A 57,671-nucleotide genomic window follows, 5' to 3' on the forward strand; every position below is an offset into this window, starting at 1 on the left:
CTAAAAGGTACGGAATCACTTCCTCTTGTACCGGCATGGGATTCTCATATCCCATCTCTTCAATTGCTTTACGTATCTCCGGAGAAACGCCAAGCTCTTCAAATGTCTTCATTAAATCTCTGTATATCTTTTATTTCGGGTACAAAGATAGAGAATTATTACGAATTACGAATTACGATTTGCAATTTATTCCAGTAGGATACTGCGTAACTGTTCTATTTCTTCGGCGGAAAGTCCGATTCCTTTCGTCAAGTAGGCTTGTACGCTTCCATACTCAGACTCAATTTGTTCCTTTGCGGCATTCAGAAAATCTTCCTTAGCCGAATAGATTGTAGTGATTGCTTCCTGTGAATTTACCGGCAATTCATAAGCGTATTTTGAAGCTTTGGGAATATTGAAATAATCATTACTTAGCCGGTAGTCCGACATTATCACGTCTTCATTGACACCTAGGGCTGCAAGCAGCAAAGCGGAAACGATTCCTGTGCGTCCCTTGCCGGATGTGCAGTGAATTACAGCCGGATAAGAGTCACGGTTGAGCAGGACGGAGAACAATTCTTTGAATTCTTTTCGGTAGTTTGTCACCAATTCACGATTCATCCGCTCTACCAAGCGATAAATAGTATCGCTTTTTATCTTCTCTTCTTGGATTCCTTGCAGGATTTTATCCATATTTCCTGTAGGGATGGGGATGTGCACAATCTTAAATTCATCATTATGTAGCTGTGGGTAGTTGTGGAGTTCTTCTTCAGAGCGCAAATCTATGATAGTCCGTATGCCTATGTTTTTCAGTTCCCGGCGCGAACAGGGTGGGATGCTGTCTATCTGCGCAGAGCGGTAAAGCATTCCCCAACGGGCTGACTTTCCTGTGTCGACAGATTTGTATCCGCCTAAGTCACGGAAATTCTGGATGCCGGGAATATTAACGTTGCGGGTAGCTACTTTTACCCGGTATTTATTATTGAATACCATGAGGTAATAATAGCGTCGGGACGGATCGTCGGTTACGATGGTCATCTTGCCGCTTGATATGTTGCTCATGGCTATGGGCGAGTTTTCCGGAATCAATTCGGGGGAAGTAGATGCATATACTCTTACCTGTCCTTTCAAGAGTGGTGCTGTTTCCCATTTAATCACGCAGTTTCCCACGTTGTTTTCTTCACATACCACCGATATGGTCGGCGGAGTGCCGGAACAGGACGGGAGCACTAACAAAATGGTAAGCCAGCTAAACAGGTTCTTGTACATAGTTTCTTTGTCTGGGTGAATCATATACGCAAAGATAGGAATTACCGGAAGATATGGTAATTCCTTTGCGATAATTAGCCAAAGTTAATAGTAATTTACGTGTTGAAAAAGGCGCCCCTTAATGACAAAAGAGCGCCTTAAACGATTTGTTATCCTGCAATCTGCTTTTACTGTATACTGTTCAACAACTCTGTTTTGCCTTCGTTTACCAGTTTTAAAATCAGTTCACCGAATAAGGTGTTTTGCCAGGCAAACCAAGCACGGGTAAAGTTATTTGGATTATCTTTATGGAAGGATTCGTGCATAAATCCTGTTCCTGCATCTGTATCCATAAGCATTTTTACACAGTTCTTGATTTCTTCATCGTTTTGGCTGGTGAAAGCTTTCATCATAATACTCATCGGCCATATCATATCATAACCGATATGAGGTCCGCCAATTCCTTCACCAGCTTTTCCTTTGAAAAAGTAAGGGTTATCCTTGCTCCAGACAAAACGGCGTGTATTTTGATAGATAGGATCGTTAATGTCTACATCACCCAGATATGGCATTGCTAACAGACTAGGTACATTGGCGTCATCCATTAAAAAATGATTGCCAAAACCATCTACTTCAAAAGCATAGATAGTACCATATTTAGGATGATTATAAGTCGCGTATTGTTTTAAAGCGTTTTCCACTTCTTGTGCTAATGCTGTACATTGTTGTGCCAAGTCTGTTTTTTTATTGACTGTGTTTAGTATTTCGGCTGCTTTTCGCAAGGATGAAACTGCAAAGAAGTTGGAAGGTACAAGAAATTGAAGTGTCGTTGCATCATCCGATGGGCGAAAAGCAGAAACAATTAATCCTACAGGATTAACCGGCGCGCCCAGACCATCATTGTTCAAGGTATCTAGTGCTCGTTCTGTTCTTCTCTTGAATTTATAAGGACCAACTCCCTCTTTTCGTTGTTGTTCTTTGAATGTTGTCAGGATGTGGGTGATGGCTTGTATCCATTCACTGTCAAATATACTGGTGTCACCAGTCTCTTTCCAGTATTGATAGGCTAAACGTAGGGGATAGCATAGAGAATCGATTTCCCATTTACGTTCGTGTAGTTCCGGCTTCATGTCGGTTTTATCCGACATCCATTCTCCACCGATTGCTCCATCATTGAAAGCATTGGCGTATGGATCAATATTAATGCATTTAAATTGCCTGCGGATAACTCCTTCAAGCATTTTTTTGAGTTCCGGATCTTTATTGGACAATTGCACGTAAGGCCATACTTGTGCACCGGAGTCACGTAGCCACATGGCGTGAATATCACCGGTATACACAAAAGTGTCCGGTTTACCATCTGTTGTACGGTAATGTACGGTTGTTTCCAATGTATTTGGAAAACAATTCTCGAACATCCATGCTAATTTGGGGTTTGTCAGTAACTTTTTTACTCTTGCTATTTCTGCTTCTACTGCTTTCGAAGTGAAAAGGCGTTTCTTGACAGGTGGACGATTACTTTGGTAAGCAGCTATTTCTGCAGCACGGTTGATGATATTGGTATTATCTTTTGCCTGAATAAATTCTGTAGCTTTGGCTTGGTTACCCATTAGCAGGGTGGCTGTGATAACCCATAGACCAATGTTTTTTTTCTTCATTTTTTTAGTGTTTTTGAGGTGGTTATAAAATTGTTATTTAATATCGACACAAGCTAATCTTCCGTACATTTCAACAAAAGCTGCTTGTGTCAGTAGCCATTTCTTATCGTCTTTATCCATTCCGCTCCAATCCTTTTGAAATAGTCCCTGTTCGTCTCTGGCATGATGCCATGCATAATCAAGACTTAGTTGGAAATCGGTCAGGTAAGTCTTGTTATGGTCTATTTGATAAAGTTCTACAAACCCTCGGAGCATAATTGCCGTAAACCAGATATTTCCTTTTTTCGGTAATTGTAACACTATTCCGTCGGGTGTAGTAAGGCGGGTGAAGAAATGTTTGTGGCAGGCTCGGGCTATTTCTTGGGCATCTTTCAGATACTCTTTCTGTTTTGTTATCTGAAAGAGTAAGGCTGCGGCTTGCATCATCTGCCCGCTATTATAAGCATACTTTGTACGATCTATTTTCTTGTTGAGCGAAACCTTATCGAAGTAAAGATGGTCTTTGCTATCTTCTAAGTTCTCTTTTGTCCATTCGTATAGTTCTTTCCCTTCTTTTAAATAGGTGCTGTCTTGAGTAGCTTGGAATAGTTTGAAAGCAAATACAGCAGCCGGTGCATTCGAGCAAGTATTTTTGGTTTCTTTTTTCTGTTCACACCAATAAATTCCTCCTCCAAGTGCTTCATCTTTGCCACTGATAATGAAGTTCCATATCAACTCGGCTTTTTTCAGGTATTCTTGCTTCTTTGTCATAAGGTAGTAATCGATAAAATCTATTCCAAGCCAGATATTGTCATCATAGAAACGATCAGAAAGAGGTTGGTTATTTAAGTAGGAAGAATAGGCGGCGGGGACTCTTTGTGTGTCGAAATATTCTTCTAATCCGGGTAGCACCTTGTTTTCCAGAAGTAGCTGATACTTGTTGTCTCCAGTTGTTGCCAACAATGTATTGACTGCCGAGAATGTGCCAGAGTACGGCCATAGATAAGAATATTTATTACCTTTACCAGCCTGCTCTTCTGAGGCTAGATAACTTGCTTTATAGTTTTGATCGAAAGGATAATGTTCACGTAACAGACAAGTGTTGGGTGATGCATAGTTCTGATAGAGAGAGTCCAGTGTTTGCTGTGCTCTTTCTATATTGGGATTAGCATTTATCAAAGTAAAGGCGCAAATGATATTTATTAAGATATACTGCATAATGGTCATTACTAATAATTATTGCATGAATATATTTATTTGTTTCCAGATGCTCTCTGTGTCGTTCGTTGTTTTCTTCCCCGGTGTAGAGCGTCCTTCTTCCACATACTTTCTGATAGTTTGTGTCATCTTTTTCACTTCTTTTTTGTAGCGTTTATTATCGATAAGATTCTTTTTCTCTGATGGGTCTGCCTCAAGGTTGAAGAGTTGCATTTTGGGCAGCTTGGCAAGAACAGCAGGCTTATTGGGGTATCCCCAACCACCCGAACCACCATTGAATACCAATTTTAACTGAGGTGTACGTAGTGATAAATAGCCTTTTCCTGATTCATAAACGAGGTCTTTACGGATAGAAGTTCCCTTTTTGCTTAGTACAGGCCATATGCTGTAACTGTCGACTGCCTCTTCGTCTTTTAATTTATAGTTTACCATTTGGGCGAAGGTTGCATAAAAGTCAGTAAGTGAGACAAGGGAATTATTCGTTTCGTTGGTAAACTTTCCTTTCCAGGAAATAATCAACGGAATTCTGTGTCCGCCCTCGTAAATGTCAGTTTTATAACCCCTATAAATGTAACTTGGAAAATGTCCTTGTTTTTCCATCTCTTTAACGCCAACATACGGTGCGCAACCATTATCCGAGGTAAAGATTATGATGGTATTTTCCAGCTGGTCGTTTTTCTTTAATGTTTCTACGATCTGTTGTATCATATCATCTATCATGACTACAAAATCTCCATAGGCTCCTATCGTTGTTTTGCCTTTATATTTATCTGACGGCAAGACAGGTGTGTGGGGAGCCGTAATAGGCAGATATAGGAAAAACGGCTTTTCACTGTTACGTTGTTTGTCAATATAATCTATACTATGACGTATTGTATTCGGCAGACAATCCTGCGGATCAAAGTCGGCCCCTGCCACTCCTCCGTGCATTAGGCCGAGCCCCTTCTGTGGTGCGATGGTATGGTCGGGAAGAGCGGTTACCATATTATTTTTTACATAGACGTATGGGGCGATATCCAATGATGAGGGTATGCCATAAAAATAGTCGAATCCTCTGTCTGTAGGACCATTTTTTATGGGTAATGAGAAGTCTACATCTTTCTTGTTTTTCGCATTTTGAGGATATCCCCAATCCCAACCAAGATGCCATTTTCCAATACAGGCGGTATTGTAGCCATTTTCAGAAAACATTTGGGCGATTGTCCGGCGGTCGGGGGTAATCATGGCAGGCGAATAGCCGTCAAGTACACCTTCTTTTAACTTTGTCCGCCATGGGTATCTTCCGGTGAGAATGGAATATCGTGAAGGTGTTGATAAGGCGGAAGAAGAATGGGCATCCGTAAAAATGATTCCATCTTGAGTCAGATTATCAATGTTAGGGGTGTGAATCTTAGATTCCGGATTGAATGCTGAGATATCCCCATAGCCAAGATCATCTGCCAATATGAGTATTACATTGGGAGATTGAGCTTTTACGGCTGCTGTTGCAAGTATTGCAGATGAAAGGGTGATTAGTTTATTCATAAATTTCAATTATTTATTGCATGAATATTTTGATCTGCTTCCAGATATTTTCTGTATCATTCGTTGTTCTTTTTCCTGGTGTGGAACGTCCTTCTTCTACATACTTCTTGATCGTCTGTGTCATTCTGGTTACTTCTTTTTTGTAGCGTTTGTTATTGATGATATTCTTCTTTTCCGAAGGGTCTCTATCAAGATCAAAGAGTTGCATATTAGGAAGTTTGGCTAGATCAGCAGGCTTATTAGGATAGCCCCATCCTCCTGAACCACCATGGAAAATTAATTTTAGCTGAGGTGTGCGCAGTGATAAATAACCTTTTCCTGATTCGTAGATAAGGTCTTTTCGGGCAGAAGTTCCTTTTTTACTTAGTATAGGCCATATACTGTAACTGTCGACCGCTTCTTCATTCATTAACCGGTGATTTACCATTTGAGCAAAGGTAGCGTAGAAATCAGTAAGTGAAACAAGCGAACTGTTGGTTGCTTTCGTAAACTTTCCCTTCCAGGAAATGATGAGGGGAATGCGGTGTCCGCCTTCGTAAATATCATTTTTGTAACCTCTGTAAATGTAACTCGGATAGTGTCCTTGTTTTTCCATCTCCTGTACACCTATATAAGGGGCGCATCCATTATCTGAAGTAAAGATGATGATGGTGTTTTCCAATTGCTTATTTTTCTTCAATGTTTCCACGATTTGATGTACCATATCATCTATCATGACTACAAAGTCTCCATAATCTCCAATGATTGTCTGCCCTTTGTATTTATCAGCTGGCAGAATGGGTGTATGTGGGGCTGTGATAGGTAGATATAAGAAAAACGGTTTGGAACTATTACGCTGTTTGTCGATATAATCTATACCGTGGCGTATTATATTGGGTAGGCAGTCTTGCGGTTCAAAGTCGGCTCCTGCAACTCCGTTACGTATTAGTTTGATTCCTTTTTGTGAACCAATGGTGCGATTGGGAAGAGCGGTCACTTTGTCGTTTTCCACATAAACGTGTGGGGCTGTGCCGAGTGATGCCGGTATGCCATAGAAATAATCGAATCCTCTGTCTGTTGGTCCATTTTTAATGGGGAGTGAGAAATCTACGTCTTTTTTATTCTTGGCGTTTTTAGGGTATGCCCAATCCCACCCAAGATGCCATTTCCCGATGCAGGCAGTGCTGTAGCCATTTTCTGAGAGCATCTGAGCAATTGTCCGGCGGTCAGGTGTGATCAAGGGGGAGGAAAAACCGTTAAGTACACCTTCTTTTAGCTTTGTCCGCCATGAATACCTTCCGGTGAGGATGGAATATCGTGAAGGTGTTGATAAAGCGGAAGACGAATGGGCATCCGTAAAGGTAATTCCATCTTGAGTCAGGTTATTGATGTGTGGAGTATGTATTTGGGATTTTGGGTTGAATGCCGAAATGTCTCCATAGCCCAAGTCATCAGCCAATATAAGTATCACATTGGGTGATTGTGCTTTTACGGCTGTTGCCACAAATAGTGCTGACGAGATTGTTATTAGTTTATTCATAAACTTGCGATTATATGTATCTTGTTTCCCTTACATGAAGCCCGATGATTTTTTAGGGTAATATAACGTAAAAAATCATCGAACTTACATTTTGGAGTTATTGAGCTTCTTGCACAATGATATTTACAGGGCAAGTAAATCCTTTTTCGAACTTCGGAGATGCAGTTCCTGAGTTAGGCAGTGATTCAAATGTGAAAGTGAATGTGCCGGCTTTATTTAGCAGGGTGTTTGCATCAGCATTGAAATCAGCGTATGATATAAAGTACTTCTCATTGAGTTCAGGATCTTCAAAGAAATGAACTGTCTGATTAGTTATCTTGTTGGCTGTTCCTGCGCCAAGTTTGGAACCAGCACCGGCTATTTTCACCACATCCGGTGTATAGAACCCTCTGAACCAATTGATTTTATTGTCATCATGTGCCTTGAAGTTATAGCCTGTCGGTGTAGTGGCTCCTTCGGGTTTGTACGTTGCGAACCAAATGCGGATAGAACCGGCGGATGCGCCGAGCTTTTGTCCTTTGGTCAAAACTTTTGTTTTGTGGTTAAAAACTAATTCAGCACGTACCGCTTTGACGGGATCGCTTTCTGTCGGCTCCCAATCTGCATTATATGTGGGCATATCAGGAGTATTGGTCGTGATACCCGGGTCAGCTACGAATCCGGGTATCGGATTTTCCGTAATTGTGAATTCAAAAGGTACCCATCCGGCTTCTCCCGTAACGGGATGTTTTGGGAAATATTGTATGATGTCATTACCGGCATCTGTATTTGCATACTTAACGTATATTTTATAATTACCCGGTTTGTTTATATAAGAACCGTATGGCTTTACGGAGCTGACTGTCCATGATAAAGAGGATAATGGACGTGAACGGCTTCCACTGACTATTAGGTCAGGGGTGCTTTCGTCCCACATGCCTACTGATATTGGTTTTGAGTTTGTACCGTGGAAGAATATATCTTTCTCACCCCAGATATGGCTTAGACTGCCATTTTTTAAAGTGAATGCTTCAGGGTATTGTTCTAAGTTTTCCGGTGTAGGGACGAATACTGTAAGTGTGCCCTTGTTGTTCTCTCCTGTGAAATCGGGACGAATGGCATTATTGGCAATTATAATGGAGTTATAACGCAGGTTGGCAACACAACTGTAAGTAGAACCTGATACCTTGATTTGTGTAGAGGGATTCGGCATTTGTGCATACCAAAACTCCTGCTCATTCTTGGCTGTGGTTGTCGGGGCAGACTGATTTACCCAGTTGATTTCTCCATCGAGCAGAACGAAAGGCTTCTCGCTGGTAGGAATGAATTCACGTGCCGGCCGTTGAGTTCCTGCCGGCCAGATAGGGATTGTTTTGGTGACGGTTGTTCCGATTTTTTCTCCGTCTTCATAAATTTCAAACGAAACGGGTACTGAACCGTCTTGTGCAGGGATTCCACTGATGGGAAAATAAGCATATTGTTTATCTCCTTGATAGGAAAGCTGAACTTCTCCGTCTTCTATGGTTAATCCTGTTTCGGATGAGCGGTCTATGAATTTGACGGATAGTTTTCGTCCGAATCCGTTGACGAACGGGATTCCGAGGCGGTCGGCAGGTTCGTTTTCGTCACCAGCAAAGGCGGGTGTTCCTTTAGCGAGAAATCCGTCAACGTAGATGGTGGATTCTTGTACGGACAAATACTTTGCTTGTATGGTATATTCCATTTCTGGACGTTCTTCGCAAGAATAAAATATCCCTGCGATGGATAGTATGGATATTAATGTGGTAATCTTGTTCATAATACTGTCTCTTTTTGTTTATACATTAGTTATCTCGCACCATAATTCTGTGTCAGGTTAGGATTGGCACGTATTTCTTGTGATGGAATTGGAAATAAGGTACAATATTGGTCAATTTCATATTTGTCGCTCTTCATGTAGTAGTTATTCACATTGGGAGAAGAGTTGGATGTATAGGCATTGTAGAAATCGGTGAAATGTTGGTTCATCACTTCTACTGCTTTCCCGGAACGTACCAGATCGAACCAACGGTGTCCTTCAAATGCCAGTTCTAATGCCCGTTCATCAAAAATTGCTTGATATACTTTTTCCGGAGTGTCCAATACCCATTCTTTGTTAGGGTCGCCCGATGCAAGATATGGAACAATGCCGGCTCTATTTCGTACAAGGTTAATTGTTTTGTCCAGAATGTCTTGTGATAAATATCCGTTATTGATACGCGCATCTGCTTCTGCCAATAACAGTAGCACATCCGCAAAACGTAAGATGTACCAGTTGTCATCGGAATCATTAGTCTTATACTCTGAAGCTCCCATGTATTTGCCACACATCCATTCATTGTCTGCATTGAAGCCTTTTACGGAAGTGCGGAAAGAAGTACCGGTGTAAGGATCGTAAGGATATACAATATCTTGCGGATAATCTTTGTTGTTGTTTACTGGAAGATATGAAATACCGTCTGTGTCTAACTTGATATTGCCATCACTGATACGTGAGTCGGTGTAGATTACATCATCAAATTTGCGTACTTCGTATTGATAGTCGGGATACATGGAGTCCCATTTTTTTGCCATATCCATGAAATAACCGGTTGGGGAGCAGGCGCCGTTTCCTTGATTTGAAATAGGAGACGGGATATATCCGTTTGAGTTGGCCGTATTACGCGGTGAATAGGATGCCGGTGAAAAAAGAGTATAGAATGGACTACCTAATCCTTCTGCCTGGCCTGTTTTGTATTCTACTTCCCATATAGACTCGCATGAATGCTTGTTGGCGGGCTTGAACAAATCACTGAATGTAGTGAGCAAGTCGTATCCTCCATTGCTTGTCACATCCTCTAAATAATATTTGGCGGCTTCGTATTGTGTAGTTGTTGTTTCCGGATAAAATGCGGTGATGTTTGGATGCTTGGATATGTCTTTCCAAGCTTCTACATTTGGATAAGCGGCTTCTGTGATATCGTTCGGCATGGATAGGAATACTTTTCCTAATAAAGCTTCCGCTACATATTTGTCAATTCTTCCTGTCGGAGTTTTCTCTTCACTGTTTGTCGAACGATATAGGTTGTCTGATTCGAGTGCATTGGTTAAATCGGTGAGAATCCGTATGTATACCTCTTCTGTTGATGCACGCAGGTGTCCTCTGGAATCAGTGTATTCTTGTGGAATGTCCATGATAACAGGTACTCCGCCGTAAGCGCGAACTAAGTTAAAATAGAATAGTGCTCGCAGCACTTGGGCTTCTGCGATGTATTTTTGGACATTGGGGTTGTCGCCAAAAAGTTCTTTCCCTTTTTCGATGACTGTATTGGCTCTTATGATTCCTTTGTAGTGGTGAGCCCAATAGTTCTGGTTGCCGCTGTTGTTGGCGGACATGGTAAATCTTTCTATTTCATGGCGAAATGTGTTAGCATAATAATTGGTCTGATTCGGGAATGCTATGTCTGAACGTACATCACCGAAAAGATAAATACTGGCCGAATACAGCCCGTTTTCTCTCAATGAAGAATAAGTTGCGTATAGTGCGGAATGTATATCTTCAGGTGATTTATAGAAATTCTTGCCTGTCAAAGTGGTTTCTGGTTCAATGTCCAGAAAGCTACAGCCATACATGAGGGCTGAACCCAATATTGCTGTCAGTATATTCTTCAGATTTTTCATATTCTTTTTCATGTTTTAGATTTATAATGTAACTTTCAGTCCTATCGTGAAATTCCGGGATAAAGGGTAACCGGTGCGGTCGATACCTGGTGCGGTAGCTGAACGAAAGGTATTGGCTTCGGGATTCATACCGGTATATTGGGTGAAAGTATGCAAATTGTCGATATTGAAACTCAATATTAATCCGTTCAAGAACGTTTTTCTCAGCGCTTTCTTGTCAAAAGCGTAAGAGAACTGGATATTACGGATAGACAGATAAGAGCCGTCTTCGAGATAACGATTGGTGAATTTGCTCATTTCCGTAGTTGGACGTACATCGTTGGTGGTGAAGGTACGGTCTGCCAAACCGTTGCCCGGAGATTCGGGTGAACGCCACCTGTCCACAACCTTGATAGAAAGGTTGCTGTTGTTGTTTCCTCTCAGAGTTTCACGTAACGTATAATTATAGATTTGATTTCCGTATTGTCCGTTCAATTGAAAGCTAAATGAGAAGTTCTTATATGAGAATGTGTTGACCATACCGGCATTGAAGCGCGGATAAGGATTGCCTATGATGGTACGGTCGTTGTCATCGTAAAGTCCGTCACCGTTGAGGTCGTACCATTTACAATCTCCGGGGCGGACATTTGGGTCGAAAGCCAGTCCGGAATAAGGGTCGTTTCGTAACGCTTGAATCTCTTCCATTGACTGATATAGACCACCGAAGACATTTCCATAAAACATACCTATCGGATATCCTACTTTGGTGATGTTTGATTCGGCTACTCCGTCGGTAATGGCTTCTGAGTCGAGTCCTAGTGCCAATACCTTGTTTCGGTTAGCTGAAATGTTAAATGTGGTTGTCCATTTGAATTTGCCAGTCAGGTTACGGGATACGATATTGAATTCGATACCTTTGTTTTCGACGGAACCGATGTTTTGCAGCATACGTGAAACTCCTAAGGTGCTTGGAACAATTGTGTTCAAGAGCATATCCGAGGTGATTGATTTGTATAAATCTAACTGCATGAATATACGGTTGTGGAAAAGTCCGATATCTATACCTAAATTTGTCTGTTTGGATACTTCCCATTTCAAGTCAGGATTGGCTATATTTGACGGAGCCCAACCGCTTACGACAGAGCCGTCTGCGATATATGATTGTTGTGACATCTTGGTTTCATAATTGTAGTCTCCGATGGCGTTGTTGCCGGATAAACCGAAGCTACCCCGCAATTTTAGTTCGCTAAGTACTTTCTTGAGTGGTTTCATGAATTTTTCTTCCGTCATTGCCCATCCTGCGGAAATGGAAGGGAAATAGCCATATTTGTTGTTCTTTCCGAAACGGCTTGAACCATCTGCGCGGAATACTCCTTGAATCATGTATTTTCTCTTGTAGTCGTAGGTTAGCCGGGCTATGTAGGACAGCATGCGGTCTTCGGTCTTGTTATAGGAGCCTCCATTGATTACACCACCATTAATAGAAGGAAGGGATTCTGTTGCGAAACGGTAGGCAGATGTGGTGAGCCTGTTGAGTTGGTTGCTTTGCAAAGTCATACCTCCTACGGCACTGATATTATGGTCTCCAAATTCTTTTTGATAGGTCAGGATATTCTCATTAATCCACATGAGTTTGCGGGTCATGGTGGTAGAAGCTTCTGAGTCTGTACGGTTTTTCCCAATAGAGGCAGGATACCATATTGAATTTTCGGACGACATTATATCAATGGCTAATGACGGTTTGAAAATTAGTCCTTTAGCTATTTTGAACTCAAAATTAAGACCTCCGGTGATTCGGCTTGTGCTTGTTTGGTTTTTGTATTCATGAGCAATTTTGACCGGATTATCTTGGTTGTCGGCCAATGGTGACTTGGAAATGGATGAAAATGTACCGGTGTCGGGGTCTCTTGGGTCGGTAGAATTCTTCGGTGCTAAATTATATTCTAATGTAGAGAAGTATTCTCCGTTTGGAAGTCTGACCGGAAAGAAGGGATACATGGAAATAGCGGTTCGGATTACGCTGTTAGAGCCTTCTCCACCTTCTCTTGTCTTTTTTTGATTGATAAACGTAGGAGCAAAGTTTACGGTTACTTTCGCCCAATCGTTGAGTTTGATGTCGAAGTTGGATCGGAAAGCGATTCTTTTCATTCCGGTACATATTAGGATACCTTCTTGGTCAAAGTATTCGCTGGAGATCCGATAACGCATATTTTTACCTCCTCCTGCAATGGACAAATTATATTTTTGCTGAATGGCATTTTGGAAAATGGCATCTTGCCAATCTGTATTTAGATTCTCGTCAAAAGGAAAATAGTCTTGATTTTGGTTTGTTGTGTAACGATATCTGTCGTTCAGCCCTTTGTCTTTATAGTATTCCAGCAATTGGGCTGTATTCATCAATTCAAATTTGTGTTGTATTTGTGCTATGGTGGTTGCAGCATTGATAGTCACTATTGGTTTGGCATTCTCACCCCGTTTGGTGGTAATGAGTATTACACCATTAGCGCCGCGTGAGCCGTACACGGCAGTTGAAGCGGCATCTTTTAATATTTGGATATTAGCTACGTCATCAGGATTGATGGTCGATAATCCTCCTTCCATTGGGATTCCATCGACAATATACAAGGGAGCTGCACCTGCAGTGACGGTACCAATACCGCGAACTTCTACATTGATATCACCTCCGGGAGTCGCATCGGAAGTTTGTATACGTACTCCGGGTACTAAGCCTGAAATAGTTTGTTCAATAGAAGAACCTACATAGCCTGATAATTCTTCGGACTTGATGGATGTCATAGCAGAGGTTATGGTTCTTTTTGTTTGTGTTCCATAACCAATGACTACGGTTTCATCCAACATATATCCATCTTCAACCATGATAACTTTAATAAGTTTTTTGGGGTCTTTGATTGCGACTTCTTGTTTTTGAAATCCGATGAACGAAAACTCAAGAATCGGATTTTTACCTTTCATTTGAATTTTGAAAGTTCCATCCATAGTGGTAGTTGTTCCATAACTGGAATTCTGGCAAAGGACATTTACGCCGGGTATGGGCTGTCCCTGTTCGTCAACAACGATTCCCGTTGCAAATGTTCGTGCATTCTGCGCGTATGTACTTCCACCTGTATATGAAGAAACTTCAAATATTGAAAATACAATAATAAAGAAGAGAATGCGGATAGAAATAATATTTTTCATAAGTAATGAATTTAGTTACATCGCAAAAATACAATCATTATGCTGATTTTTTATATGATGTAAAAACCTCAAAGAGAGATTGTAAAAATAGAAAAGGACTAATTTGTTTATTATTAATGTGTTATGTGTAATTCTAGGTGGCGAAAATGTAATGAGGATATGAACCCTTTAGGATTAAAACAACTGTTGAATGTGAGGTTATAGGGAGTATTTTGTTCTCTGTCATAGTTACATAATAATCTAAAAATAATTATGTAGTATGTTGAGATATAGTTCTTTAAAAGAATAACCATTTACTTTTTATCTCAATATGGGACTAAATGAGTTTCTATGGTATTGGCATTTTGTATCTTTGTGTAAAATATCGGTTCTTTTTTTAACCCAATTAAGTAGGATATGAAAAATCACTCGAAACGTTTGTTAGCTGCTACTTGTGTTTTAGCGGCATTTTCTCCGGTAGAAATGATGGCACAAAAACAACCAAACTTTGTTATTATCGTTGCAGATGATATGGGTTATGGTGATGTGGGAATATATGGTAATGAGGATATCAAGACACCGAATATCGATCAGATGGCCAGAAAAGGAATGATGTTCACTGATTTCCACTCAAACGGTTCTGTTAGTAGTCCGACGCGTTGTGGGCTCTTAACTGGGCGCTATCAACAACGTGCAGGGTTAGAGAAGGTACTTTTGGTACCTCGAAATGATAAGGATAAGGAAGTGGGACTTCCGTCTGAAGAAATAACCTTTGCAAAAGTTTTGGGGGACAATGGATATCAAACAGCTTTGATTGGTAAATGGCATTTAGGATATTTGCAGAAACATCATCCGATGAATTTTGGTTTTCAGAAATTTATTGGATTTAAGTCTGGAAATGTTGATTATCAGAGTCATCGGAACCGTTATGGCGATATAGACTGGTGGGACGGATTGGAAGTAAAAGATATGCCGGGGTACACAACAACTTTGTTGACCACGCTTTCTGAAGATTATATTAAAGAAAATAAGGATAAACCTTTCTGTTTATATATAGCGCATGCGGCGCCTCACTCTCCCATGCAGGGACCTGGTGAGAAAGCGATTCGTACAGATACTACCCCAGAAGGAGATAAAAATTCAAGTAGACCTAATAAGGAGATCTATAGAGATATGGTGGAAGAACTGGACTGGAGTGTGGGGCGGATTCTGGAGACGCTGAAGAAATATGAATTGGATGAGAATACTTTTGTTATCTTTTTCTCTGATAATGGTCCGGTAATAAATAATGGAGGTTCTGCAGGAGGATATAGAGGTGCTAAAGGAACTCCATGGGAAGGAGGACATCGTGTGCCGGGTATTTGTTATATGCCTGGCACTATCAAAGAAGGAACAATATGTAAACAGGCAGTGATGAGTTTTGACCTTTTTCCGACTATGTTGGATATGGCTGACATTCATTATGATGATTCTAAGAAAAAATTGGATGGAACTTCCTTGATGCCTTTGTTTAAAGGGAAAGAACTTGCTCCAAGACTCTTGTTCTGGGGGAATGGTAATAAGACTATATCTGTGAGAGACGGCAAATGGAAGCTGGTTCGTCACTATAAAAAAGGTGAACTTATTTTGCATTTGTTTGATTTGAATAAAGATCCTTCTGAGAAGACCAATTTGAGTGTTCAAAAGCCGGAACTAGTGGAAAGGCTTAATAAGGAAATCACCCGCTGGTCTAAATCCGTATATTCGGAAGTGCCTGATCAGTTTGCCAAAAAAGTACGATCAACTAATAAATAGTAATAGTAAATATGAAAATAGAAAGACCCACCTTGCTTATGGGAGCTTTGATTGCTTCCAGTGTAGCTTTAGCCTCAAATACTGTTGATAAAACAAATCCAAATATTCTGTTTATTCTTGTAGACGATCTTGGATTAGGTGATTTGTCCTGTCAGTATGCTAAAGATTTAAGTACGCCTAATATCGACCGTATTTTTGAAACAGGAGTACGTTTGGATAATTTTTATGCTAATTCTTCGGTCTCTTCTCCTTCACGTGCCGCATTATTGACAGGACGTTTCCCGGCTATGGTAGGAGTACCGGGAGTTATTCGTCCTTCTGTTGATCAAAATTGGGGCTATTTTGCCCCATCTGCCGTCACTATGCCTGATCTGCTCAAGAGTGGCGGTTATAGTACTGCATTAATTGGCAAATGGCATTTAGGTTGGGAAAGTCCGAACCTGCCAAATGAGAGGGGATTTGATCATTTTCATGGTTTTCTGGCAGATATGATGGACGATTATTATACTCATCGTCGGCAAGGAGGAAATTACATGTTCCTTAATAATAAAGAAATTGATCCTAAAGGTCATGCAACCGACCTGTTTACTTCATGGAGTGTGGATTATATAAAGAGGGAGGCAAAGGCAAAAAATCCTTTCTTTCTTTATCTCGCTTACAATGCTCCTCACAGCCCATTACAACCACCGGTGGAATGGGTGAACAAGGTACAAGCGAGAGATAAATCTCTTCCAGTAAAACGTGCCCGGTTGATTGCTTTAATTGAACATTTGGATTATAATATCGGCAAGGTAATGCAAGCTCTTAAAGAAAGCGGACAATTGGACAATACTTTGGTCATATTTGCCTCAGATAATGGGGGAGACCGCGGAAGTATGGCGAATAATGGTCCTATCCGGGGGGCTAAAGGAGATATGTTTGAAGGGGGAATTCGTGTTCCTTGTGCTTTGAATATGCCGGGAGTCTTTGAGGGTGGTCGGCGAGATAATCATTTTATTGTGATGATGGATCTTCTGCCAACTATATGTGAATTAGTGAATATACCTATTAAACATGAGATAGATGGTATTTCCGTATTGGATGCTGTCAAGGGGAAAACGCAGGATACTGAGGGGCGTTTTGTTTATTGGCTAAGGAATGAGGGCGGCGCACAGTTTGGCGGAAAGTCACAGAGTGCGGTGAGGTATAATGAGTACAAACTTTTACAGAATCTTCCTTTTGAAAAGGCACAGATGTTTAATTTGAAGGAGGACTCCTTGGAAACAGCTTCGCTGCCTTTGAAGGGGGATATGTTCCGAAAGTTGAACAGTGCAATGACCAGGCATTATCGTGCGTGGGGAGCAATCCCTTGCCAGGCACCGTCTAAATAAAAACTGAAATCATTAAATAAAATTCTGTGTGATGAATTTAATAATGAAAAACAAGCCTTTGTTCTTGTGCCTTCCGGCAATGTTGAACCTACCTTTTTTCGTTTTTCCCGCATTTGGGGCAAATACAAAGAAAGATAATAGAGAGAATAAGCCGAAACGTCCCAACGTGCTTGTATTGCTCACAGACGATCAGACATTCAGCTCTATCCATGCTTGGGGCAATGACGAAATTCAGACTCCGAATATGGACAGGCTTGTTAATCAGGGGATGTCATTCACTCAAACTCATGTGATGGGTGGGCTGAATGGTGCCATCTCGCAGCCTAGTCGTGCAATGCTGCTTACCGGACGTGGGCTGATGGATGTACATCGTAACGGACAAATTATTCCTAAGAATGAGAAAACATTTCCCGAACTGTTCCGTGAAAACGGTTATACAACTTTCGGAACAGGCAAATGGCACAGTGACAAAGCTTCATTCAACCGTTCGTTCTCTACGGGTACAAATATCTTTTTCGGGGGAATGCATCCATACGGAAATGAGAAGAACGAGAAGGGGCATCGGTGTCCTTATTTGCATGAGTACGACCCGACAGGGAAATACAAAAACGGGCAATGGGTAAATGCATCACTCAATACTTTCTCGTCTGAGCTGTATGCTGATGCTGCCATCAAGTTCATTGAAGCAAATGCGTCAAACAATAATCCGTTTCTGATGTATGTCGCATTTACTTCGCCACATGATCCGCGTAATGTGTTACCCGATTACGGACATAGGTACGATAGCAAGGAAATTGCGATGCCAAAGAATTTCGTCACACAGCATCCGTTTGATACTGGTGACCTTAACGAACGTGATGAAAAACTATTGCCTACTCCGCGTGTTCCGGAACAGGTGCTTGCTGAAAGAGCCAATTATTATAGTATGGTCAATGAGGTGGATGTTCAGATAGGACGTATCCTTGATATGCTTGAAAAAAGCGGCAAAGCCGATAACACCATCATCGTATTTGCTGCGGACAACGGTCTTTGTGTCGGAGAGCACGGACTGCTGGGTAAGCAAAATCTATATGAAGCGGCAGTTAGAGTACCTTTGGTGATTTGCGGCCCCAATATTCCACAAAATGTCATGAGCGATGCTTACTGCTATCTATATGATCTTTATCCTACTCTCTGCGATCTTTCGAATATAAAGACACCGACTACCGTTAAGGGAATCTCATTAGCTCAAACCATACGGAACCCGAAAGTAAAAAAGCGCAAGGATATATTGCTGACATACATCAATCTCCAACGAGCCATCAAGAAGGATGGCTTCAAACTTATACTTTACAATGTAGACGGTCAGCGTCATCCTCAGCTTTTCAATCTTAAGGCCGACCCAATGGAAATGAATAATCTTTATGACAATCCAAAGTATAGTAAGAAATGCAAGGAACTTACCGAATTACTTTATGCCCGCATGGTTGCTGTCGGTGATTTCTGTGACCCCACCAAACCGGATTGGGGTTATCCGACGAAATTGAAATGGGAACAAGTTGTCAAGGTCAATCCTTGATGTAAGATAAATGTATGTGCGGGGCTTGCATAGCCCAATATGGGAAAAGCATAGTTGGTCTGGTGAGATGTGAGTTGTGATTTTCATTGTCCTATGCGAGCTACTCTTTCCTCGAAATCATTGCGGTCACCAATGGCCTTACTTCTCATTTTCGAGCGATAGTTGTAAATGGTCGACAGTGAGTATTGCAGGAAATGGGCTATTTTTACGCTGTCCGTGATTCCCAACCGAATCAGTGCAAAGATTCTTAATTCAGGAGTCAGTAGTTTACCTGCGCTTGGTACTATGGCATTTTCGGGTGATAAAAGTGCATTAAAGTCTGCTACGAAGTTTGGGAATAAGTTAAGGATAGTCTTATCGAAATTATTATAAAACTCAGCTAAGTCTTCTTCTGTATTTAGCGAAGATTTAAGGAAAGAAACCACTTTGCTGATATCTTCACTTTTTGCTATTTTAAGAGCTCTTTTTTTGAAGCTGTCTATCTGAGTGATATAATTGGTATATTGTTCCATATATAATCCCACATATTCTTCCTTGATTTTACTGCTATCAGCCAGTGCTGAATTTATTTTCTGTATTTCGTCCAAATGGTATGACAGGCTTTCATTGGCTTGTTCTACTTTTTTCTTTTGTTTCTTTAACTGGGTGAAAAGAACAAACAATAGGATACAAACAAAGAATAGCGCGGTGAGTAAGCTGCTGATAATAGCAAATTTGCGTTTTTCTTTCTCTTGAAAAGCTTTGTCGATGAATAGATACATATCTGAAGCTTCTATTGTATTAATTCTGGCATTACATAAAATTGCATCCTCCATTGCATTTTTCATATATACGTATGCCCGATTTATGTCTCCACTTTCAAAAATAAGTTTTGCTAATATGCGTAACGAACGATTTTCCCTGGTTCCGTTTGTCACATCAGATATGGCGGATACGGTAAAATATTTGATTGCATTTTGGGAATCACCCTTGCCTTGATAGGCAGATGCTAACGAATAAGCCAGTATACCGGCATCTCGTGAGTATAGAGGATAACTCGAATAAGCACTGTCTAGCATATGGATTGCCTCATTGTATCTTTTCTGGTACAGGAGAGTAGGGGCTATAGTGAAAGCTTTTACATTTGAAGGGACTTCTTCGCATTGAAGTAGGGAGTCACGGTATGTTTGTGCTATTAAGTCATTTCTACGTGAATCGATTTCGCTGGAAGCAAAGAACTTTTGATGATTGTAAATAGTGACTTGTCCGAGGAAATATTCTACTTTAAGTTTGGGTGATAATGACTCGTGTTGTGTGGAATTGACGATGGCTAATGCCTCTTTAAAGAATCCCATAGATGATAATATTCGTGCATAATCTAGTTTGGCTTCCATGATAAGTTCTTTATCTCCGCATTCTTTAACCAACTCGTTCATATGGATTGCGTAAGTCAAAGCGGAATCTTTTTGAAAGGAAGAATAGGCGAAACATAATGATTGGGCAATTTGCACCTTCTGGTGTATTTTATGGTGCAGTTTCAGCTCTATTTTAAGACTATCTATTTGCTCTTGTTTTTGTTCCGCATAGTTTAACTTGTATTTTAGAGTTTTATCTAATATCTTTAATAATGAATTGATTTCATCATTGGCCGTAATCGGATTGATAAAAATGAGGGAGAGTAACACTGGTAAAATAAACTTTCTCATGATTATATTAGATTTTATCGCTAAAGTTGAATTTGGGATAAAGGTAAATATAATATTTGATAAATACTAGCGTGCGATTTAATTCTCGTGCCTGAGATTTATAATTCCATACCTAACCTGTAATAACAAATACCGGTTTGATATGGAATTATGATAAGGAATATTTTCTGGAAATGTCAATGCGAAATTAGGGAGTATTTGTTATCTGTATTTTTCTGCAAACTCCACCGAAACAGAATTGCTGAAACTACGGCAAACCTCGGCTGCGAAGTCTTTTCCGCATCGGATAATTTTATCCCATACTTCTTCGTTCAGGTTATCCAAGTCGCGGTAGCGGACATCATATTTTAATAGTCCGTAAATCAGTCCCGCGTTAAAATTATCACCGGCTCCGATGGTGCTGACAGCTTCCAGCGGTTCTATCGGATAATCTTTGTTGACCAGGTTAGTGCGTAGCGAAACTTTCTCTCCGCCTGCGGTACAGATAAATCGTGGGCAGTAGAATTTGATTTTATCCTTGTATATCTTGTCGGCATCCTGCATACCATACATATAAAGGAAATCTTCTAAAGAACCGCGCACAATGTCCGCATACTCCAGATTCTCAATAATGGTCGGTGCCAGCTTCATCGCTTCGTTCTTGTGTGAAGAGCGGAAGTTGGGGTCATAGTAGATAATAGCTTTCTTTTCGCGTGCCTGATCGAGCAGTTCGAGAATCTTTTCCCGCAATACCGGATTCAGGGCATAGTAGGAGCCTACCATGACAATGTCGTCCTCTTCCAGTTTGGGGAACAGGACATCGAGCCGTTGTTTGGGATAATTCTTGTAGAAGATATACTCGGCATCACTTTGCTCATTGAGAAAAGCCAAGGATACCGGTGATTTCCCGTCGGGGAATACATTCACATGGTCGGTCGGGATATTGTTCTCACGCATGAATTGCAGGATGATGTTCCCTACACGGTCATTGCCGGTTTCGCTGATGAAACCGACGTTTATTCCCATCCTTCCCAAGGATACGATGCCGTTGAATACAGAGCCTCCCGGTACGGCTGCGGAAGGCTGGTCACCTCGGAAGATGATGTCGAGGATAGTTTCTCCGATACCGATTACTTTTCGCATAGTGACCTTGATTTTTCGCCCAGATAACCGCCGTGATGACGTTTAGAGTATTCTTCTATGGTGAATTGAGTCTTTTTCATGGTCTGTACTACCAGGATATCGCCAATGACGGTCATGGCGGTAGTCGAAGTGGTAGGGGTCATGCCTAAGGCACACACCTCAGCCGGTTTGCCGGTGCTCAGACAAACATCTGATTCCTGTGCCAGCGGGCTGTCGGGATTTCCTGTAATGACGATAAACTTCAAGTCCGGATTCAGGTTATGAGCCAGCCGGGTTAATTCAACGATTTCGCGTGTCTTGCCTGAGTTGGAGATAAGCAGGAGCAAATCGTTTTCCTGTAAGATACCCAAGTCTCCGTGTTGTGCTTCACTGGGATGCAGGAAAACGGACGGGATACCGGTGGAACAGAAAGTGGTAGCGATGTTCATTGCTATTTGTCCGGCTTTTCCCATACCGGAAGTTACCAGTTTTCCCTTTTTCTGATGTATTTGTTCTACAATCAGTTGTACGGCTTTCTCGTAAGCGTCTGTTACAGGGATATTGAGCACGGCTTGTGCTTCCTGTTGCAAGAGTTGTTTGATGGAGTCTATCATATAATCAGTTTATTTTTTCTTTTAATTCTTCCAGAGTGTTTGTTATTTCGTAATAAGTAGAAAAGGGCTGGCGGGCAAACCCTTTATCCTCTAATGTTTTGAGAACTTTCAACAGTTCGTCGTAGAAACCGTAGTCGTTGTAAAATACGACCTTTTTCTGATGGTATCCGATAGAAGCGGCAGCTATCACATGGAATATTTCATCGAATGTGCCTACACCACCCGGCAATGCTACCAATATATCCGATTTCTCGGTCATGATGTCCTTCCGGTCGCTCAGATTGTGAGTATGAATCACCTCATCCAGACAGGTGCTTACACTGCCTTTCTCTTCCAGTTTGGCAGGGACTACCCCGATGACCTTTCCACCGTTCTCTTTCACGGCACGGGCTACACATTCCATCAGTCCGAGGTTGGCTCCTCCGTAAATCAACGTTTTGCCTGTCTGTCCTATCCATTCGCCTATTCGGCGAGCACTTTCGAAGTACATTTTGTCAATGTTTTCAGAGGCAGAACAGAAAATTCCTATCTTTTCCATATACGTTGTAACTGTTATAGTCCACAAATATCTGCAATTTTCTATAAACCGCAATAAGTTTTATTGTATTTTTGTAGCATAATTCAATAAGGAAGTAGAAAACAATGCAATCTAACGAATATACACTCCCCAATGGTTTGCGTATTATCCATGAACCGACTCTCTCAAAAGTAGCTTATTGTGGTTTTGCCATTGATGCCGGAACACGCGATGAGGCGGAGAACGAGCAGGGTATGGCTCACTTTGTGGAGCATCTCATTTTTAAGGGGACGGAGAAACGGAAAGCCTGGCATATCCTCAACCGGATGGAGAATGTTGGGGGGGACCTGAATGCTTATACTAATAAGGAAGAGACGGTCGTTTATTCCGCTTTCTTGACCGAACATTTGGAACGGGCCCTCGAGTTGTTGGGGGATATTGTATTTCATTCTACTTTCCCCCAGCATGAGATAGAAAAAGAGACAGAAGTCATTATTGATGAAATCCAATCATATGAAGATACTCCTTCAGAGCTGATATTTGACGATTTCGAGGATATGATATTCCGCAATCATCCGTTGGGAAGGAATATTTTGGGCAAACCGGAGCTGTTGCGGAGTTTCCGCACTGAAGATGTCCTTTCGTTTACCCGCCGGTTCTATCAGCCGGGGAATATGGTATTCTTCGTCCAGGGGCAATATGACTTCAAGAAGATAATCCGCCTGGCGGAAAAATATCTGTCGGATATTCCCGCAGTGGAAGTAAACAACCGTCGTGTACCTCCTCCGCTTTATGTCCCCGAGCATTTGACGATTGCAAAGGATACGCATCAGGCACATGTAATGATTGGCAGCCGTGGGTATAATGCCTATGATGACAAGCGTACGGCTCTCTATCTGCTGAATAATATCCTCGGTGGTCCCGGCATGAACAGCAAACTGAATGTAGCCCTTCGTGAGCGCAGGGGACTGGTTTATAATGTCGAATCCAACCTGACTTCTTACACCGATACAGGGGCTTTCTGCATTTACTTCGGAACCGATATTGAAGACATGGATACTTGCCTGAGGTTGACTTATAAAGAGTTGAAGCGGATGCGTGACACAAAGATGACCTCATCCCAGCTTGCCGCAGCCAAGAAACAACTCATCGGGCAGATAGGAGTGGCATCCGACAATTTTGAGAATAATGCGTTGGGAATGGCGAAAACATACCTGCACTATCACAAGTACGAATCGCCCGAGCTTGTCTTTAAACGTATAGAGATATTGACAGCAGAACAGTTATTGGAAGTAGCCAATGAGATGTTTGCAGAAGAATACTTGTCTACGTTGGTTTACAAATAGCGTATGATGTTACTATGATATAACAGAACCACTAATGAACTGCTAATATTAAATTGACCATGAAAAACTTAACACGAAAAGTCCGGATTTGCCTGGTTGGGCTGATGTTGCCTCTTGCCGTGGCCGGACAACAGAAAAACAATTTTACCTACACGTCGGCTCAGGAACTCCTGCTGGTAGGTAAGGCAACATCAGAAGGTGAATATTTCCATCGGGTAGATACGGCGAAGTATCATTCAATGCCGCCCAGAGTGAAGAAACTTTTCACAAATTCTGCCGGATTGGCAATCGCCTTTACTACGAACAGCCCGGTGATAAAAGCTAAATGGACTGTTCCTGATAACCCGCAGTTACCCAATTTGACACGCATTGCTCAGAAAGGGCTGGACTTGTACATTAAACGGGATGGAAAATGGCAGTTTGCCGGAGTCGGGATGCCGGGTGGCGTAACTACGGAAAGAGTGCTTGTTGACAATATGGGTACCGGAGAGAAAGAATGCCTGTTATATTTGCCTTTGTACGATGAATTGAAGAGCCTTGAAATAGGAGTGCCTACCGATTCGTACATACATAAAGGCCAGAATCCCTTCAAAGAGAAAATAGTGGTGTATGGATCGAGCATTTTGCAGGGAGCGTCAGCCAGTCGTCCCGGTATGGCTTATCCGGCACGTTTGTCCCGTAGCAGCGGATATAATTTCATCAATTTGGGATTGAGCGGTAACGGAAAGATGGAGAAAGAAGTTGCTGAAATGTTGGCGAATATCGACGCAGATGCCTTTATCTTGGACTGTATCCCCAATCCTTCACCGAAAGAGATAACCGAACGTGCCGTTGATTTTGTAATGACATTGCGGCAGAAGCATCCTGATACTCCTATTATCGTGATACAGACATTGATACGTGAAACAGGAAACTTCAATCTGAAAGCCCGTGAGAATGTAAGACGGCAGAATGAAGCCATTGCCGAACAGGTGGAAGTACTGCGTAAGAAGGGTGTGAAGAACCTGTATTTCATAAAAGAAGACCGTTTCCTGGGGACAGACCATGAGGGAACGATTGACGGAACTCACCCCAATGATTTGGGATTCGACCGGATGCTGAAGAAGTATAAACCGGCTATTGGCAAGATTCTGAAGATTAAGTTCAGGGATGAATAAGTATATCATATAGGTGTAGGCAAATGTACCGGTCGTTCGTATAGAATCCTCTATTGGTCTTTAATAACTTTCAGATTTACTATTGCTTTATTATACCTGCTCTTGCTTTTCGCTGGTTAATTTTGTATCTTTACAGGTTTTTGTTTCTTTAGACACAGGTGGGCACCTTATGCAGTGACAAATGTCATCTTGTAAGATGACATTTGTCTGCTTATAAAGTGACCATTGTCACTTTGCAACGGGACAACTACCCGAATGCATAAACTATTATAGTTTACTGCACTCAAAATCCTTATTCGCTGCACTGAAAACTCTTAAATAGAACTATAAGATTATGGCTTATTACAATTTAAAAAAGAAACCTGCCTTGACTACAAAAGAAGGGGAAACAGAAACGATGTATGCCGATGTTGTTTATAATGGAACGATTACGGCAGAACGGTTGATCCGCATGGTTGCCAAGAGAACCGGATTTAAGGAAGGGGTGATAGACGGCATCCTCACGGAATTGAAAGATGACGTTTTGCAGTATCTGGGCGAAGGATACCGTGTCGAACTGGGAGAGTTTGGTTTCTTTTCTGCCAAGGTGAAAGCGGCCCGTCTGGTGGCAAACAAGAATGATCTTCGTGCCAATTCGGTTGCTTTCAATGGGGTGAACTTCCGTGCTTCCAAGAGCTTCCGGGAAGGTCTTCGCGGGGATTTGGAACGTAAGAAGTCCGTTGATTTCAAAACTTCACGGGAATGGGATAAGGAAACCTTGAGGAGACTTGTCCTGCAACATATCAGACAGCATGGCTTCATTACACGGTCTACTTATACACAATTGACGGGGCGGTTGAAGAATACTGCACTTGCCGACCTCAAATCTTTTGTATCTGAAGGAATCATCAAAAGAGAAGGGCGGGGCAATCAGATGCATTTCATTGTGCCGAAGAAAGAAGAAATGAAGGAAGAAAGATAAATAAAGATAGAGAATCACGGACTGCATGAATAAAAGGAAATTAATAGCCTTGGCTGAACGTTAAAATTCAGTCAAGGCTATTGAATTATTTGATAATCTGTGTATAAGTGATTTGGGGCTGGTTACTTAAATAAGCAGTTGCTATTTCTTTAATGGCATCAATACGTTTCTTTTCCAGACTTATTTTCTTGTTTAATAGTTTTTCTTCTAGTTCTTGTTCGGCTTTTTGATCTGCTTTGATGGTATCCTCTATTTTTTTTATTAAATTCAGGGCATCAGAGTGACAGACTGATTCTGTATCAATGGATGCTAAAATAGAAGTTGCTTCCTCGTAATTCTGCAAAGATATAGCAGCTTCAGCCTTTAATATCATTTGGGCGCAGACCTGATTCTGGTATTTTTTATAAATCTCAATGGCTGCTGCCTGAACCTCGTTTGCCCCTTTCAGATTTTGAGGAAAGGTCGTCAGTAAAGCCAATGCTTGCTCGTATTGCTGGCTTGCTGCCAGTTGATGTGCCTGACTCAATAGCTTAGCTTTATTCTCAAGATAATAGTTCGCTATTTTTTCCTTCGTCTGTGTTAGGAACTGGCTATATACATTATCTCTCATGTTTATTCCGGAAAAAGCATTTCGTATGGCATCGGATAAGTTTCGGCCGTTTCCTTTTAAAATTTTGGAACAACTACCGAAAAGCGTATGAGTGACCACTTGTTTGACAAAAAGTGAAAGTTCTACTTCTACCATTGTTATGTTGCGTAGTCCGCCTTCCACCAGCTTTTGGTCGAGTATGTTCACTACGGGATACATAATGAAAGTCCCGTTTGTCTCAGATGATACACCGTTTGCTCCCATTACGGCATTTAGTCGGGTGGCCAGTAGCCGGAAAGCATTCGCGTCCATTTCTTTTTGTTGCTCAGGAACGACAATCCCGATTGTGATATCATTATCGTGCTGGGCATAGGTGGAGGAAACACTTAGTAAACCGATTAAAAAGGATAAGATATATTTTCCCATCTTATTTTATTGTTATATAGATTGTTGTTCCTTTTATATCACGCTGTACCTGTAACCCTAATTTTCTCATGAATTTGAAGATTTCTAAAGCAAATTTATTGGTGTTGTAGTTATTGCCGTTTTTAGGATCCTTCAAGGGAATACGCACATCATCGAATATCATTTGTTTATCAGTCGTTCCCTGTATGTGATAATTATTCTTATAAGCATGTTCTTCCATCCACATTTCCAGCTCGTCAGACAATTGTAAACCTTGTCCCCCTATTTCTGAAGACATTGAATAAGATGAATTCTGGTCGAATCCGAAATTAATGATTACTGAACGTCCGTTTTCTACGATGTCGGAGAACTTTGTCTGAATAGTATTCAGGAATTCTTCAGCACATAACCCGATAGCCTTGCTTGCCAGTTTTCCTATATCGTCTGTATAGAATTTACCGCTGTCGCCCACTTTGTTTGCAAGAGATGCTCCTGTTGATACGTCATAAGCCGTGACAATCACCTTCACGGAGTTTCCTGATGAAGATAGCAAGACATTCATTTCTGCTTCCACATAAATGTCTGCTCCGGACATTTCTATCAATTGACTTTTCAAATCGGTTTGATTGTCAGCGGTAAAGACTCCGTTTTGGGAGATTGCTTTTAATCGTGCAGTAAAATCGATGGTTGTAAATCCTCGGTCATCAAATGCCTCTCTGATTTTTGCCAATGTAATTCTTTTGTTGACGTCATCCTCTAGTACGGTACGTAAGTCTTCTCCTTCTTTTGTATAAGGTATTACCATAATTTTAGGCTGGACGGTATTTACATTTTGTGCGATAGCTCCTGCTGCATTAGTCAGTAGCATCAAAAACGCTAGAATAAATTTGCTCATACTCATCTGTTTTTTAGTTAAAATCCGAATTTCCGGATTACTTTATGTTGTTCCAAATCACTGCGTAAAGCCTGAAGATTAACTTTTATATCTGCGACGATGCATTTCTTTTTAGTGGCATCCTTGGAAAACTTGGAGACGGGTACAGTGGATAAGATAAAACTGCTGCAACGCTTTTCTTCGAAAAGTTCCTTGAAGTAGGCTTTGTGTTCTTTTTGTATCTTTTCTTCATTCACGCCAATTAAGGGATTCTCTACTTGATTGGAACCCGGTATTCCTCGGAACAGGATTGTTCTGACTGCCGCTTGCTCAGCATTCTCTATCGCTTCTTTTGCTTTTTTTCCGTATGCGGTTACACGGAGTGATAATGTGTTTGATCCATCGGACAGGAAATTGACTTTATTTTGCCCGGAAATGCTATATGTAGTCAAGAGGCATATAATAAATAAACAATGTCGTAGCATATTCTATTCAATTATTAGGTTACAAATAATCTTCTCATTACCTGCGAAACGAGCTTTTATTTCTCCGCCCAATTTCTTGGGAACTTTACATTCGGCGAAAGATTCTCCTGAGAGCTTTTGTACTTCTATCTCTCCAAGTTCTTTCGGATAAGGTTGCCCTTCAAGTATTTCCACAATAGATATAATGAATTTATCTCCTTCTTTTACGCCTTGTTTCTTGCCGATATTTAGCAGAACGACTTTTGCGCCGGCTTTATCTTCTTGCAGGATTTTGAGTATCTTGCCGGAAACAGGGAAGTTCTTCCGGAAATATTCTTCCAGTTGGCCTTGTAATGATTGCATGGCTTGTGTGACGGCACTCTCGGGTGAAAGCATTAGTTCGCTGGCTTTACCATCGAAACTTACTGCTTCTGTACTCAATCCTGTAGCAACATCGACCACTTTCATTTGAAAAGAAACGCTTCCTTTATATCCTTTGACCGACCCGTCAGCATTCTTCATTGCATAAACCGGGATTTTATTGATATGACCGGTAATCAATTTCTCTGCTGCTATGGCGATATCCTGCTCTACCAGATTCTTGCTGTCAATGAAAGCTTCACTTTTTTGTAGTTCCAGTTCCGCTTTTACTTTATCGTTACTGGTACGGTCTACTACCTGAAAACGCTTCGTGTTGGTCAGCATCTCCACTACTTTTTCAGTTACCAGACCGGCAAACCGGCTGTCTGTTTCGCACGTAAATCTGGCAACTCCCACTACGGGGCGTGTGTCTGTCTGATTTTGTGTATAGCCATAAAGGCTATACACAAATATTAGGAATAATAAACTCAAACGCATGTCTATAGATTCTTGGCTGTTTTTGCAGTTTCTATCATTGCAGCAATGGCTTTTGTTTGAGTGGCAGATTCCTCTACCAGAATAGGATATGCATCCTTTGTAAATCCCAGGGCTGTAGCAATTTTAGCTGCTTTCATCGGATTTTTTTGTGTCTTAGATGCGGATAAGGCTTTATCCGCAGCACCGGCGGCATCCTTGATTGTTAAAGCTTGTGCGGCAATGGTTGCGCTTAGCGTTGTCAGTTCTTCTACTGTCGGCTTTTTGATGTTTACATCTGTCACGCCGTCTTTAGTCTCGCCTATTGAACGATAGTACAAATTCTGTAGTTGTTCTGTGGTACTCATTGATAAGATAGCTGCATCATAGACATTCTTGACATAGGTGTCTACGTCGCCTACTCCAGTAGCCTTCGGCTCTTTCTGGCATAGTTTTGCTAATTTTTCCATACGCTCTTGAGAAGCTTTCATTTCATCTTTTGTCTGTGCGTTAGCGACATTTAACCCTGCCACCATGAATATGGCGACTAATACTAAAAACAACTTCTTCATAATTGTTTTGTTTTATAAATGTCCGCAGATTCCCGAACCGGACGGTTCTTATTATGATAATTGATGAATATACATAAAGAAAAAGCGCGGGAATCTGTACCTGTCACTCATCCCGCTTATCGAGGCCTTCGCATTGCCCATCACTGCCAGAACGAGCAACGCAGAAGCCCACGCCGATATGTATAGTAATTCTACAAACCTTTTTTATAAAAAGGTAAGTAGAAGATATAAACATATCCCGCAGACATCTACTGTTGCTTTGTTTTGGGCAGTGATCAAAAGTTGCGAAGTTTCGATAAGCCAAAGACAAAACGTCAAGTAAACGTCTTTCTTTATAATATAAATAAATATCCCCTCATCCCTCCCTTGCTCCACGACTGGAGTATCGGCGTGAGAGAACGCTACAAAAATATATAAATAAAATCAAATATCTTGTGTTAGGAGAGATTTATTTTCTGTGTAAAGCGTATTTGTATGAATAAAAGATGCTAAAAGGTATCCGGATATAGTAGGATGTATTGGCATGGAAAGAAAGAGAATGAGATTGATATTTTATTGTGAGAATCATTCTGATTTTTTTTGCGTTATTTGATATCAGTCGACTTCAGCCACATACCAAGCAACTCAAGCATCTGTGAGTGATACTTAAAGTCTATATTCATCCCCCAGCCATGACCGCCCTCGGGAAATATATACATGGTTGCGGGGACATTGTTTTTCTTCAATGATTCATAATAGAGTACGCTATTGGCAGTAGGTACGGATTTATCGTCATCACTCAATAACAAGATGGCAGGCGGGGTATTTGCATTGATTTGTTTTTCGTTTGAAAAGAACTGAATATCTTCAGGCTGCGGTTTGTTACCCAGTAAATTAGAGCGGGAACCGCCATGAGTGGCTGTTTCCATAGTTATGACAGGATAAAAAAGGATGGAGAAATCAGGTCTTGTATTTGTCCCTTCTGTGGTATAGTGAGTAGAAGCAGTGGCTGCCAAATGCCCGCCTGCCGAGAAACCGGCGATACCTACTTTATTTACATCTATGCCAAACTTATTTGCATGCTCGCGTACATAACGTATTGCCTGTTGTGCATCATCCAACGGTACTTCCTTATGTTTGTTCGGCATCCGGTATTTGAGGACGAAAGCCGTTATTCCCTGTCCGTTCAGCCATTTTGCAAACTGTTCCCCTTCGTGCAGAATAGCCAGTCCGGCATATCCGCCACCGGGACATATCACAACTGCCATTCCTGTGTTCTTTGTTTTATCGGCCTGGTAAATAGCCAGTTCGGGAGAGGAAACATTTGTTACCCAGTTACCGTTTCTCTCATACTTTTCAACTTCTGTTATTTCATTACTTGTCGGTGGATTCGTTTTCCACAGTTTTATAATTTTTTGAGCATTCATAGTTGTACATGTAAATATCAGTAAAGTGCTTAGCACTAATAATTGATGTTTTCTTATCATGTTAATCAAATATTGAACATTAGAGTTAGATAACAATCTTAAAGTTGCAAAATTACATGTTTTTCTTTGTAATTTGAAAATTTATCGCGGATATAATTCAGATTCTATTTCTTAAAGGAATTGTAACACTGGATATATTTTATTCGGTTCTTTCCTTTTACCAAGTCGTTGGCTTTCTTAATTTATGAATTATTTATAGTTGAATTACGAAGAATTTTCCTACATTTGTTTCGTTAAGCTATGAAATCTCTATTATAATTAAGTCTGTCTACCCGATGAAAAAGAACTGCTTGTCATTCCTTTTACTTCTGTTTTCTTGTTCTTCAGTCTTTGCTGGCGAGCGTTTGGATTCGCTGCTGAACGTGCTTGACGCAACAATAAAAGAGGCTGATTCTTATGTGCAGATTAAAGAGAACCGACTTCGTGAATTGAAAAAAGAAGCCAGGAAGACACCGCCTGTTTCCATCGAACGTTATAACCTGAACAATACAATTTACTCCGAATATAAAGCATATAGCTCTGATTCCGCACTCCACTATCTGAATGAGAATATATTGCTCGCCCGTCAGTTGAATGACAGGGAGCGTGAACTTAAGATCCAGTTGGAGTTATCTTACCTGTTGTCTTCGATCGGAATGTATATGGAAGCGGCGGATATACTGGGAGCCATAGACCGCCCGTCACTTCCCCAGTCGCTTTTAGGATATTACTATACGTGCTATGAACATGTATATGCCGAAGCAGGGGCGGCGCAGCCGCGATATAGGATGTTTTCATCCCGCTATTTCAAATTGAGCCGTGCCTATCGGGATTCTATGCAGGTAACTTTGGAACCCTCTTCGGATACTTATCTGTGGTTGCGCGAAACCCAACTGAAAGAAGCCGGGAAATACGATGAGGCTCTTGGATTCAGTGACCGTCGGATTTCGAAATACCCTTTTGGTACTCCTCAATATGCGTTGGCAGCGTATCAGCGTTTCCGTCTTTTTGAAAGTATGGGGAAGAAAGACGAACATTTATATTATTTGGTTCTTTCCGCTATTTCCGATGTACGTTCCGCTATCAAGGAACAATCTTCGTTGATGGTACTGGCACAGGAACTGCATAGCAAAGGAGATTTGAAACGTGCGTATGCATATATCAACTTCTCCTGGGAAATATCGCAATTCTATAAAACGCGGTTGCGTAGTTGGATGAATATTACTCCGCTTTCCATGATAAACGGGAATTATCAGGATATCATCAGGAAACAAAACAAGGAACTGCTGATTTATATCGTATGTGTAGCCCTGCTTGCACTATTGCTGGTGATAGCGTTAATCTACATTTATCGGCAGATGAAAGCCCTTTCCGTTGCCAAGAAAGGGTTACAGGAGGTGAACGAACGACTCTTCTCACTGAATGAAGAATTGGAAGAAGTCAACCGGCATCTTCGTTCCACAAATTTAGACCTTTCCGAATCCAACCTTATTAAAGAAGCCTATATCGCCCGTTTCTTCAAACTATGTTCCGTTTATGTAGACCGTCTGCAGGCATACAGAAAGCTGGTAAATAAGAAGTTGCAGCGGGGACAAGTAGCCGAACTGTTGAAAATGACACATCTCAGCAATGATATTGTGACCGTTGAGGTGCAGGAACTATATGCGAACTTCGATTCCGCTTTCCTACACCTTTTCCCGAACTTTGTGGAATCCCTTAATAAATTATTGCTGCCCGAAGAACAAATTGTCTTGAAGCCGGACGAATTGCTCAATACGGAATTGCGGATTTTTGCTTTGATACGCCTCGGCATCAAGGACAGTTCGCAGATTGCGGAGCTTCTGCATTATTCGGTGAATACTATCTATAATTATCGTTCGAGAGTGAAGACCAAAGCACGTGTTTCACGCGAAGATTTTGAAGATTTGGTAGCTAAAATCCGGTAAATAGGTCTGTATCAAATCTACCTTTTGATGCGGGCATGATATGTGTTAATATGTTGTTTGTCAATATGTTGGTGCTTTGCGAATGTTGTGAATGTCCACTTATATCTTATTGGCTATTTTTTATCGTGTCATTTCCATCTATTTTTGTCATAACCGAGCGGAAGTAATACATTCTTCCGCCCCGGGAACTTCTTTTTTATTAACCTTTATAAAAACACACATGAAAAATGATTTATTGCATTTTTCCATACCGGAAAAAGGAGGAAGAACGAAACGTCAGTCTGTGAGTTGGTTATGGTGTTGGGTTATTCTATGTATATGTGGAATAGTTTGCATCGCTTGCTCTGATGATGACTCCGTGAAAAAGAACCCTTACCTGCAAACAAGTACCCGCGCCATGCTGAAAGAGGTGGTAGAGGTCAAGTTTATCAACATTGATGGAAGTACCGATATTACTGTCGATTTTGGTGACGGAACGGTGAAGAATGGTAAAGCTGTCGAAGCTGTCACTCATGCCTATACTCAAAGCGGTGACTATACTTTGCACGTCACGGCAGGTCAGTATGAGGTGCAGAAAAGAATCCGCATTTACAATCTGTTGGCGTTGACGGAAGCGATGAAGCAATTCAGGGAGTCGTCTAACAAGAAAGTATGGGTGATGACACACCGTGCACATACCACGGACAGGACTGTCCCCGAGAACTCGGTGTCTTCCGTAGAAGATGCCATTGATTCGGGAGCCGAAGTGATAGAGTGCGATACACACGTCACAAGTGACGGAGTAGTAGTGGTATGCCACGACCAGACAATCAATGCCACTACTAACGGCACAGGTGACATCACTAAAATGACCTATGCGGAACTGCAACAGTATAATTTGAAAGACCGGAACGGTCGGGTGACCGATGAAAAGATGCCCACCCTTGAAGAATTCCTGAAAGCGGGACGTGGCAGAATCTATTTCAATCTTGACTATTCCCCGCGTACGGCTTCCTCGCAGCAGGTAGTAGACATCGTGATGAAACTTGACATGATGGAGTCTGTATTCTTTTATTGCAACAGTGTGCAGAAAGCGGAAGAAGTGCTGGGCATCACCTCCAAAGCCCATGTTTACACATGGACGGGAAACCACAAGCCGATGATAGGATTGCCGGGCAATTATTTTGTGCAATACAGCTACCTGACAAATGGAAAAAGCACTCCTTTGGGAAGTTCTATCAATGATGGTATGTTGGCTACGGTGAATATGCTTCCCGCAAGTGGCAGCAGTGTTTCCGAATGGACGCTGAACGAGGACTATCTGGACGAACTGCTGCAAATCTACCCCATGGTATGCATGATACAGACCGATGTGCCGGACTTGTTGATTCCCGCATTGCAAGCGAGAGGACTACGTTAACTTTATCATCTAATATAAAAATCATCTATTTATGAGAAATATTCATTGCAAGACGTGTACCTGTCTGTTGGCTGTATTGCTGATGCTGTTTTCCGGCATTCAGGCAAGGGGAGCTTCTTTGGAAGTACAGCAGGAACGTAAAATATCCGGTACGGTAATCGATGAGAAGGGCAAACCTGTCATCGGTGCTTCGGTGGTGGTTGTAGAGACAAAGCAAGGTGCCATTACAAATATAGACGGTAAATTTCAGGTAAATGCTCCGCAAAACGGTCGCCTGAAAGTATCTTATATCGGCTATGAAACACAGGAAATAGCTATCAAAGACCGCCAGTCTTTGCGAATTGTACTGAAAGAAGAATCGACTGCCCTGAATGAAGTGGTGGTAGTAGGTTACGGCACGATGAAAAGGAAAGAAATGACTTCGGCTATCTCCCATGTCGGCGCGAAAGACCTGAATCAGATTTCCAGTCTCGATGCTTCCATGCTTTTGCAGGGAAAGGTATCCAGTGTGTCGGTCTCGAATACGGCTTTGGCCGACCCGAACAGTACGGGAAGTATTCAGATTCGTGGTATTTCTTCCCGTAATGCAGGCTTGGGGCCGTTGATAGTCGTTGACGGAGTGCCGGGTGGTGATATGACGAATATCAATCCTGCTGATATTGAATCTATCGATGTATTGAAAGACGGTGCAGCTTCCGCCATCTACGGTACACGGGGCAGCAACGGTGTTATTCTGGTGAATCTGAAAAAAGGGACGAGAGACGGAGAGGTGCATACTACTTATAGCGCTGCTGTTACTTTCAATAAGGCAAAGAAAGAACTGGATATAATGAACGCGGAAGAATATCGCGCTTACCGTACGGTATCCAATCCGCTTTCAGATATGGGAGCTACCACAGACTGGTTCGATGCCGTTACCCGCCTGGGGGTAACGCACATGCATACATTGACCTTCTCCGGTGGTAATGCGAGAACCAATTACCGCGTGACTGCCGACTACCGCAAAGCACAAGGTATCGACCTGCGTTCCGACCGTCGCGAATACGGTGCGCGTGCCACTATCAGCCATACTACTAAAGACGGCTTATTTACATTCTCCGCCAATATGACTCCACGCGTAATTGACCGGAACAAATCGGCAAGCGTTTACGGCAGTGTTATCAAGAATAACCCGACCATGCCTATTTATGATTCCGAATCTGCCAATGGCTACTATCGTTTCCCTTCCGGTGGGGATAGTTCCAATATCGTCGAGCAACTGAATGAGGAGGAGAACGGAACGGAAATCAAGCTGTTGGAGTGGAACGCTACGGCTGCCGTCAACCTGCTTCCCCTGTTCAATCCGAAGAACCCGAATATGGTGCTGAAATCACAAGTGACAGTTTCCCAATATCAGGTAGATAAGTTCAATGGATGGTTCACTCCGTCCACCTATGGCCCTAATGTCAATTCAAGCGTTGCCGGGAAAGCGAGCCGCAATTTTGACAAGAGTACCAGTAACAATCTGGAATGGGTGACCAACTTCTCCACACGCATCAAGGAACATCAGATTCGTGCGATGGTAGGTTACAGCTATAATTATGGCGTAAGTTCGGGAATGGGAGCGGAGAACTGGGATTTCTCTTCCGACGGTCTGACTTATAACAATCTTGGCTCCGGTCTGGAAGCGGCGAAAGAAGGAAAGACAATGATGAGTTCTTACAAGAATGACCATAAACTAATCAGCTTCTTCGGCCGTGTCAACTACGACTGGAAGGAACGCTATCTGTTCACTTTCTCTTTGCGCCACGAAGGTTCTTCCCGCTTCGGTGAGAATCACAAATGGGGTAATTTCCCTGCGGTATCCGTAGGCTGGCGTATCTCGGACGAGAAGTTTATGAAAGGACTTTCGTGGATTGACGACTTGAAGGTGCGTTATGACTACGGTGTCACCGGTAATCAGGAGATAGGAAATTACCAGTCTTTAGCTACATATAGAGCCTATGGCTGGTATCAGTATAACGGCAATAACTTCCATGTATGGGGGCCGAGCAAGAACGTCAACTCAGAACTTCGCTGGGAAAAGGGACACAATCAGAATATCGGTCTGGACTTTTCGTTCTTCAAACACAAAGTGACCGGTTCATTTAACTATTTCCACCGTAAACAAAGCGATTTGCTCGGTAGTTACTCCGTATCCGTGCCACCCAACTTGTTCACCACTATATATGCCAATGTAGGTACGCTCCGCAATACAGGCTTCGAGCTCGATGTGACGGTGAATGCCGTGCGTACGAAGGACTTCACTTATAGTTTCACATTGGTGGGCGCTACCAATAATAATAAGTTTGTCAGTTTCTCTAACGATGTCTATAAGGGACAGAAATATTACTCGACCTGCAACATGGCGAATCCTAACAATCCGGGATACTTGCAACGGATTGAGGAAGGCGAACGCATTGGCAATTACTTCACCTACCGTTATGCAGGCGTAGACAAGAAAGGCGACTGGCTGATTTACGACAAGAAAGGCAATGTCATCCCGATAGCCCAGGGTTCGGAAGAAGACAAGGCAGTGACCGGCAACGGTCTGCCGAAATTCACCGGCTCCATGACGCATAATTTCACTTACAAGAACTTTGATTTGACCGTTGCCCTCCGTGGTGCTGCCGGATTCGATATCTTCAATGTACATGATTTCTACTTTGGACTGCAGAGCATGAGTACCAACCAGCTAACGACTGCTTATTCGAAGAACGCGCATATCACGACCGGCAAGAACGTGATAACCGACTATTTCATCGAACCGGGCGATTACCTGAAGATAGATAACATCACTTTGGGATATACGATGAACTTGAATAAGAAGTATATCGAGAAAATACGTTTGTTCGGTACAGCCAACAATCTCTATACGTTTACGAAATTCACGGGTGTAGACCCTTCCACTTACGAAGTCAATGGTCTGACACCGGGTACTTTCGGGGGAGGATACAACTATTATCCGTCTGCTTTCCAGTTTATTTTAGGTTTACAAGTTAGTTTTTAAAAAAGGAACGATTATGAAAATAACAAAATATATCATAGGATTAGGTCTGATGGCGGGCACGGTGCTGGGCTTGCCGTCCTGTACCGACCTGTCGGAAACGGTGTACGACCAGGTGATGTCTAAAAACTACTATAATACGAAGCAGGATGTCATCAATGCTGTTTTTCGTCCTTTTGAACATATGTACTGCTGTATCTGGATACGTCATGAGAACGAAGAACTGCCGGCCGACCAGTTTATTACTCCTACCCGTGGCACCTGGTGGTACGATGGCGGTCTGTGGGAAATGTACCACCGCCACCAATATGATGATATTAATCAGGGTGATTGGCTGAGTGAATGGGAGAACTTTTATGTAGGCATTGCCCAATGTAATATGGTACTGGATGATTTGAGCCAGTTGAATCCGTCTTCCTTTGGTTTGAGTGACAGTGAATTTGAGAGTTTCAAGGCACAGTTGCGCTGTATGCGTGCCTGGGGGTATCTTCGTCTGTTGAATACACATCGTAACTGCATCCTGACTACCACCTCAGACCAGGCGGTGAATGAGCAACCGGAAAACCGGAAGCAAGTTGCTCCACAGGTATTGTTTGATTTCATCGAAAGTGAATTGAAAGACTACTGTTTGACAGCCTTACCCTCAAAGAGCGGGCAATCCGGTAATGGTGCCCAACAGGGGCAATTTACGAAAGCTGCCGCTGCTTCTTTACTGGTACGTCTCTATCTCAATGCGGAAAAATGGATTGGCCAGCCCAAATGGCAGGAATGTATTGATATATGTAACCGCATTACGGGCGGAGAATTCGGTTATTACGCGATTGCCGACAATTGGTATGAGCCTTTCGACTGGAATAACGAGATGTGTAATGAAGTGATATTCGGTTTCCCCGGTTCTTACGGGCTGACTAGTTGGCATTTGCAAAATGACAGGAGAACGGTTTACGGACGTGGTTTGCCTTATGGCAGTGCCTATTACCTGAAAATAGAGGGAAATGGCGAACGGAACCCAAAATACGCGCTTTCACCGAGCTATGACAACCAGCAACCCCGCGAGCTGTTCGACTATGAACTGGGGATGGTTACCCGGAAGTTTGCCAAATATCCGGGAGATGTCCGTTATAAGCAATATGTAAATACGGGCAATAACACACGGGAAGGTATGTTCTTCCTCGAAGGTAAGATTGCGAACTCCGCTGTGAGTGGAGGATATGCCAAGAATCCGGATAATCAATATGTACTTTACCTGCGCGACCAGGTGGGACGTTTCGAGGGAAATGCCGAATCGGGTTATATCTCTAATCCGGCTTATAAGGAATCAAAGCTGGGGAACGGTGACTTCAACTCAGGTCTTTATTGTGTGAAATACCCGTTCTACCCGTTCACGGGAGGATATTATATTGAATCGGACTATACGGAGATACGTCTGGCGGAGATTATCTATTCGCAAGCGGAATGTCTTCTCCGTCTCGGACAGGCAGGCGAAGCGGGCAAGTTGCTGAACAGCGTGCGCAAGCGCAATTATGAGAACTTTACAGCCAATATCGCTTACCAGCCGGAAGGTAATGTGGTGCTTGATATGAAAGAAATGCTCGATGAATGGGGACGTGAATTCTTGGCGGAGAGCCGCCGGCGTACAGACTTGATTCGTTTTGGCAGGTATCAGGAAGCATGGTGGGATAAGTCACGGGATGCGGACAATCATTATGAACTGTTCCCCTTGTCGCAGACGCAACTGGAACAGAACGAATACCTGAAACAGAATCCGGGCTATCCTGATATTGCCCGATGAAATCGGTGATTTTTACGATTATTCTTATCTAATGTACAAGTTAAAAAGAAATAAAATGAGAAATAGTTTATTCATAATATCGAAGCTGTGTATGCTGGCTTTCATTATCCTGTTGGCACAGGGATGCCAGGAAAACTATGAGATGATAGACCCGCCTATGATGACCGATTATGATGATGATTTGGACGAAGAGGTCATAATGCAGAAGGGACTGGAAAGTTATTTTGTAACCCAGTTCGGTGAGGGTGAGATGGATGGTAGTTCCTGGGAACAGGCGTTGGATGTGGCGGGTTTCCGCAAACTGTTGAGCGGGTCTGTCGACCTTTCCAAGAGTACAATTTATATGAGCCAGGGCAAATATGTGATGTCTGAAGAGAGCGGGCTTGGCGTGATTGTCCGCAAGAATGTGAAAGCGATTAAAGGCGGATATAGCCAGTTTAGTGAGGGAACGGACGTTTCGGCACGGAATATAGACACGTATGTAACGGTTATCAGTGGCGACGTGAACGGGAATAAGCAGGCGGATGCGGGAGACTGTGGCTTGCTGTTGGTTAAGAAAGGAATCATTGCTATTGAGGGGGTTACTTTTCAATACGGGTATGTGTCCGAAGCGGATGCCAGTACTACCGAATGTGGGAGCGGCATCTATGTGAGCGGCAGTACGGGGGATACTTCCGTTGAACTGACTAACTGTGTGATAAGGGATTGTAAATCGACAGTGACGACTTCTCTTAAACAAGGGGGAGCGGCTGTCTTCATCCTGTCGGGACAAGTCCGGCTGAATAATGTAAAGCTTCTGGATAATACGTCGGTAGGTCGTGGAGGAGCTGTACGTTGTAATAGTAAGACTGCTGTGGCATTAATGAATAACAGTTTGCTGAAAGGTAATTCCCATTCGGGTTCATGGGGCAATGGAATTCAGATGTCGGAAGGGCATATCTGCATGAACAATACTACGATTATAGAGAATGAAGGTACGGGTGCTGCCTTGAATGGTGGGGGAAGTTTCCTGCTTGTTAATAGTACGATTGTAGGAAATGCAAGTGATAGCCATGGGGCTGTCCGTTGCGAGACAGGAATTGGTGGGGATACGAAGTTTATCAATAACCTTTTGATTGCCGAAAACCCTTCGGCTCCGAGTTTCAATCTGAACGGAAGCAGCTTTGAAGCCTTCTCAAAAGGCTATAATGTTTATCAACGCGTCACAGGCATCACGATGAGTCCTCTTGATACGGCTTATCCCAATGCGGTGAACGGTACGCTGAATGAGGAAGGTGTTTATATATGGGATATCAACCAGCTTGGTTCGGTGAAAGGATATGCTACGAAGCAGGCGGTGATAGAAGTGGCAAAAAGTTTCAATCCGGTAGCTTCGCCCATTGTCAATCTGGGAGAAGTGTTTGTAGAGTGGGTTGGTGAGGATGCTTTCGGAGTAGACCAGCGTGGAGCGACCCGTAATGCCAACAAGATGCAGGCCGGTGCTTATGATGCCGTTTTGCCGAATTAAACTGTAAAAAGACTGTAACATGAAAAAGATATTTTATATACTAGCCTTGGGCATCGGGCTGGCCGGATGCTCGAATAATGAGGATGAATTGCTGCCGACGGGTGGTTCTTCTGAAGCACGGATAATCAGTGTCATTACGGAAGTGAATGAGCCGCTGTCGCGTGCAGGGTATGACGCTACGAATCTGGAACGTTTCGGATTGATGATTCGCAACGCTGAGAATGCCGCTTACAACTATCACAAACAGATGGTCGGTTCCGGCAATGTGTGGAGCACATCGGACGGTCAGCAAATGCTGTGGGATGCGGAAAGAACGCCTGTTACGATGATTGCTTATGCACCTTATGTGAGTGAAGCTACTCCGGATGCTCTGTTGGCGGTTGATGCATTGACCAATCAGGCGACAGAAGCCAATGTGATGTCTTCCGATTTCCTGCTGATGAAAGCGATAGTTGATCCGGAAAAGGATTTGACTACTGACGGAAAACTGAGAATCTCCCTGAACCATGCCATGAGCAAGCTGATTATAAAAATCACTGTGAATGGAACGGTCGATGCTGAGATGAATAAGTTAGGGGATATGTCTATCAACGGTGCTGTCGTAAACGGTATCTGCGATTTGTCGGCAGCGGATCCGGTGGTTGTTCCTGCGGCTGACGCGGCAGTAGCTACCGTGGCTCCCTATAAGGGAACGGATTATTGCGAATGTATCCTGCCGCCACAAAAGATAGCGGAGGACTTCTCTATCAATTTCAGTTATGACGGAAAGCTCTATATATGGTCTGCCAAGGAAGCTATTGAACTGGAGAAAGGCGTGGAGCATACTTTGACTCTCAATGTAAATACAACTGCGCGGCTGGCTGCCATGCACATGCAAGCCAGGAGTTGGGCAACCGGTCAGCTTATCGACCGGAATTAAAGAAAGAGGAAATAAACGATGAAGAAGATAACAAAACTGATGATGGCTGCCTGCTTATTGACGGGCATGGCGGCTTGTGATACAGACAAGGATGTGGCGGTATACGGCAATGATTCCGGTGCTATTCAGATTGAGGCTGTTATAAATACTGCCTTCACCCGTAGTAATCCCGGTGCTACGGGAGAACAGCAGAAACAATTTAATGAGGGTGACGAAATTCAGTTGAGCTGTGAGGACGGCTATCTGAACTATGTGTTCTCCGGTGGCAAATGGTCACCGACCGATAATTACTATTTGCGATGGGGAACGGAACCTGTAACTTATTCCGCCTTTTATCCGGTAATTAATGGTGCTGGCATTGCTAACTTTATTCTTCCCACCAACCAGCAACGTCTGGAAAACCTGGCAAATGCCGATTATATGACTTGTACTGTGGAGAATGCTACGGATGACGGTTCCCGTATTCTCCGTCTGGGCATGAACCGGAAAATGGCGAAAGTCATAATGACGTTGGCGGATGTAGGCGGACAAGGTAAAGTGCAGGGAGTGAAAATAGGTTCTTATCAAGGATACACGAATGGGGAAGTGGTAGAGGCTACTTCTTTGGTATCGCCTTTTATTACCGTTCCCGAAGGTGGTAAGGCGGGGCAGAATGGTTGTAGCTATACTGCCATTGTGACTCCCGGAAAAGCTGGGGCAACTGCTACTTTTGTCTCCTTGAACTATTTGGGTGAGGATTTGGTAATGCTTGGTATCCCGGAGTTGCAACCCGGAAAATGCTATGAGTTCACTTTAAAAGTGGAAGGTTCGGTCATATCCGTCAGTGAACCGGTTGTTTCTCCATGGGATAGCGGTACTTTGCCGGGCGGAGATGCGGAAGAACTGCAACTGACTGCATACTATGTGAAAGAACAACCTGCCGGAAATGCCACCGGTATGGACTGGGATAATGCAATGGGCGTGGATGCATTGCGCAACTTGCTACAAACGAGCAGTAACAGTACGGTTTCCAACGCCAATGCTGTCAAACTGGACGGCAAGAAGATTTATGTAGCTGCGGGTTCTTATGAAATAGCGAAGGAGAATTCCGGCGTAAAGGTAGAGTATAGCGGTTATAGCAAGCAGGTGGAAATAACGGTTGAAGGTGGATATGACCCTTCAAGTACGGGAACTGACCTGACTAAGCGTGATGTTAGCAAATATACGACTGTTTTTGTCAGAAATACAGGCAGCAATGCGTCCGCTACATCTGACGGAATGTTCTGTTTGGGAAATCAGATAAATATAACTTTCGAAGATTGTGTTTTCGACGGACAATATAAACAAGGCGATAAAGGAGACGTGAATGGATTCTATGTGGCGGCAGGTCAATCGGGCAATGCTGTTTTGCAGTTGAAGAACTGTGTTGTGAAGAACTTCAACCGTGAAGGTGCTTCGGATGCAGGCCCGGCTATTAAGCTAGCCAAAGGAAGTGTTTTCCTGGAACGCGTAGAACTTGTGAATAACAGGGGAGCCAATCGGGGGGGAGCCATTTTGACGAATAATGCTGCTTCTGTATTATTTATGAACAATTGCCTATTGCATGAGAATCATGCACCGGCAGCCTGGGGTACTGCTATACATGCCGGAAATGGATATGTTTGTATGAATAATACGACTGTACTTGGTACTACGGGCACAAGTAATAATAGTGTTACCGTCAACGGAGATGCTTACTTTATGCTTGCCAATACCACGATTGTAGGAAATTCGGGCAATCCCAACGGGGTATTTCGTGCAGGGGCCAGGGCTTCTCTTGTTGTCAACTCCCTGTTTGCTAAAGGAGCGGGAACCAGGACAATTTATGCAGGTAATATAACTTCCGGTGGATATAACGTATTCCAGGCGGCAGATGCCGGTTGGGGAGCTATCGGTACGGATACGGACTATTCTTCTCAAACGCTTCCTGCTGCTTCGCTAACTGACGGTGTTTACCAATGGACAATAACCAATGTTATTGATGAATTTGCAACGAAACAGGCTGTTATTGACGCAGTGAAGTCTTTCGATGCAACTGTGGGACAGCAATTCGTCGATTGGGTTGGTGAAGACGGTTTCGGAGTAGACCAGCGTGGAGCAATCCGTAATGTAAACAAGATGCAGCCCGGAGCTTATGATGCCGGATTGTAGTTGCAGTATTAAAGTATCTGCAACAATAAAAAGCTAGAACGTTGAATATAATAAAGTAAGAAGATTTAATAACTGATGAAAGATATGAAGAAAGGCAAGCTTATTGTGCTTTTGTTACTGTTCTGTTTGCAGCCGGGTTTCCTGGCTGCACAGCGGGCGGAGGCTATCCGGAAAGATGTATTGAACCCACGCCTTGACAAAGTGCTCGTGGTAGCGCATCGTGGAAACTGGAGTATTGCCCCCGAAAACTCTGTGGCAGCTATTGATAGCGCTATTCAGATGAAAGTAGATATTGTGGAGATAGATATCCGTAAGACAAAAGACGGACAGTTGGTCCTGATGCATGACGATACGGTAGACCGCACTACAAACGGTATCGGTAAGGTAAAAGACAAAACATTGGCTGAAATAAAACAACTTCGCTTGAAGGACAAAGACGGTCGGTTGACGGAACATACTGTTCCTACCTTGGAAGAAGCGTTGTTGGCTGCCAAAGGGCAAATCATGGTCAATCTGGATAAGGCTTACAGCATTTTTGATGATGTATATGCCATATTGGAGAAGACCGGTACTGCCGATTTAGTTATCATGAAAGGTGGACAACCGGTGGAAACGGTAAAACGGGAGTTCGGCTCTTATTTGGATAAGGTAATCTATATGCCTGTCGTAACGATTGATGATGAAAAGTCGGTAAAAATTGTCGAGGATTATATGGAACAGTTACATCCGGTTGCTTTTGAATTGTGCTACCGGAATGCTTCAAGTCCGATACCTGCCAAAATGGAACGCAGGTTGGCGGGGAAAAGTCTGATTTGGTATAATACATTGTGGGCTTCCCTGGCAGGAGGGCACGACGACGAACTTGCGCAGAAAGACCCGGACGCAAGTTACGGCTATCTGATAAACAAACTAGGAGCACGAATCCTTCAGACAGACTCCCCGGCTTATATGCTCGATTATTTGAGAAGCAAAGGGTGGCATGACTAATCACTAAGACGAAATTTATGAACGATATAAGATTTTCTTTATTAGCGGGATGGCTGTGTGTCTTACTCGTGGCGGGCGGTTGTAAACCTGCGAATGATGCGAAAGCTCCGGTGTCTCTGACTTGGGAAATGGGAAGTTACGACAGCAATGGCAAATATTATGAGAATTCATTTGTACTGAAGAATATCTCTGATACCCCATTAGACAAGGACTGGGAGATTTTCTATTCACAATTTCCCCGTAATATCCAGCAGGATGCTTCATCACCGGTTCGGGTAGAGCAAGTAAATGCCACCTATTTTAAGATGTATCCGGGAGCAGGTTTTACCTCATTGGCTCCGGGAGACTCACTGAGAGTGATTTTTCGGTGTGGCGGCGAAGTTCCGAAAAACTCCCATGCGCCCGAAGGTTCTTATTGGGTAAGCCAGTCGGGTACATTGAAAGGAAAACCGTTTCCTGTGGCATTGAATATCGTCCCACTGCCTGTTACAGAATGGCAGAAGTCTGCTGCGCAAAAGACTTATGATACGAATCTGCGTCTGCAGAAAGCAGGCCCTTCGGAATTTCAGCAGACAGACATCATTCCATCTGTCAAGAAAGTAATTCCTGCCAAAGGAGAAATCTTATTGAAAAAACAGTTTGCTCTGACTTTTCATGAAAATTTTGCAAACGAAGGGAAGCTGTTGAAAGATAAACTGTCGGAAATATACGGATTGGAAGTTGTTCCCGAAGCCCCGGTTACTATTGTTCTGGACTATCTTCCTGCCGGAAAGAAAGTGGTAAACGAAGAGTATTATGAGCTGAATATCACCGATGAAAAGGTGGAAATATGTAGTAATACATCTCACGGTATCTTTAACGGAACGCAAACTTTATTGGGATTGTTGAAAGGACAAAAAGAACAGATAAAGCAAAAAGAACAGGAAGGGATAAAAGGTCAGAAAGAACCATTACGCTTGCAAGCAATGTCTATTCAGGATTATCCGGACTTGCTTTATAGAGGACAAATGCTGGATATTGCCCGCAATTACACAACGGTAGATAACTTGAAGAAACTGATAGATGTACTCTCTTCCTATAAGTTGAATGTACTTCATCTCCATTTCTCGGATGATGAAGGCTGGCGTCTGGAAATTCCGGGTTTGGAAGAACTGACGACGGTTGGAGCACGGCGTGGATATACCGTTGATGAAAAAGAATGTCTATATCCCGCTTATAACGGTGGGTATGACCCACTTTCCGCAACATCGGGAAACGGTTATTATACCCGTGATGAATTTATAGACTTCTTACGATATGCGGCAGAAAGGCACGTGCAGGTCATTCCTGAAATAGAATCCCCCGGTCATGCACGTGCTGCTATCGTAGCGATGAAAGCACGTTATAACAAATACATAGATACAGACCCGAAGAAGGCTTATGAATACCTTTTATGTGATTTGCAGGATACTTCCCGCTATGTTTCCGCTCAAGCCTATACAGACAATGTGATGAATGTAGCCTTGCCATCGACCTATCGTTTTATGGAAAAGGTGATTCAGGAAATTGTGGCTATGTATAAAGAAGCCGGTGTGCCTCTGACTACTATCCACCTGGGTGGTGACGAAGTGGCAAGAGGTGCTTGGCTAGGTTCACCTTTGTGTGTTGCATTGATGAAAGAACAGGGAATGACAAAGGCGCACGATTTGGCGGAGTATTTCATTACCCGAGTAGTTGATTGCCTGCAACGGTATAATTTATCTTTTAACGGTTGGCAGGAAGTGGCTTTGGGACATACACCGGAGACTCACACTTATCTGTCCCAATGTGCAGCCGGCATCAACTCATGGAAAACGGTTCCTGAATGGAAAGAAGACGAAATCCCTTATCAGATAGCCAACAACGGCTATCCGGTGATTCTCTGTAATGTGAACAACTTCTATCTGGACTTGGCTTATGATGCCCATCCCGACGAACCGGGACATTTCTGGGGAGGATATGTGGATGAGTCCAAAGCCTTCTCCATGCTTCCGTACGATGTCTACCGTTCTTCCCGTACGGATATGGCAGGGAATCCGGTCGATGTAAGTGCGGCGGGAAAAGGGAAGACCGCACTGACCACATCAGGCAGGAAAAATATAAAAGGCGTGCAGGCGCAACTGTTTGCTGAAACTATCCGAGGATTTCAATGGGTAGAATATTATATATTCCCGAAAGTGATGGGATTGGTAGAGCGTGGCTGGAATGCGCACCCGAATTGGGAAACCCTTTCCGGCACGGCAGAGCAGCAAGCCTTTGACCGCGATTTGTCGTTGTTCTATGAAAAAATCAGTGTGAAGGAAATGCCTTACTGGAGCCGGATAGGGGTAAATTTCCGTTTACCTCACCCCGGACTCTCCGTCAAAGACGGTCTGCTGTACGCGAATACTTCCATTGCAGGTGGGCAGATACGCTATACGACGGACGGAACGGAGCCGACGATGGATTCGATGCTTTGGGAAGCTTCGGTAGCTTGCCAATCTGCTATCGTGAAAGCGAAACTGTTCTATAAGGATAAGCAAAGTGTGACCAGCCTTTATATGCGGTAGTTGGTGGAATAGGATATAGATATACTTTTAATTTCGACCTGTTTTATACGAAGATAGACTTATTGGTCGATAAATATAATAAATATTAATAATTTTACTCGTAACTAGTAGATAACTTTAGCTTAGGAGTCTTTATATATAGATTATAAATTATTTCTTATATCATAAATAAACATGAAATTCAAAGCAATGTTACTTGGCTTGTCTGTTATAGCTACACTGTCTGCCTCAGCACAGAAACCGGTGTATCTGGATACGAATAAGCCAATCGAAGAGCGGGTAAAAGACGCATTGAACCGGATGACCCTTGAAGAAAAGGTGAAGATGCTTCATGCACAGTCTAAATTCAGTTCGGCAGGCGTACCTCGTCTCGGAATCCCGGAAGTATGGGCTACCGATGGCCCTCACGGTATTCGTCCGGAAGTATTGTGGGATGAATGGAATCAGGCAGGATGGACAAACGATTCCTGTATCGCTTATCCCGCATTGACTTGCCTTTCCGCTACATGGAATCCTGAAATGTCTCATCTTTATGGGAAAAGTATTGGTGAAGAGGCGCGTTATCGGAAAAAAGACATTCTGCTCGGTCCCGGTGTGAACATCTACCGTACCCCTTTGAATGGACGTAATTTTGAATATATGGGTGAAGACCCGTATCTGTCTGCCACTATGGTAGTTCCTTATATCAAAGGTGTGCAGGAGAACGGCGTAGCCGCCTGCGTAAAGCATTACGCGCTGAATAATCAGGAATTCAAACGTCATACCACCAATGTGCATCTGAGCGACCGTGCCCTCTATGAAATATACCTGCCTGCTTTCAAGGCTGCCGTTCAAGAAGGCGGAGCGTGGTCGATTATGGGTTCCTATAATCTTTATCAGGGACAGCACGGCTGTCACAACAAACGTCTGCTTAAAGACATCCTTCGTGATGAATGGGGCTTCGACGGCGTGGTAGTGTCTGACTGGGGTGGTGTGCACAATACCGAACAAGCCATTTACAACGGTTTGGATTTGGAATTCGGTTCGTGGACAAACGGCTTGTCTGCCGGAACTCGTAATGCTTATGATAATTATTACATGGCTTTCCCTTACCTGAAACTGATTAAAGAGGGTAAAGTCGGAACAAAAGAACTGGACGAGAAAGTCAGCAATATCCTTCGTCTGATTTTCCGTACTTCGATGGATCCACATAAACCGTTCGGTTCTTTAGGCTCTCCCGAACACGGACAAGCTGGTCGTGAGATAGCTGAAGAAGGAATTGTATTGTTGCAAAACAACGGTAACGTATTGCCTATCGATTTGAATAAAGCGAAGAAAATCGCAGTGATCGGTGAAAATGCGATAAAGATGATGACTGTGGGCGGTGGTAGTTCTTCTTTGAAAGTGAAATATGAGATTTCTCCGTTAGACGGTTTAAAAGCACGTGCCAGCTCACAGGCAGAGATTGTATATGCCCGTGGATATGTAGGCGACCCGACAGGCGAATATAACGGTGTGAAAACTGGGCAGGACTTGAAAGATGACCGTTCGGAAAACGAACTTCTCGCTGAGGCTCTGCAAGTGGCTAAGGACGCAGATTATGTCATCTTCTTCGGTGGGTTGAACAAGAGCAATCACCAGGATTGTGAAGACTCTGACCGTGCTTCTTTAGGCTTGCCATACGCACAGGACAGAGTCATAAGTGAACTGGCAAAGGTCAATAAGAACCTGATATTTGTCAATATATCCGGTAATGCAGTGGCTATGCCTTGGGTAAATGAAGTCCCCGCCATTGTACAAGGCTGGTTCTTGGGTTCGGAAGCCGGAACGGCTCTTGCTTCGGTTTTAGTAGGAGATGCGAACCCTTCCGGAAAACTTCCTTTTACTTTCCCTGTAAAACTGGACGATGTAGGTGCTCATAAACTAGGTGAATATCCGGGTAATAAGGAAGAACTTGCAAAATCCAAGCATAGGGGGGATACTATTAACGAAACTTATCACGAAGATATTTTTGTTGGTTACCGTTGGGCAGATAAAGAGAAAATCAAACCGTTGTTCCCATTCGGACATGGATTGAGCTATACAACCTTCGTTTATGGCAAACCTTCCGCAGATAAGAAAACAATGACCACCGATGATACGATTTCGTTCACTGTCAACGTGAAGAATACAGGAACCCGCGAAGGTCAGGAAGTTGTCCAGCTTTATATCAGCGACAAGAAATCCTCTCTGCCCCGTCCGGTGAAAGAACTGAAAGCCTTCCAAAAAGTGAGACTGTCTCCGGGCGAAGAGAAAGCGGTAACGCTGACGGTTGATAAGAAAGCATTGAGCTTCTTCGATGATGCAAAGCATGAATGGATAGCCGAACCGGGCAAGTTTGAGGCGGTTATCGGAAGTTCATCAAGAGATATTAAGGGGATTGTACCCTTTGAATTGAAATAAGACGGAATTTTTAGTGAATACTATTGTTCCACAGGTACAAGCTACAAACTGAAACAAGATAGGGATAACAGCATATTTATTTAGTTTTAAAGTGCAATTATACGACTTGAGATTATTATATCTCAAGTCGTATAATTGCACTTTTTAGTATTCCACTTTATAATCTTTGTGCAGATGTTCGCCCTTCCAAGCTTTCTTGCTGGTCCAGTCTGCATAAGCATCTGTCCAAAACGGATCATCGGCAGGAAGACCGAGAGGTAGGAAACTTAAGGTTGCCATATAAAGGCTGCCGGTGGAGGTATAGCCGTCAGCACATTCCGGCTGATGACCGTTAAAGCCAAGTACTAACCAACCATCCTTGTCAAAGTTCTGATTTCCCTCGTACATGTTACGGTGTACGGCAGTCAGGGCGCAACGTACTTGGGCGGGAGAGACATGCGTGGGTAGCTTTTTGCGTAGAGCTACGTCTGCCAGCGACTGGAATGCAGCCGTGCGATAAGTCACCGAGCGTCCGAAGGCGGGGTATGTACCATCGGGAGCAATCATACGTTCACAAAATTCGGAATGGCGTACCATACGATTCATTGCTTCGTCCACTTCTTTCTGGCTTGCCCAGCGTTTAGGCAAGAGATTTTCCAGCATAGCCACCATCATGGGGTGCATCACATAAGCATTATAATTATCCATACTGAATGAAGGCCCATCACTATACCAGCCGTCGCCCACATACCATTCTTTCACCTTGTTCTTGCTTACACGAATGCGGAATTGGTCGTATTGTACACCTTTCCCCATTAGAAAAGATTCCGTCAATCCGGTGAAGAGCAGCCAGTTGTTGTAAGCGCCGGTACGGTCGCGCAGGGATTGAAGCGCTTTGATGTAACGTTCCTTGGTTACTTCATCCAATGGCTCCCACAAGGCTTTGGGCGCGCGGAGAAAAGCATGTACCAGATAGGCGGCATCCACGATGGGCTGAGCGTGCTTGGTGAAGTTCAGTAAGTCGGGCGATGCAGGGTCTACTGCATTCTTCAAACCTTTCAGTACCTCTGCGCGCATCTGCTTGCGCAGTTTGCCTTCTTCTGTATCATCATCGGGAAGTGCCAACCAGGGGGCAACTCCGGCAAGTGTACGACCTACAGCCTCTAAATGTGTCATGTCCTTGTAGCCTGCAGTTTCACCACTGCGGGTTTCAATGGGCATATTCTGGTGTAGTGTTCCTTCTGCCAGGTTGTGGATGACGGGATATGATATCTTCCAAAGCAGCTTCACCCATGTGGTGCGATCCTGTGCGCCGGTGGTTTGAATTTCCGTCATGGGGATGCTTTTCTTTTCCTTTTTCTTGTTTTTTGCTTGTACTCCTACCGGCAACATCATTATGACTGTCAGTAAATATATCAGGTGACTTTTTCTTTTCATGGATTTTAGTTTTTTATTTATAACGGACTTTTTCCATCTAACATTCGGTTATAACGGTGTAAAGCTTCGATGAAATAGTAGTCGGCATATGTTAGCGGAACATCTATTTCTGCATTGTGAGGTACGGTACCCACGCTGTGCATCAGGATAAAGTTTGCGTTTTTACCCAGTTCGGCACGGTAGTTGGCACTGCCCAGTGCATGCAGAATCTGCTTAGCACTTTCCAGATACTTCTTGCTTTTGTTACCTTTGGTATAGGTGCTCAGTTCCAGTAATGCCGAAGCTACGCAGGCAGCGGCAGAAGCGTCGCGGTAGTTGTTTACTGTTTTACCTGCATTGGAGCGGACACCGGGTGTATAGCCTTCTTGATAGGCGTTAAAGTCCCACCAGGCAATCTTATCGGAGGGAAGGTTGGGGTGGTCGAGGTAAAAATCTGCCATTTTTTTCGCTGTTTTCAGGAAACGCTTGTCTTTTGTCTCACGGTAACACATGGTAAATCCGTAAATGCCCCAGGCTTGTCCGCGCGACCAAGCCGAATTGTCGGAATATCCTTGAGAAGTCTCTCCTTTGATGGGTTTGCCAGTTTCTTTATCATAATATATGATATGGAAACAACTGTAGTCTTTACGTACTTGATTTTGCATTACCTTTTCTGCGTGTGCGATTGCCACTTTACGGAAACTTTCGTCGCCTGTCACTTTAGAAGCATGGAATAGTAGTTCCAGATTCATCATGTTGTCAATGATAACGGGGAAGTCATATACTTTGTCACCGTGCCAACTGCGAAATCCGTTCCACGACTGGATGACATTTGCTTTAGGACGGAAGCGTGTACAGAGCGATCGAGCCGATTCCACCAGGATGTCCTCGTAATCGGGTTCCGGTGCGAAGCGGTTAGCATTGCCGTAACTGCAATACATCATGAAACCGATGTCGTGGTTGTCGGTGAAAGTTTTCGCAGGTTCCATCTGCCGGGTGTAAGCCAAGGCAGAATCTTGTAAAGCTCTGTCTCCCGTGTAGTCTGACAGATACCACAGTGTGCCGGGGAAAAAGCCCGCTGTCCAAAGATAGATACTACCTTTACTCGGAGTGCCGTCTTTGCGCATACTGTGTGGCATGATAGCTTTTCCTTTTTCCCCTTGTGCAGGGGACTGCATCATCAGACCGTACTGCTTTGTGGCAAATTCCATGTTTTCCCTGATAAAAGCTTTTTCTGCTTGGGACGTTTGCGCCTGTACTATATTTAGTGAGCACGCCAATGCAGTGAGTACAATCCATCTGGGGCGGATTATAAGATTTTCTTTTGTGGTTTTAATCATATAAAAGATATTTAAATTCAACGCTACAAAGTTAAACAATATAGTATCGTCATAGGGGAAATATTGTGTATTTAAGGGGGCAATAATGTATAGTGTTACTATTTTTTCATTTTACTGCTTGTGCATTTTTTTTCTTGCATTTACAAAGATTTATTTGTATAATCTCTCTTTGTCACCCGTAAATGTTAAAATCAAAGCAGTAAACATAGACTGGAAAATATCCCCCCCCATAAAAAGACATATTCTCCCCTACTATATTTAAAAACGTAGTATGTTTGCAGTGTCAAAACGGAAACATTTATTATTCGAATTTCAAACCTTTTAGTTAATATAAAAAATAATGAAAAACAGAATCACTTTTCAGCTAACAAAAGCTATTCTGCCTTTTTCTTTTCTTCTTTACACGGCATCTATTCATGCTGAAATAGTAAAGGATGATATGGAAAAAGAAGCAGTAAAAATTGAGCAGCAAAGTAAAGTAAAGCAGACAGTAAAAGGTGTTGTCCTTGATGGAAAAACTCAAGAAGCTATTATTGGCGCTTCTGTAAAAGTTGAAGGACAAAACACGGGTACAGTTACCAACCTTGATGGGGAGTTTACAATCTCATGTGGCGTTGGTGACATACTGGCTATTTCATTCATTGGGTACGAGACACAAACAGTTAAAGTGACCAATGTTAAGATGTATTCAGTAGAATTGAATGAATCTACCGCCCAACTAGGTGAGGTTGTAGTAACAGCTTTCGGTGCTGGTCAGAAAAAAGAGTCAATGGTAGGTTCAGTAGAACAGATTAAACCCGCAGAATTGAAAGTTCCTTCTTCGAGTCTGAGTTCTTCTTTTGCCGGACGTATGGCGGGTGTCATTGCCGTGCAGCGTAGTGGTGAGCCGGGTGCGGATGGTGCAAACTTTTGGATTCGCGGTAAGTCTACATTTGGTAGCGGTACAGGCGCATTGATTGTCTTAGACGGTGTGGAGATCAGCAGTTCCGAATTGAATGCTCTCGATCCCGAAGTCATTGAGAGTTTCTCCATTCTGAAAGATGCTACCGCCACTGCCTTGTATGGTACTCGTGGTGCGAACGGTGTGATGATTGTAACCACTAAGTCGGGAAAAGACTTAGACAAGCCCATCATCAATTTCCGTTTGGAAGGTGCTGTTTCACAGATGACACGTGTGCCGGAAATGGCGGATGGTCCCACTTATATTAATATGTTCAACGAATCGTTGGGGCGTGGAGACACAGATGCAAAACCATACGATGTGGATTCATACATGAAATACTACAAGACCAACCCTTACGTTTATCCCAACGTAAACTGGTATGATGAAATGTTCAAGAATACTTCATTCTCCCAACGCGCTAACTTTAATATACGTGGCGGTAGCAAGCGAGTGGACTATTTCATGAGTGTCGGCGTGAAGCACAGCGACGGTAACCTACGTCCCATTAGCAAAAATTTCTTCTCATACAATAACAACATCAACGTCATCAATTACGATTTTGTGAACAACCTGAACATCAAGGCTACTTCCACGACCAAGATTTCTTTGGGACTGAACCTTTCGATAAAAGACTGGAAAGGACCGAACAGTAACGTGAACGATTTGTTTGGTTTGTCCAAAATTTCTAATCCGGTAGATTTTCCGGTTTACTTTCCGGCAGGAACCCCTAATGGACGTAATAATACGGACTATGTGTTGTGGGGCGACAAATACGGTGGTCCGTATACAACCGGATACCGCAATCCGGTGGCGGAATATGTGACAGGCTACAAGACTTCCATGAATACCATTGTGACTGCCAACTTCAAGCTGGAACAAGATTTGAAGATGCTTTTGGATGGATTGAAATTCAGCGGAATCTTCTCGTTCAAAAACAACATGACCTCTGAAGTAAAACGTACATCGGCCTACAATGCGTTTTCTGTTGATAACTTCAACAGTGAAACCGGTGAGTATGATATTAAAAGTACCAATACAACCGAAGTGGCTACCAATGTCAACACTTCCGGATCACAAGGCAGCAACAGAAAGATTTATGTACAAGCGATGTTGGACTACAACCATATCTTCAACGATGTGCATGACCTGAACGTCATGCTGTTGTACAACCACCAGCAGTACAACAACAATATAGTGACAAACTTATATACCTCACTTCCTGAAAGAAAGCAGGGGATTGCCGGGCGTATCTCTTATGCGTATGCCGGAAAATATTTGGCTGAAGCTAACTTTGGTTACAACGGTTCCGAAAACTTCGCCAAAGGTCACCGTTTTGGTTTCTTCCCTTCATTCGCCATCGGATACAACATTGCCGAAGAAGCTTTTTGGGAGAAAATCAAACCGGTCATTTCACGCTTGAAACTGCGTGCCTCATGGGGATTGGTCGGTAACGACCAGACGGGTGCCGGACGTTTCTCTTATATGGAAGACTTGGCCTTGGGTAGCGATCCTTCATTTACCACCGGTTTTGGTTCAAATGTAGTAACAAGAAAAGGCCCGTTATTGAAGCGTGCTTTTAACCCTGACCTCACCTGGGAAATCGGCGAAAAATACAATGCTGGTATCGATCTTCAGTTGTTCGATGCTGTGAATATCAGTGCAGATGTTTTCAAGGAAGTCCGCAGGGATATTTATATGGAGAACACCACCATGCCTGGTTATTTAGGAATGGGCGACACCAAATTGTACGGAAATCTCGGTAAAGTGAAAAACACGGGAGTGGATATGTCGCTCGACTATAATAAACAAATAAACAAAGACTTGTTCGTTTCGTTCAAAGGTACCTTCACATACGCTCACAATACCGTTGTGGAGTATAATGAACCTGCATTCCGCAATTATCCTAACCGTTCGCGTACAGGGCATTCCATTGATCAATACGAAGGATTCATCTCCAACGGATTATTTTCTGATTGGCAGGCTGTTTACGATTGGGCAGACCAATCCGGTCTCGGCTACAACTTCTACGGTCCCGGTGATATCCGTTACGTAGACCAGCCGGATGTGAATGGTAACTATAGTGGAACTATTACTTCTGACGACAAGGTATATTTGGGTAATCCGCAAAATCCGGAGATTATTTACGGTTTCGGTCCTTCTATTAAATGGAAAAACTGGGATTTCTCTTTCTTTTTCCAAGGTGCGGCAAAAACATCGTTGATGATGTCGGGCATACATCCTTTTGGTACAAGAAGCATTAACGGACTTTTCCAATTTATTGCAGACGACCATTGGTCGGTTGATAATCCGAACCCCAATGCCAAATATCCGCGGTTGAGTAAGAAAGACAACACGAACAATACTGAATGGTCTGATTATTGGTTGCGCAATGCCGCTTTTCTGAAGTTGAAGAATGCAGAAATAGGATACACTTTTAAGAATATGCGCTTCTACTTCAGCGGACAAAACCTGTTGACATTCTCTCCGTTCAAGGAATGGGATCCCGAAATGGGTGGAGGTAGCGGATTGAAATATCCTACCCAACGTGTATTCAATGTAGGATTCCAAATTACGTTTAATAAAAAATAAGAATATCATGAAAAAGAAATATATCCAAATGATTTTGACATTTGCATGGATGCCGTTTGCATTTTCTTCCTGCGACTATTTGGACATTGTGCCCGATGAAACCATCAAATACGAAGATGCCTATGAAACTCCCAGTCGGGTATTGGACTTCCTTTACTCCTGCTACGCTTATCTACCCAACAATCGCGGGACATACCCCAATTACTGGCTAGCTTCTTCAGGCGAGTTGATTGCTCCCGAAAGAGAGGCATTGGTCAATATGCTGAGAGGTGACTATGGTCCTTCCAATTTACGAGAGACAAGTAATACGTGGGATAATGTGTGGAAAGGCATCCGTCAATGTCATCTGTTCCTTTCGCTGATAGATAATATCACTTGCATCGATAATAATACACGTGAAGACTATCGCAACGAAGTCAAGTTTCTGGTTGCTTACTACCACTTCCTTTCATTGAGCTTCTACGGACCGACTTTCATCATTGATCACATGTATGCCGAAGATACCCCGACTGTGGAGTATCCAGAAAGAAGACCCTATGACGAGGTAGTGCAATGGATTAGTGATCGGTTGGACGAGGTGATTCCGGTGTTGCCTGACAATTATTCTGGATCAGATTTTGGACGTGCCACTAAATATGCTGCCATGGCCTTAAAATCAAGGTTGTATTTGTATGCTGCTTCTCCATTGTTCAATGGCAATAAAGAAATGTATAACAATTTCATTGATAAAGATGGTAATTACTTAGTATCGCAGACTGAAGACTTGAATAAATGGAAAATATCGGCTGAAGTGACAAAGAGTGCTTTAGATGCAATGGAAGGTATATTCTCTCTATATGATAATGCAGGTGATCCGTCCGATAGCAAACCGGGTTTTGCTAACCAACCCGATCAGCGTCGCTTACGCTATACTATTTTGGATTACGAAGGGAATCCGGAGATTATTTGGGCCGATTGCAGACACGAGGGGCAATATGGTTTCCAACGTCGTACAGTAATTAGAGACCCAGGAAAAGTTTTTAACCATGACATTGGTAATACCATTGCTCCTTCCATGGCGGTAGTGGAAGAGTTTTATACCAAGAACGGGTTACCGATGAATCAGGATAAAGATTTTGACTATCTGGGACGTTATACAGCTGTAGATGTTCCCATTGGTGGAGCTGATGGCAATTTTTATGATCCAGCCGGAGATGCCGGCAAACAAACGCTGAAAGGCAATATAGATCGTGAGCCGCGTTACTATGCATGGATTGGCTTCCATAACGGATACAGTGAAATGGCCTGGTACAATGACAAAGCAACCAACGAAAAGAATGCGGGGCTTCGTGCTGCTCGGATTCAGATGTTGAAAAGTGATGCGCAAGGAAAAGGAAATGCGACAGATGCTAAATACTCGCCATCAGGCTATACCCTAAAGAAATTGGTTCCGCCAGCATGGAACAAAG

General features: G+C 42.9%; 38 protein-coding genes (1 of these 38 running past the window's edge). 18 read left to right on the top strand and 20 right to left on the bottom strand.

Annotated features, from left to right (window positions below; all coding sequences use genetic code 11):
• Positions 1-186: 186 nt before the first annotated feature.
• The 8 genes from RDN93_RS02550 to RDN93_RS02585 form a co-directional block, all read right to left on the bottom strand.
• On the bottom strand, positions 187-1,248 hold the full coding sequence (locus RDN93_RS02550) for a tyrosine-protein phosphatase (RefSeq protein ID WP_308744085.1): 1,062 nt from the start codon (positions 1,246-1,248) through the stop codon (positions 187-189).
• Between the two features lie 167 nt (positions 1,249-1,415).
• Positions 1,416-2,885 carry a glycoside hydrolase family 125 protein gene (locus tag RDN93_RS02555; RefSeq protein ID WP_308744086.1) on the bottom strand — a complete coding sequence of 490 codons (1,470 nt, stop codon included), beginning with the start codon at positions 2,883-2,885 and terminating at the stop codon, positions 1,416-1,418.
• A 33-nt stretch (positions 2,886-2,918) separates the two neighbouring features.
• Entirely contained in the window at positions 2,919-4,082 is a 1,164-nt protein-coding gene (locus tag RDN93_RS02560) for a glycoside hydrolase family 76 protein (RefSeq protein ID WP_308744087.1), read from the bottom strand.
• 18 nt (positions 4,083-4,100) lie between these two features.
• Positions 4,101-5,606 (bottom strand): sulfatase-like hydrolase/transferase, encoded by a 1,506-nt coding sequence (locus RDN93_RS02565; protein WP_308744088.1) that lies wholly within the window; start codon positions 5,604-5,606, stop codon positions 4,101-4,103.
• Between the two features lie 13 nt (positions 5,607-5,619).
• Positions 5,620-7,125 carry a sulfatase-like hydrolase/transferase gene (locus tag RDN93_RS02570; RefSeq protein ID WP_308744089.1) on the bottom strand — a complete coding sequence of 502 codons (1,506 nt, stop codon included), beginning with the start codon at positions 7,123-7,125 and terminating at the stop codon, positions 5,620-5,622.
• A 97-nt stretch (positions 7,126-7,222) separates the two neighbouring features.
• Positions 7,223-8,902 (bottom strand): hypothetical protein, encoded by a 1,680-nt coding sequence (locus RDN93_RS02575; RefSeq protein ID WP_308744090.1) that lies wholly within the window; start codon positions 8,900-8,902, stop codon positions 7,223-7,225.
• Between the two features lie 29 nt (positions 8,903-8,931).
• A complete protein-coding gene (locus tag RDN93_RS02580; RefSeq protein ID WP_308744091.1) occupies positions 8,932-10,794 on the bottom strand; it encodes a RagB/SusD family nutrient uptake outer membrane protein in 1,863 nt (620 codons plus the stop codon).
• A gap of 9 nt (positions 10,795-10,803) precedes the next feature.
• Positions 10,804-13,959, bottom strand: a complete 3,156-nt coding sequence (locus RDN93_RS02585) for a TonB-dependent receptor (RefSeq protein WP_308744092.1) — start codon at positions 13,957-13,959, stop codon at positions 10,804-10,806.
• Between the two features lie 396 nt (positions 13,960-14,355).
• Between RDN93_RS02585 and RDN93_RS02590 the strand changes: the two genes are divergently transcribed.
• From RDN93_RS02590 to RDN93_RS02600, 3 genes are read left to right on the top strand one after another with little or no spacing between them, the layout of a single operon-like run.
• Positions 14,356-15,732, top strand: a complete 1,377-nt coding sequence (locus RDN93_RS02590) for a sulfatase-like hydrolase/transferase (protein WP_308744093.1) — start codon at positions 14,356-14,358, stop codon at positions 15,730-15,732.
• Between the two features lie 11 nt (positions 15,733-15,743).
• Entirely contained in the window at positions 15,744-17,102 is a 1,359-nt protein-coding gene (locus RDN93_RS02595) for a sulfatase-like hydrolase/transferase (protein ID WP_308744094.1), read from the top strand.
• Positions 17,103-17,133: 31 nt separating this feature from the next.
• Positions 17,134-18,660: a sulfatase-like hydrolase/transferase gene (locus RDN93_RS02600; protein ID WP_308744150.1), complete on the top strand. Its 1,527-nt coding sequence runs from the start codon at positions 17,134-17,136 to the stop codon at positions 18,658-18,660.
• Between the two features lie 83 nt (positions 18,661-18,743).
• Here the strand turns inward: RDN93_RS02600 and RDN93_RS02605 are convergent, their stop codons facing one another.
• The 4 genes from RDN93_RS02605 to RDN93_RS02620 form a co-directional block, all read right to left on the bottom strand.
• Positions 18,744-20,345 (bottom strand): DUF6377 domain-containing protein, encoded by a 1,602-nt coding sequence (locus tag RDN93_RS02605; protein WP_308744095.1) that lies wholly within the window; start codon positions 20,343-20,345, stop codon positions 18,744-18,746.
• Positions 20,346-20,546: 201 nt separating this feature from the next.
• On the bottom strand, positions 20,547-21,467 hold the full coding sequence (locus tag RDN93_RS02610) for a carbohydrate kinase (protein ID WP_308744096.1): 921 nt from the start codon (positions 21,465-21,467) through the stop codon (positions 20,547-20,549).
• A complete protein-coding gene (locus tag RDN93_RS02615; RefSeq protein WP_285828406.1) occupies positions 21,455-22,060 on the bottom strand; it encodes an SIS domain-containing protein in 606 nt (201 codons plus the stop codon). The genes RDN93_RS02610 and RDN93_RS02615 overlap by 13 nt, the downstream gene beginning before the upstream one ends.
• A 4-nt stretch (positions 22,061-22,064) precedes the next feature.
• Positions 22,065-22,598, bottom strand: a complete 534-nt coding sequence (locus RDN93_RS02620) for a TIGR00730 family Rossman fold protein (RefSeq protein ID WP_308744097.1) — start codon at positions 22,596-22,598, stop codon at positions 22,065-22,067.
• Between the two features lie 104 nt (positions 22,599-22,702).
• Here RDN93_RS02620 and RDN93_RS02625 point away from each other — a divergent pair, with 104 nt between their 5' ends.
• From RDN93_RS02625 to RDN93_RS02635, 3 genes are all read left to right on the top strand, one after another.
• On the top strand, positions 22,703-23,923 hold the full coding sequence (locus RDN93_RS02625; RefSeq protein ID WP_308744098.1) for a pitrilysin family protein: 1,221 nt from the start codon (positions 22,703-22,705) through the stop codon (positions 23,921-23,923).
• Between the two features lie 59 nt (positions 23,924-23,982).
• Complete coding sequence (locus tag RDN93_RS02630) at positions 23,983-25,080, top strand: SGNH/GDSL hydrolase family protein (protein WP_308744099.1); 1,098 nt, start codon at positions 23,983-23,985, stop codon at positions 25,078-25,080.
• Positions 25,081-25,414: 334 nt separating this feature from the next.
• A complete protein-coding gene (locus RDN93_RS02635) occupies positions 25,415-26,041 on the top strand; it encodes an HU family DNA-binding protein (RefSeq protein WP_308744100.1) in 627 nt (208 codons plus the stop codon).
• 85 nt (positions 26,042-26,126) lie between these two features.
• Here the strand turns inward: RDN93_RS02635 and RDN93_RS02640 are convergent, their stop codons facing one another.
• From RDN93_RS02640 to RDN93_RS02665, 6 genes are all read right to left on the bottom strand, one after another.
• Positions 26,127-27,056, bottom strand: coding sequence for a hypothetical protein (locus tag RDN93_RS02640; RefSeq protein WP_308744101.1), 930 nt, complete (start codon positions 27,054-27,056; stop codon positions 26,127-26,129).
• 1 nt (position 27,057) lies between these two features.
• A complete protein-coding gene (locus RDN93_RS02645) occupies positions 27,058-27,930 on the bottom strand; it encodes a DUF6175 family protein (protein ID WP_308744102.1) in 873 nt (290 codons plus the stop codon).
• 17 nt (positions 27,931-27,947) lie between these two features.
• Positions 27,948-28,394 (bottom strand): hypothetical protein, encoded by a 447-nt coding sequence (locus RDN93_RS02650; RefSeq protein WP_308744103.1) that lies wholly within the window; start codon positions 28,392-28,394, stop codon positions 27,948-27,950.
• A 3-nt stretch (positions 28,395-28,397) separates the two neighbouring features.
• On the bottom strand, positions 28,398-29,231 hold the full coding sequence (locus RDN93_RS02655; protein ID WP_308744104.1) for a CsgG/HfaB family protein: 834 nt from the start codon (positions 29,229-29,231) through the stop codon (positions 28,398-28,400).
• Between the two features lie 2 nt (positions 29,232-29,233).
• Positions 29,234-29,743 (bottom strand): hypothetical protein, encoded by a 510-nt coding sequence (locus RDN93_RS02660; RefSeq protein ID WP_308744105.1) that lies wholly within the window; start codon positions 29,741-29,743, stop codon positions 29,234-29,236.
• A gap of 620 nt (positions 29,744-30,363) precedes the next feature.
• On the bottom strand, positions 30,364-31,185 hold the full coding sequence (locus RDN93_RS02665) for an alpha/beta hydrolase (protein WP_308744106.1): 822 nt from the start codon (positions 31,183-31,185) through the stop codon (positions 30,364-30,366).
• Positions 31,186-31,520: 335 nt separating this feature from the next.
• Between RDN93_RS02665 and RDN93_RS02670 the strand changes: the two genes are divergently transcribed.
• The 10 genes from RDN93_RS02670 to RDN93_RS02715 all read left to right on the top strand — a co-directional run bounded on the left by RDN93_RS02670 (position 31,521) and on the right by RDN93_RS02715 (position 49,956).
• On the top strand, positions 31,521-33,170 hold the full coding sequence (locus RDN93_RS02670) for a DUF6377 domain-containing protein (RefSeq protein WP_308744107.1): 1,650 nt from the start codon (positions 31,521-31,523) through the stop codon (positions 33,168-33,170).
• Positions 33,171-33,390: 220 nt separating this feature from the next.
• The gene (locus tag RDN93_RS02675) at positions 33,391-34,569 is read left to right on the top strand and encodes a glycerophosphodiester phosphodiesterase family protein (protein WP_308744108.1); all 1,179 of its coding nucleotides are present in this window, start codon (positions 33,391-33,393) and stop codon (positions 34,567-34,569) included.
• 31 nt (positions 34,570-34,600) lie between these two features.
• The gene (locus tag RDN93_RS02680; RefSeq protein WP_308744109.1) at positions 34,601-37,597 is read left to right on the top strand and encodes a SusC/RagA family TonB-linked outer membrane protein; all 2,997 of its coding nucleotides are present in this window, start codon (positions 34,601-34,603) and stop codon (positions 37,595-37,597) included.
• 13 nt (positions 37,598-37,610) lie between these two features.
• Positions 37,611-39,386 (top strand): RagB/SusD family nutrient uptake outer membrane protein, encoded by a 1,776-nt coding sequence (locus tag RDN93_RS02685; RefSeq protein WP_308744110.1) that lies wholly within the window; start codon positions 37,611-37,613, stop codon positions 39,384-39,386.
• A gap of 55 nt (positions 39,387-39,441) precedes the next feature.
• The gene (locus RDN93_RS02690) at positions 39,442-40,893 is read left to right on the top strand and encodes a right-handed parallel beta-helix repeat-containing protein (RefSeq protein WP_308744111.1); all 1,452 of its coding nucleotides are present in this window, start codon (positions 39,442-39,444) and stop codon (positions 40,891-40,893) included.
• Between the two features lie 19 nt (positions 40,894-40,912).
• Complete coding sequence (locus RDN93_RS02695) at positions 40,913-41,812, top strand: fimbrillin family protein (RefSeq protein WP_308744112.1); 900 nt, start codon at positions 40,913-40,915, stop codon at positions 41,810-41,812.
• Positions 41,813-41,830: 18 nt separating this feature from the next.
• Positions 41,831-43,981 carry a fimbrillin family protein gene (locus RDN93_RS02700; protein WP_308744114.1) on the top strand — a complete coding sequence of 717 codons (2,151 nt, stop codon included), beginning with the start codon at positions 41,831-41,833 and terminating at the stop codon, positions 43,979-43,981.
• Positions 43,982-44,065: 84 nt separating this feature from the next.
• Positions 44,066-44,968 (top strand): glycerophosphodiester phosphodiesterase family protein, encoded by a 903-nt coding sequence (locus RDN93_RS02705; RefSeq protein WP_308744151.1) that lies wholly within the window; start codon positions 44,066-44,068, stop codon positions 44,966-44,968.
• 17 nt (positions 44,969-44,985) lie between these two features.
• Positions 44,986-47,535 (top strand): family 20 glycosylhydrolase, encoded by a 2,550-nt coding sequence (locus RDN93_RS02710; RefSeq protein ID WP_308744115.1) that lies wholly within the window; start codon positions 44,986-44,988, stop codon positions 47,533-47,535.
• A gap of 174 nt (positions 47,536-47,709) precedes the next feature.
• Entirely contained in the window at positions 47,710-49,956 is a 2,247-nt protein-coding gene (locus RDN93_RS02715) for a glycoside hydrolase family 3 C-terminal domain-containing protein (protein WP_308744116.1), read from the top strand.
• A gap of 144 nt (positions 49,957-50,100) precedes the next feature.
• On the opposite strand, the gene RDN93_RS02720 is transcribed toward RDN93_RS02715, so the two are convergent.
• Positions 50,101-51,372 (bottom strand): DUF2264 domain-containing protein, encoded by a 1,272-nt coding sequence (locus RDN93_RS02720; RefSeq protein WP_308744117.1) that lies wholly within the window; start codon positions 51,370-51,372, stop codon positions 50,101-50,103.
• 17 nt (positions 51,373-51,389) lie between these two features.
• Positions 51,390-52,691 (bottom strand): glycoside hydrolase family 88 protein, encoded by a 1,302-nt coding sequence (locus RDN93_RS02725; protein WP_308744118.1) that lies wholly within the window; start codon positions 52,689-52,691, stop codon positions 51,390-51,392.
• A 340-nt stretch (positions 52,692-53,031) separates the two neighbouring features.
• On the opposite strand from RDN93_RS02725, the gene RDN93_RS02730 reads away from it, so the two are divergent.
• Together RDN93_RS02730 and RDN93_RS02735 are read left to right on the top strand one after the other, a co-directional pair.
• Positions 53,032-56,223 (top strand): TonB-dependent receptor, encoded by a 3,192-nt coding sequence (locus RDN93_RS02730; RefSeq protein ID WP_308744119.1) that lies wholly within the window; start codon positions 53,032-53,034, stop codon positions 56,221-56,223.
• Between the two features lie 7 nt (positions 56,224-56,230).
• Positions 56,231-57,671, top strand: the 5' portion of a protein-coding gene (locus tag RDN93_RS02735; RefSeq protein WP_308744120.1) for a RagB/SusD family nutrient uptake outer membrane protein. It continues 479 nt past the right edge of the window; only the first 1,441 of its 1,920 coding nucleotides appear in the window; the start codon lies at positions 56,231-56,233; its stop codon lies off the right edge, out of view.

It is taken from the genome of uncultured Bacteroides sp., from assembly GCF_902491285.1.
Classification (GTDB): Bacteria; Bacteroidota; Bacteroidia; order Bacteroidales; family Bacteroidaceae; genus Bacteroides.

What these genes read in the sequence shown, in the direction of transcription:
- RDN93_RS02550 (WP_308744085.1), bottom strand. Translation starts at nt 1,248, where the DNA reads ATGTACAAGAACCTGTTTAGCTGGCTTACCATTTTGTTAGTGCTCCCG.
- RDN93_RS02555 (WP_308744086.1), bottom strand. Translation starts at nt 2,885, where the DNA reads ATGAAGAAAAAAAACATTGGTCTATGGGTTATCACAGCCACCCTGCTA.
- RDN93_RS02560 (WP_308744087.1), bottom strand. Translation starts at nt 4,082, where the DNA reads ATGCAGTATATCTTAATAAATATCATTTGCGCCTTTACTTTGATAAAT.
- RDN93_RS02565 (WP_308744088.1), bottom strand. Translation starts at nt 5,606, where the DNA reads ATGAATAAACTAATCACCCTTTCATCTGCAATACTTGCAACAGCAGCC.
- RDN93_RS02570 (WP_308744089.1), bottom strand. Translation starts at nt 7,125, where the DNA reads ATGAATAAACTAATAACAATCTCGTCAGCACTATTTGTGGCAACAGCC.
- RDN93_RS02575 (WP_308744090.1), bottom strand. Translation starts at nt 8,902, where the DNA reads ATGAACAAGATTACCACATTAATATCCATACTATCCATCGCAGGGATA.
- RDN93_RS02580 (WP_308744091.1), bottom strand. Translation starts at nt 10,794, where the DNA reads ATGAAAAAGAATATGAAAAATCTGAAGAATATACTGACAGCAATATTG.
- RDN93_RS02585 (WP_308744092.1), bottom strand. Translation starts at nt 13,959, where the DNA reads ATGAAAAATATTATTTCTATCCGCATTCTCTTCTTTATTATTGTATTT.
- RDN93_RS02590 (WP_308744093.1), top strand. Translation starts at nt 14,356, where the DNA reads ATGAAAAATCACTCGAAACGTTTGTTAGCTGCTACTTGTGTTTTAGCG.
- RDN93_RS02595 (WP_308744094.1), top strand. Translation starts at nt 15,744, where the DNA reads ATGAAAATAGAAAGACCCACCTTGCTTATGGGAGCTTTGATTGCTTCC.
- RDN93_RS02600 (WP_308744150.1), top strand. Translation starts at nt 17,134, where the DNA reads ATGAATTTAATAATGAAAAACAAGCCTTTGTTCTTGTGCCTTCCGGCA.
- RDN93_RS02605 (WP_308744095.1), bottom strand. Translation starts at nt 20,345, where the DNA reads ATGAGAAAGTTTATTTTACCAGTGTTACTCTCCCTCATTTTTATCAAT.
- RDN93_RS02610 (WP_308744096.1), bottom strand. Translation starts at nt 21,467, where the DNA reads ATGCGAAAAGTAATCGGTATCGGAGAAACTATCCTCGACATCATCTTC.
- RDN93_RS02615 (WP_285828406.1), bottom strand. Translation starts at nt 22,060, where the DNA reads ATGATAGACTCCATCAAACAACTCTTGCAACAGGAAGCACAAGCCGTG.
- RDN93_RS02620 (WP_308744097.1), bottom strand. Translation starts at nt 22,598, where the DNA reads ATGGAAAAGATAGGAATTTTCTGTTCTGCCTCTGAAAACATTGACAAA.
- RDN93_RS02625 (WP_308744098.1), top strand. Translation starts at nt 22,703, where the DNA reads ATGCAATCTAACGAATATACACTCCCCAATGGTTTGCGTATTATCCAT.
- RDN93_RS02630 (WP_308744099.1), top strand. Translation starts at nt 23,983, where the DNA reads ATGAAAAACTTAACACGAAAAGTCCGGATTTGCCTGGTTGGGCTGATG.
- RDN93_RS02635 (WP_308744100.1), top strand. Translation starts at nt 25,415, where the DNA reads ATGGCTTATTACAATTTAAAAAAGAAACCTGCCTTGACTACAAAAGAA.
- RDN93_RS02640 (WP_308744101.1), bottom strand. Translation starts at nt 27,056, where the DNA reads ATGGGAAAATATATCTTATCCTTTTTAATCGGTTTACTAAGTGTTTCC.
- RDN93_RS02645 (WP_308744102.1), bottom strand. Translation starts at nt 27,930, where the DNA reads ATGAGCAAATTTATTCTAGCGTTTTTGATGCTACTGACTAATGCAGCA.
- RDN93_RS02650 (WP_308744103.1), bottom strand. Translation starts at nt 28,394, where the DNA reads ATGCTACGACATTGTTTATTTATTATATGCCTCTTGACTACATATAGC.
- RDN93_RS02655 (WP_308744104.1), bottom strand. Translation starts at nt 29,231, where the DNA reads ATGCGTTTGAGTTTATTATTCCTAATATTTGTGTATAGCCTTTATGGC.
- RDN93_RS02660 (WP_308744105.1), bottom strand. Translation starts at nt 29,743, where the DNA reads ATGGTGGCAGGGTTAAATGTCGCTAACGCACAGACAAAAGATGAAATG.
- RDN93_RS02665 (WP_308744106.1), bottom strand. Translation starts at nt 31,185, where the DNA reads ATGAATGCTCAAAAAATTATAAAACTGTGGAAAACGAATCCACCGACA.
- RDN93_RS02670 (WP_308744107.1), top strand. Translation starts at nt 31,521, where the DNA reads ATGAAAAAGAACTGCTTGTCATTCCTTTTACTTCTGTTTTCTTGTTCT.
- RDN93_RS02675 (WP_308744108.1), top strand. Translation starts at nt 33,391, where the DNA reads ATGAAAAATGATTTATTGCATTTTTCCATACCGGAAAAAGGAGGAAGA.
- RDN93_RS02680 (WP_308744109.1), top strand. Translation starts at nt 34,601, where the DNA reads ATGAGAAATATTCATTGCAAGACGTGTACCTGTCTGTTGGCTGTATTG.
- RDN93_RS02685 (WP_308744110.1), top strand. Translation starts at nt 37,611, where the DNA reads ATGAAAATAACAAAATATATCATAGGATTAGGTCTGATGGCGGGCACG.
- RDN93_RS02690 (WP_308744111.1), top strand. Translation starts at nt 39,442, where the DNA reads ATGAGAAATAGTTTATTCATAATATCGAAGCTGTGTATGCTGGCTTTC.
- RDN93_RS02695 (WP_308744112.1), top strand. Translation starts at nt 40,913, where the DNA reads ATGAAAAAGATATTTTATATACTAGCCTTGGGCATCGGGCTGGCCGGA.
- RDN93_RS02700 (WP_308744114.1), top strand. Translation starts at nt 41,831, where the DNA reads ATGAAGAAGATAACAAAACTGATGATGGCTGCCTGCTTATTGACGGGC.
- RDN93_RS02705 (WP_308744151.1), top strand. Translation starts at nt 44,066, where the DNA reads ATGAAGAAAGGCAAGCTTATTGTGCTTTTGTTACTGTTCTGTTTGCAG.
- RDN93_RS02710 (WP_308744115.1), top strand. Translation starts at nt 44,986, where the DNA reads ATGAACGATATAAGATTTTCTTTATTAGCGGGATGGCTGTGTGTCTTA.
- RDN93_RS02715 (WP_308744116.1), top strand. Translation starts at nt 47,710, where the DNA reads ATGAAATTCAAAGCAATGTTACTTGGCTTGTCTGTTATAGCTACACTG.
- RDN93_RS02720 (WP_308744117.1), bottom strand. Translation starts at nt 51,372, where the DNA reads ATGAAAAGAAAAAGTCACCTGATATATTTACTGACAGTCATAATGATG.
- RDN93_RS02725 (WP_308744118.1), bottom strand. Translation starts at nt 52,691, where the DNA reads ATGATTAAAACCACAAAAGAAAATCTTATAATCCGCCCCAGATGGATT.
- RDN93_RS02730 (WP_308744119.1), top strand. Translation starts at nt 53,032, where the DNA reads ATGAAAAACAGAATCACTTTTCAGCTAACAAAAGCTATTCTGCCTTTT.